57 protein-coding genes and 3 pseudogenes (2 of these 60 cut by a window edge) are annotated in these 57,671 nt (G+C 44.0%); 41 read left to right on the plus strand and 19 right to left on the minus strand.

Translation table 11 applies throughout. The annotated features are described in order from the left end of the window. Positions 1–457: the end of an OpgD/OpgG family glucan biosynthesis protein gene (locus tag QUE24_RS14600; protein ID WP_286304515.1), read on the plus strand. 1,205 nt of this gene lie to the left of the window's left edge; the window shows 457 of its 1,662 coding nt (coding positions 1,206–1,662); the start codon falls outside the window, past its left edge; its stop codon occupies positions 455–457. Positions 458–510: 53 nt separating this feature from the next. Here the strand turns inward: QUE24_RS14600 and QUE24_RS14605 are convergent, their stop codons facing one another. Continuing rightward, a complete protein-coding gene (locus QUE24_RS14605; RefSeq protein ID WP_286304516.1) occupies positions 511–2,199 on the minus strand; it encodes a glycoside hydrolase family protein in 1,689 nt (562 codons plus the stop codon). Between the two features lie 201 nt (positions 2,200–2,400). Between QUE24_RS14605 and QUE24_RS14610 the strand changes: the two genes are divergently transcribed. The 6 genes and pseudogenes from QUE24_RS14610 to QUE24_RS14640 all read left to right on the plus strand — a co-directional run bounded on the left by QUE24_RS14610 (position 2,401) and on the right by QUE24_RS14640 (position 5,683). Continuing rightward, entirely contained in the window at positions 2,401–2,796 is a 396-nt protein-coding gene (locus QUE24_RS14610) for a GFA family protein (RefSeq protein ID WP_286304517.1), read from the plus strand. Between the two features lie 128 nt (positions 2,797–2,924). After that, positions 2,925–4,003, plus strand: a pseudogene (locus QUE24_RS16015) (hypothetical protein). Positions 4,004–4,054: 51 nt separating this feature from the next. Then, entirely contained in the window at positions 4,055–4,315 is a 261-nt protein-coding gene (locus QUE24_RS14625; RefSeq protein ID WP_286304520.1) for an NUDIX hydrolase N-terminal domain-containing protein, read from the plus strand. Further along, entirely contained in the window at positions 4,282–4,683 is a 402-nt protein-coding gene (locus QUE24_RS14630) for an NUDIX domain-containing protein (protein WP_286304521.1), read from the plus strand. Before QUE24_RS14625 ends, QUE24_RS14630 begins: the two co-directional genes overlap by 34 nt. A 31-nt stretch (positions 4,684–4,714) precedes the next feature. After that, positions 4,715–5,179, plus strand: a complete 465-nt coding sequence (locus QUE24_RS14635; protein ID WP_286304522.1) for a DUF2059 domain-containing protein — start codon at positions 4,715–4,717, stop codon at positions 5,177–5,179. 192 nt (positions 5,180–5,371) lie between these two features. Next, the gene (locus tag QUE24_RS14640; RefSeq protein ID WP_286304523.1) at positions 5,372–5,683 is read left to right on the plus strand and encodes a DUF3861 family protein; all 312 of its coding nucleotides are present in this window, start codon (positions 5,372–5,374) and stop codon (positions 5,681–5,683) included. 139 nt (positions 5,684–5,822) lie between these two features. Here QUE24_RS14640 and QUE24_RS14645 read toward each other — a convergent pair whose 3' ends face one another. Together QUE24_RS14645 and fucP are read right to left on the minus strand one after the other, a co-directional pair. Continuing rightward, positions 5,823–7,094 (minus strand): cation:proton antiporter, encoded by a 1,272-nt coding sequence (locus QUE24_RS14645; protein ID WP_286304524.1) that lies wholly within the window; start codon positions 7,092–7,094, stop codon positions 5,823–5,825. 353 nt (positions 7,095–7,447) lie between these two features. Beyond that, positions 7,448–8,719, minus strand: coding sequence for an L-fucose:H+ symporter permease (gene fucP / locus QUE24_RS14650; RefSeq protein WP_286304525.1), 1,272 nt, complete (start codon positions 8,717–8,719; stop codon positions 7,448–7,450). A 166-nt stretch (positions 8,720–8,885) separates the two neighbouring features. Between fucP and QUE24_RS14655 the strand changes: the two genes are divergently transcribed. The 5 genes from QUE24_RS14655 (at position 8,886) to QUE24_RS14675 (ending at position 14,087) form a co-directional block, all read left to right on the plus strand. After that, entirely contained in the window at positions 8,886–12,335 is a 3,450-nt protein-coding gene (locus tag QUE24_RS14655) for an acyl-[ACP]--phospholipid O-acyltransferase (protein ID WP_286304526.1), read from the plus strand. Between the two features lie 42 nt (positions 12,336–12,377). Beyond that, the gene (locus QUE24_RS14660) at positions 12,378–12,944 is read left to right on the plus strand and encodes an HD domain-containing protein (RefSeq protein WP_286304527.1); all 567 of its coding nucleotides are present in this window, start codon (positions 12,378–12,380) and stop codon (positions 12,942–12,944) included. Positions 12,945–12,987: 43 nt separating this feature from the next. After that, positions 12,988–13,137, plus strand: coding sequence for a DUF3096 domain-containing protein (locus tag QUE24_RS14665; protein WP_286304528.1), 150 nt, complete (start codon positions 12,988–12,990; stop codon positions 13,135–13,137). Positions 13,138–13,211: 74 nt separating this feature from the next. Further along, the gene (locus QUE24_RS14670; protein ID WP_286304529.1) at positions 13,212–13,565 is read left to right on the plus strand and encodes a LysE family transporter; all 354 of its coding nucleotides are present in this window, start codon (positions 13,212–13,214) and stop codon (positions 13,563–13,565) included. A gap of 315 nt (positions 13,566–13,880) precedes the next feature. Beyond that, entirely contained in the window at positions 13,881–14,087 is a 207-nt protein-coding gene (locus QUE24_RS14675; protein WP_286304530.1) for a (2Fe-2S)-binding protein, read from the plus strand. Here the strand turns inward: QUE24_RS14675 and cysZ are convergent. Both cysZ and queF read right to left on the minus strand, forming a co-directional pair. Continuing rightward, positions 14,084–14,815, minus strand: coding sequence for a sulfate transporter CysZ (gene cysZ, locus QUE24_RS14680; RefSeq protein WP_286304531.1), 732 nt, complete (start codon positions 14,813–14,815; stop codon positions 14,084–14,086). The genes QUE24_RS14675 and cysZ overlap by 4 nt on opposite strands. Before the next feature lie 88 nt (positions 14,816–14,903). Next, on the minus strand, positions 14,904–15,293 hold the full coding sequence (gene queF, locus QUE24_RS14685) for a preQ(1) synthase (RefSeq protein ID WP_091713966.1): 390 nt from the start codon (positions 15,291–15,293) through the stop codon (positions 14,904–14,906). Between the two features lie 62 nt (positions 15,294–15,355). Here queF and QUE24_RS14690 point away from each other — a divergent pair, with 62 nt between their 5' ends. The 5 genes and pseudogenes from QUE24_RS14690 (at position 15,356) to yjgA (ending at position 20,167) form a co-directional block, all read left to right on the plus strand. Further along, entirely contained in the window at positions 15,356–16,174 is an 819-nt protein-coding gene (locus tag QUE24_RS14690; RefSeq protein ID WP_286304532.1) for a cell division protein ZipA, read from the plus strand. Continuing rightward, positions 16,158–18,178: pseudogene (gene ligA / locus QUE24_RS14695) on the plus strand (NAD-dependent DNA ligase LigA). The gene QUE24_RS14690 and the pseudogene ligA overlap by 17 nt, the downstream one beginning before the upstream one ends. Then, on the plus strand, positions 18,178–19,221 hold the full coding sequence (locus QUE24_RS14700) for an anthranilate phosphoribosyltransferase (RefSeq protein ID WP_286304533.1): 1,044 nt from the start codon (positions 18,178–18,180) through the stop codon (positions 19,219–19,221). The pseudogene ligA and the gene QUE24_RS14700 overlap by 1 nt, the downstream one beginning before the upstream one ends. Next, positions 19,221–19,637 (plus strand): secondary thiamine-phosphate synthase enzyme YjbQ, encoded by a 417-nt coding sequence (locus QUE24_RS14705; RefSeq protein ID WP_286304534.1) that lies wholly within the window; start codon positions 19,221–19,223, stop codon positions 19,635–19,637. Before QUE24_RS14700 ends, QUE24_RS14705 begins: the two co-directional genes overlap by 1 nt. Positions 19,638–19,642: 5 nt before the next feature. Beyond that, on the plus strand, positions 19,643–20,167 hold the full coding sequence (gene yjgA / locus QUE24_RS14710; protein WP_286304535.1) for a ribosome biogenesis factor YjgA: 525 nt from the start codon (positions 19,643–19,645) through the stop codon (positions 20,165–20,167). Here yjgA and QUE24_RS14715 read toward each other — a convergent pair. The 4 genes from QUE24_RS14715 to QUE24_RS14730 all read right to left on the minus strand — a co-directional run bounded on the left by QUE24_RS14715 (position 20,164) and on the right by QUE24_RS14730 (position 22,960). After that, positions 20,164–21,516 (minus strand): ATP-binding protein, encoded by a 1,353-nt coding sequence (locus QUE24_RS14715; protein ID WP_286304536.1) that lies wholly within the window; start codon positions 21,514–21,516, stop codon positions 20,164–20,166. The genes yjgA and QUE24_RS14715 overlap by 4 nt on opposite strands. Continuing rightward, on the minus strand, positions 21,503–22,186 hold the full coding sequence (locus QUE24_RS14720; RefSeq protein ID WP_286304537.1) for a response regulator transcription factor: 684 nt from the start codon (positions 22,184–22,186) through the stop codon (positions 21,503–21,505). The genes QUE24_RS14715 and QUE24_RS14720 overlap by 14 nt, the downstream gene beginning before the upstream one ends. Positions 22,187–22,192: 6 nt before the next feature. Continuing rightward, a complete protein-coding gene (locus tag QUE24_RS14725; protein ID WP_286304538.1) occupies positions 22,193–22,483 on the minus strand; it encodes a PepSY domain-containing protein in 291 nt (96 codons plus the stop codon). A 75-nt stretch (positions 22,484–22,558) separates the two neighbouring features. Next, on the minus strand, positions 22,559–22,960 hold the full coding sequence (locus tag QUE24_RS14730; RefSeq protein WP_286304539.1) for a c-type cytochrome: 402 nt from the start codon (positions 22,958–22,960) through the stop codon (positions 22,559–22,561). Between the two features lie 479 nt (positions 22,961–23,439). Between QUE24_RS14730 and QUE24_RS14735 the strand changes: the two genes are divergently transcribed. Beyond that, positions 23,440–25,779 (plus strand): putative bifunctional diguanylate cyclase/phosphodiesterase, encoded by a 2,340-nt coding sequence (locus QUE24_RS14735; protein WP_286304540.1) that lies wholly within the window; start codon positions 23,440–23,442, stop codon positions 25,777–25,779. A 6-nt stretch (positions 25,780–25,785) separates the two neighbouring features. Here the strand turns inward: QUE24_RS14735 and hrpA are convergent, their stop codons facing one another. The 6 genes from hrpA to yhbY form a co-directional block, all read right to left on the minus strand. After that, positions 25,786–29,673: an ATP-dependent RNA helicase HrpA gene (gene hrpA / locus QUE24_RS14740; protein ID WP_286304541.1), complete on the minus strand. Its 3,888-nt coding sequence runs from the start codon at positions 29,671–29,673 to the stop codon at positions 25,786–25,788. A gap of 28 nt (positions 29,674–29,701) precedes the next feature. Then, positions 29,702–30,400, minus strand: a complete 699-nt coding sequence (locus tag QUE24_RS14745; protein WP_286304542.1) for a DUF481 domain-containing protein — start codon at positions 30,398–30,400, stop codon at positions 29,702–29,704. Then, positions 30,397–30,648, minus strand: coding sequence for a hypothetical protein (locus QUE24_RS14750; protein WP_286304543.1), 252 nt, complete (start codon positions 30,646–30,648; stop codon positions 30,397–30,399). Before QUE24_RS14750 ends, QUE24_RS14745 begins: the two co-directional genes overlap by 4 nt. A gap of 74 nt (positions 30,649–30,722) precedes the next feature. Next, positions 30,723–31,190 carry a pentapeptide repeat-containing protein gene (locus QUE24_RS14755; protein WP_286304544.1) on the minus strand — a complete coding sequence of 156 codons (468 nt, stop codon included), beginning with the start codon at positions 31,188–31,190 and terminating at the stop codon, positions 30,723–30,725. 27 nt (positions 31,191–31,217) lie between these two features. After that, a complete protein-coding gene (locus QUE24_RS14760) occupies positions 31,218–31,808 on the minus strand; it encodes a nitroreductase family protein (protein WP_286304545.1) in 591 nt (196 codons plus the stop codon). 4 nt (positions 31,809–31,812) lie between these two features. Then, positions 31,813–32,106 carry a ribosome assembly RNA-binding protein YhbY gene (yhbY, locus tag QUE24_RS14765; protein WP_286304546.1) on the minus strand — a complete coding sequence of 98 codons (294 nt, stop codon included), beginning with the start codon at positions 32,104–32,106 and terminating at the stop codon, positions 31,813–31,815. A 49-nt stretch (positions 32,107–32,155) separates the two neighbouring features. Between yhbY and rlmKL the strand changes: the two genes are divergently transcribed. Together rlmKL and QUE24_RS14775 are read left to right on the plus strand one after the other, a co-directional pair. Then, on the plus strand, positions 32,156–33,613 hold the full coding sequence (gene rlmKL, locus QUE24_RS14770) for a bifunctional 23S rRNA (guanine(2069)-N(7))-methyltransferase RlmK/23S rRNA (guanine(2445)-N(2))-methyltransferase RlmL (RefSeq protein ID WP_286304547.1): 1,458 nt from the start codon (positions 32,156–32,158) through the stop codon (positions 33,611–33,613). 17 nt (positions 33,614–33,630) lie between these two features. Beyond that, entirely contained in the window at positions 33,631–34,359 is a 729-nt protein-coding gene (locus QUE24_RS14775; RefSeq protein ID WP_286304548.1) for a class I SAM-dependent methyltransferase, read from the plus strand. Between the two features lie 2 nt (positions 34,360–34,361). Here the strand turns inward: QUE24_RS14775 and QUE24_RS14780 are convergent, their stop codons facing one another. From QUE24_RS14780 to QUE24_RS14790, 3 genes are all read right to left on the minus strand, one after another. Next, positions 34,362–35,117 (minus strand): ParA family protein, encoded by a 756-nt coding sequence (locus QUE24_RS14780; protein WP_286304549.1) that lies wholly within the window; start codon positions 35,115–35,117, stop codon positions 34,362–34,364. Between the two features lie 7 nt (positions 35,118–35,124). Beyond that, the gene (gene ppk1 / locus QUE24_RS14785) at positions 35,125–37,212 is read right to left on the minus strand and encodes a polyphosphate kinase 1 (protein WP_286304550.1); all 2,088 of its coding nucleotides are present in this window, start codon (positions 37,210–37,212) and stop codon (positions 35,125–35,127) included. 68 nt (positions 37,213–37,280) lie between these two features. Then, positions 37,281–37,760: a DUF6231 family protein gene (locus tag QUE24_RS14790; protein ID WP_286304551.1), complete on the minus strand. Its 480-nt coding sequence runs from the start codon at positions 37,758–37,760 to the stop codon at positions 37,281–37,283. Between QUE24_RS14790 and QUE24_RS14795 the strand changes: the two genes are divergently transcribed. The 7 genes from QUE24_RS14795 to QUE24_RS14825 all read left to right on the plus strand — a co-directional run bounded on the left by QUE24_RS14795 (position 37,759) and on the right by QUE24_RS14825 (position 42,175). Next, positions 37,759–38,220: a YcgN family cysteine cluster protein gene (locus QUE24_RS14795; RefSeq protein WP_286304552.1), complete on the plus strand. Its 462-nt coding sequence runs from the start codon at positions 37,759–37,761 to the stop codon at positions 38,218–38,220. The genes QUE24_RS14790 and QUE24_RS14795 overlap by 2 nt on opposite strands. A 4-nt stretch (positions 38,221–38,224) precedes the next feature. Then, a complete protein-coding gene (locus QUE24_RS14800; protein WP_286304553.1) occupies positions 38,225–38,629 on the plus strand; it encodes a hypothetical protein in 405 nt (134 codons plus the stop codon). A gap of 59 nt (positions 38,630–38,688) precedes the next feature. Further along, entirely contained in the window at positions 38,689–39,144 is a 456-nt protein-coding gene (locus tag QUE24_RS14805) for a hypothetical protein (protein WP_286304554.1), read from the plus strand. A 77-nt stretch (positions 39,145–39,221) separates the two neighbouring features. After that, positions 39,222–40,514 carry a M18 family aminopeptidase gene (locus tag QUE24_RS14810; RefSeq protein ID WP_286304555.1) on the plus strand — a complete coding sequence of 431 codons (1,293 nt, stop codon included), beginning with the start codon at positions 39,222–39,224 and terminating at the stop codon, positions 40,512–40,514. Positions 40,515–40,533: 19 nt separating this feature from the next. After that, positions 40,534–40,818, plus strand: a complete 285-nt coding sequence (locus QUE24_RS14815; RefSeq protein WP_286304556.1) for a hypothetical protein — start codon at positions 40,534–40,536, stop codon at positions 40,816–40,818. Further along, positions 40,811–41,533 (plus strand): DUF445 domain-containing protein, encoded by a 723-nt coding sequence (locus QUE24_RS14820; protein ID WP_286304557.1) that lies wholly within the window; start codon positions 40,811–40,813, stop codon positions 41,531–41,533. The genes QUE24_RS14815 and QUE24_RS14820 overlap by 8 nt, the downstream gene beginning before the upstream one ends. Beyond that, positions 41,534–42,175, plus strand: a complete 642-nt coding sequence (locus tag QUE24_RS14825; protein ID WP_286304558.1) for a class I SAM-dependent methyltransferase — start codon at positions 41,534–41,536, stop codon at positions 42,173–42,175. It abuts the gene before it with no gap. Here QUE24_RS14825 and QUE24_RS14830 read toward each other — a convergent pair. Next, positions 42,162–42,746, minus strand: a complete 585-nt coding sequence (locus tag QUE24_RS14830) for a YigZ family protein (protein WP_286304559.1) — start codon at positions 42,744–42,746, stop codon at positions 42,162–42,164. The genes QUE24_RS14825 and QUE24_RS14830 overlap by 14 nt on opposite strands. Positions 42,747–42,939: 193 nt before the next feature. On the opposite strand from QUE24_RS14830, the gene rapA reads away from it, so the two are divergent. The 14 genes and pseudogenes from rapA to QUE24_RS14900 all read left to right on the plus strand — a co-directional run. After that, positions 42,940–45,789 (plus strand): RNA polymerase-associated protein RapA, encoded by a 2,850-nt coding sequence (gene rapA / locus QUE24_RS14835; protein WP_286304560.1) that lies wholly within the window; start codon positions 42,940–42,942, stop codon positions 45,787–45,789. Between the two features lie 16 nt (positions 45,790–45,805). Continuing rightward, complete coding sequence (locus tag QUE24_RS14840; RefSeq protein ID WP_286304561.1) at positions 45,806–47,044, plus strand: efflux RND transporter periplasmic adaptor subunit; 1,239 nt, start codon at positions 45,806–45,808, stop codon at positions 47,042–47,044. Then, on the plus strand, positions 47,041–49,149 hold the full coding sequence (locus tag QUE24_RS14845; protein WP_286304562.1) for an efflux RND transporter permease subunit: 2,109 nt from the start codon (positions 47,041–47,043) through the stop codon (positions 49,147–49,149). Before QUE24_RS14840 ends, QUE24_RS14845 begins: the two co-directional genes overlap by 4 nt. 23 nt (positions 49,150–49,172) lie before the next feature. Next, positions 49,173–50,174: an efflux RND transporter permease subunit gene (locus tag QUE24_RS14850; RefSeq protein ID WP_286306137.1), complete on the plus strand. Its 1,002-nt coding sequence runs from the start codon at positions 49,173–49,175 to the stop codon at positions 50,172–50,174. Between the two features lie 79 nt (positions 50,175–50,253). Then, on the plus strand, positions 50,254–50,622 hold the full coding sequence (locus tag QUE24_RS14855; RefSeq protein WP_286304563.1) for a hypothetical protein: 369 nt from the start codon (positions 50,254–50,256) through the stop codon (positions 50,620–50,622). Beyond that, positions 50,559–51,509 carry a TolC family protein gene (locus QUE24_RS14860; RefSeq protein ID WP_286304564.1) on the plus strand — a complete coding sequence of 317 codons (951 nt, stop codon included), beginning with the start codon at positions 50,559–50,561 and terminating at the stop codon, positions 51,507–51,509. Before QUE24_RS14855 ends, QUE24_RS14860 begins: the two co-directional genes overlap by 64 nt. Positions 51,510–51,587: 78 nt before the next feature. Further along, positions 51,588–52,298, plus strand: a complete 711-nt coding sequence (locus tag QUE24_RS14865; protein WP_286304565.1) for a thermostable hemolysin — start codon at positions 51,588–51,590, stop codon at positions 52,296–52,298. Beyond that, positions 52,291–53,240 (plus strand): annotated as a pseudogene (locus QUE24_RS15970) (AMP-binding protein); the annotation flags it as partial. The gene QUE24_RS14865 and the pseudogene QUE24_RS15970, both read left to right, overlap by 8 nt. A 225-nt stretch (positions 53,241–53,465) precedes the next feature. Further along, positions 53,466–53,771 carry a hypothetical protein gene (locus QUE24_RS15975; RefSeq protein ID WP_434013675.1) on the plus strand — a complete coding sequence of 102 codons (306 nt, stop codon included), beginning with the start codon at positions 53,466–53,468 and terminating at the stop codon, positions 53,769–53,771. An 80-nt stretch (positions 53,772–53,851) separates the two neighbouring features. Beyond that, positions 53,852–54,439 (plus strand): iron-containing redox enzyme family protein, encoded by a 588-nt coding sequence (locus tag QUE24_RS14880; RefSeq protein ID WP_286304567.1) that lies wholly within the window; start codon positions 53,852–53,854, stop codon positions 54,437–54,439. Further along, positions 54,427–55,212: an SDR family oxidoreductase gene (locus tag QUE24_RS14885; protein ID WP_286304568.1), complete on the plus strand. Its 786-nt coding sequence runs from the start codon at positions 54,427–54,429 to the stop codon at positions 55,210–55,212. The genes QUE24_RS14880 and QUE24_RS14885 overlap by 13 nt, the downstream gene beginning before the upstream one ends. 8 nt (positions 55,213–55,220) lie before the next feature. After that, positions 55,221–55,886 (plus strand): tetratricopeptide repeat protein, encoded by a 666-nt coding sequence (locus QUE24_RS14890; protein ID WP_286304569.1) that lies wholly within the window; start codon positions 55,221–55,223, stop codon positions 55,884–55,886. Next, the gene (locus tag QUE24_RS14895) at positions 55,867–56,526 is read left to right on the plus strand and encodes a response regulator (RefSeq protein ID WP_286304570.1); all 660 of its coding nucleotides are present in this window, start codon (positions 55,867–55,869) and stop codon (positions 56,524–56,526) included. The genes QUE24_RS14890 and QUE24_RS14895 overlap by 20 nt, the downstream gene beginning before the upstream one ends. Beyond that, positions 56,523–57,671, plus strand: the 5' portion of a protein-coding gene (locus tag QUE24_RS14900; protein WP_286304571.1) for a sensor histidine kinase. The gene runs 183 nt beyond the window's last position; the window shows 1,149 of its 1,332 coding nt (coding positions 1–1,149); it begins with the start codon at positions 56,523–56,525; the stop codon falls past the right edge of the window. Before QUE24_RS14895 ends, QUE24_RS14900 begins: the two co-directional genes overlap by 4 nt.

Here is a 57,671-nt window from a genome sequence, read left to right on the forward strand (position 1 = left end):
TGCCTTCTGGAATCCAGAACAACCTGTGAAAGCCGGTGAGGAATTACTTTACAGCTATAAAATGTATTGGGGAGGTGTGCCACCTGTTGAACAAGAACGTGCCAAAGTGGTGGACACATTTACAGGCATTGGCGGTGTAATTGGTCAACGTCGTGAATATTATAGTAAACGTTTTGTGATTGACTTTGCTGGTGGCAGTTTATCTATGCTGGGCGATGATATAAATGTTAAGCCCGTCATTACCACTTCTGCCGGTAAGGTCGAAATCACATCAGCTCGACCACAACATGCGATTGATGGTTATCGTGCTATGTTTGATGTGGTTCCACCTGATAATACAACCGACCCTATCAATCTTCGTGTGTATTTAGAAGCCAATGGTCAACCATTGACGGAAACCTGGATTTATCAGTGGACACCACCGCCACAAGATGAACGCGACTTGCGTAATCCATAAATAAAATTAAACGCATAGAAATAAGGCGGCCAATGGCCGCCTTATTTATTGGATTAGTTATTTTCACCTGCTCGAAGCAAGGGCATCAGTTCAGCCAGATCACGTTCTGGTAAATCAATGAAAACGTTTACGTCTTCGGGTTCATTTTCCAGCATACTCAGTAAGCTATTCAGACCATGGCTGACGGCATCTGTTCTGACTTTTTGTGTGGTGAAGTTATTAATGAAACCACCGATAGCCTGCTTGGGATTAGCAAGCGCATAAGTATTATTTTCGTTATAGGTATTTTGTAATAACCAGCGACTGGTTTTACGAACTGCATCGCGATATTGGTCACAGTTGCCGAGGTTCTGCTGCTCACAAAACGGTACCATTTCCCCCATAACTTCATTGATCCAGCCATTACCACTGGTGGTCATCGCATCAAGATAACGACCATGGTTATAAGCATCGTCTGCCTGGTTGATCTGGCGTTCCAATAACACATCACCAATTTGTAGAATGGTTTTTTTATAGACCGGTGTGGGGTCTACTTTGGCCAGATCGATTAATGCCATCATGATCCAGCTTGATGAAACTGAGTTAGCGGGACGGTAGTCATCACCTACCAGTGCACCATGTAATCCGACATCACGTATTAAATGACCGGCTACGAGTTTGGCCGCATCGAGGTATTTTGTTTTGTTTGTAATGGCATAGAGCCGTGAGAGCGCTGAGACCACTTGGCCTGAATAGAGAATGGATTGTTTATCGGAGTAGGTCCACTCGTTATTTGTGCACTCTGCCACAGGGGTCACTTTGCCATCTTCCTGAATCATTTTTAATAGCCAATCACCAGCAGATTGAGCGGCTTTAAAGTATTTTTCTTCCTCCGGTGTCATTTGATGTAACTGTAATAATGTAAAGAGCGTTTTTGATGTGGTGCCGACCACTACACGACAGGTTTCTTCGTTTGTTTGCGGATCGACACCATAATCAAAGCCGCCGGCATTGGGACCAGAAGTTAACTGTCTATCGAGTAAAAATTGTGCCATTCCATCAAAATATGACTGTAACTCAATGTCTTTTTGAAATTGATTTAAACGAATGAGCGTATTGAGTGTCGTGGCTGAGTATGTGGTCCGCAGCAATTTCTCAGAAGTATCTTGATCGGCATCATAAAATTTATAAACGCCTGAGTAGTCTCTATTAATCGCGCGTAGCAAATACGCTTTACTCTGTTTTATTTGTGTCTTGACACGTTCTCTGTCGACATGGCGGACAATGACGCGATCCCCCTGAATCTCATAGGCCTGCTCCTGATTATTGACCATGGCGTAGACGTGGTTAGGGTGATAGTAAAAACTGATTTTGAAAAAATAATCATCTAGATCTGTTTTTGATGTAATCAGTGTGTCACCCAACGAAGACTTCGTGGCTTGTTGCAGTACATCCGTCAGCGATGGACCTTCTGCGTTGCCAGCTCCAATCTGCACGCCATTGTGGTAGCTGCTGATGTGAATTTGCCAGTGCGTTTGTTGATAATGATTACGCCACGCGTTTTCTATGTCGACCAGCGCTGTTTTTGTTGAGTTATCTTCCTTGTCTAAAGCAACACTTCTCACATAGTTAACGATTTCCGTTCGAAAAGTCTGATGATCAATGTGTAAAGCTTCATTCTCTAATTTTGTTTTAGCTTGGTCGGCGTGCACTAGTGGGATAAACAAAATAGTGAGCACCACACTCATAACAAATCTCATCATACCTATCTCCTTTTAAAGCCATAAATTGATCATCGTTGCGTACTTGGATGGGTAAAATCTGAAAACTATCCGTGAATAAAAAGAAATAATGGAAATCTTCAATTCAGAAAGAAAAGGGGATGGTGTAAGCTAGGCTTTTATGAACGTCTACAGCGGATCACCGATATTCGCTGTGATTCAATTACTATCTAGAGGTTATTCATGTTGCAAGGCAGCTGCCTGTGTCAGTCTGTACAGTATGAGATTGAAGCAGAACTTGGGCCCACAATGATATGTCATTGTGAAAATTGTCGAAAAGCCAGTGGCTCAGCTTACGCTATCAATGCAGCAGTGGAGACTGAACATTTTAAACTCAAGAAAGGTCAGGCTGCTATAGCTGAATATGAATCTTCACCTGGTGTTTTTCGCGTTTTTTGTCAGCATTGTGGATCACAACTTTACAGCAAACGAGCCAGCATGCCTGAGCTCATACGCCTACGTTTGGGCACACTAGATACGGCGGTAGATATCCAAGTACAAGCACACATCTTTGTGAGTTCAAAAGCGCCATGGCATCAGATTTGTGATGACTTGCCTCAGTTTCCACAACGTCCGTAGTTTTTTTGATGATACTCAATAGCTCGATCATTATTATCGCTTTGGCGGTGGCGTTATATCTCGCTTTTTCTAAACGACTGAGAAGTTCTTCCTGTTGGAAAGCAACTGTCACACCGCTGGCATCGATTATGGGCAGTGGTTTTCTGATTAGCGCACCATTGCTGGCGAATACTGTCGGTAATTTTGCTGTGTTCTGTATGGCTTTACTGTTGTTATTAGCGTATGCCGTGGGTCATGCTATTCGCTTTAATATTCGTCATTTTGAGCCTATAGAACACGAAAAGGGTACTGTTCAAAATATTGCTTTCATATCACGAATTGTGTTAGCTGCCGCTTATTTCATTTCTGTCACCTATTATTTGCAATTACTCGCTGCCTTTGTTCTCAAAGCAATGGGGATTGATGATGAAATGTACGCTAATGTCATCACAAGCAGTTTGCTCATCCTTATTGGTGGTATCGGTGTTTGGCGTGGACTGGGGGAATTGGAGAAAGTTGAAACCTATGCTGTCAGTTTGAACTTGGGCATGATTGTGGGATTGTTGTTTGCCTTGTTGGTTTACAACATTCATTTATTGAGCGGGGAGAGTGGCAGCTACCCGACATTTCATCTGCAATTAATTTGGATGACTTTCGTGTCTTGCTGGGGTTATTGATTGTTGTGCAAGGCTTTGAAACCTCGTGCTATTTGCAGGCTGAGCATTCGGCTGATGAGCGTATTCAAACAATGCGAGTGGCGCAATTAGCTTCAGCCGTTATCTATCTATTGTTTATTGGCTTGTCCACCGTCTTATTCCATTCCGGATTAGATGCCGATGTTACTGCGATTACCAATATTATGTTGCCGGTAGCGGTAGTCTTACCAATGCTGATATCGATTGCTGCTGTGGGGAGTCAGTTCAGTGCGGCTGTTGCTGACACCTCTGGTGCCGGTGGTTTGGTTCAGGATATTTTGCAACATAAACTATCCGTGCGGTACGTCTATATTGCTATTACCCTGGTGACTGTTTTGCTGACATGGGCTACAAATGTGAATGAGATTATCGCTTATGCCTCGCGTGCTTTTGCTCTGTTTTATTTCATCCAAAGCCTGGTGGCAGCGATACTGGCTTATCAAAAGAAAGTCATGTGGCATAGTGTGTTTTTTACATTGATCGCGCTGATTTGTTTTAGTGTTTTCATGTTTGGTATACCTTCTGGTGGCTAGCCGTATCAGTCGTGTTGGCATAAAAAAATGAGTGATGGGAAGGAGAGGCGGATGGAAGATATCTGGCTACAAGCTGTAAAACGTATACATGCCATTGCCGAGACAGGCCGTGAGTTTAGTCATAACGAATATGACCTGGAACGTTATCGGGATATTTCAGGCTTAGCTCAGCAATTGCTTGCTTCATTAGCCAATACCCCCTTGCTGCCATTGAAAATTTATTCCGCCCTGATGTGGATGATGGCGGTTACATTACGCCCAAAATTGATGTGCGAGGTGTGGTTTTCAAAGAGAAACAAGTCTTACTCGTGAAAGAGAAAATGGATGGTTTGTGGAGTTTACCTGGTGGTTATGCCGACTTGGGATTATCAGCGGCAGAAAATACTGAAAAAGAAGTGTATGAAGAAGCGGGTATTTTGGTCAAAGCCTCACATTTATATGCAGTAAGACATAAAGCAAAAGGTGACTATAAGCCAGATATTCGGGATTTCTATAAGCTCTTTTTCTTGTGTGAGGCTATGCCAGAACAGGAGATCAAAGCAGGAATGGAAACGGATGATGTCGGCTATTTTGCTATCGATGATCTCCCACCCTTATCTCAAGGCAGGGTGATTGTCTCAGATATCGAACATGCCTGGGAGTTTCTATGTGACCCTTCAAGACCGACTTTGTTTGATTAATTAAACACCAATTTTTACCCATGGAGATAAAATGAAATTTATACAAATATGCACATTGGCCTTATTGTTAGCCAGCACACAGATAACGCTTGCTGATACCGAGTCAGAAAAAGAAGCGGCGAAACTAATGGATGCCGTTGGTATGCAGTCGGCACTTGAGCAGTCAATGCAGCAAATGTTAGATGTGCAAATCAATAATAACCCTTCCTTGTCGCCATTTCGCTCTGTCATGAAGGAATTTTTCAGTAAATATATGAGTTATGAAAGCTTAAAACCGGACATTATTCGTATCTATGCCGATGCTTTTACTGCACAGGAATTAACAGATATTCGTGAGTTTTATGGCAGTAAAACCGGACAAAAAGCGATTAAATTGATGCCTCAACTTATGCGTCAGGGCGGAGAAATTGGTGCTAAGCGCGTTCAGGCGCATATTGGTGAACTTGAATCGATGATTAAAGCGGAAGCTGAGCGCCTCAAAAAAGAAGCGAAGTAGCTCCTGTTAGTGAGCCGGTTTGATATGAGTTAGTGGGTTTGATGTTAATGCACTGACCTTACATTTTTTTCAGTTTTAACCCAGCCTTAACTGGGTTTTAGCAATACTCTTGCGTAAAGATGAGGTTGACTGTGTTTCAGTAATACAGGAAATCTCATCAGCACTAAGCCGACACCTAAGGAGTCATTGCTGATGAATAAACCAATGAAAGTCATGCTGCAGCCGAACATAAATGATCAAGCGACTATTTATAGTCTTTCACCACTGTCTTTTCACATTGATAATCAGGATGAGTTATTACAGATGGCAGCGTCTCTGCAAAAGAGAGGGGATTTCAATACCGAATCTGCTACCTCCTTGGCCTCAGCATTAACGCTCTTGAATGATGCTGTCACAGAAAGGAAACACGAAGCTATCTTCTCTGATTTCCGACCATTTCTCACCCACTTTATCGATTTGCTCAAACACGCTTCTGAACCTGATGTCCGTAGCCACTACGGTTAGGCTGAGACATACCATCTGAAAGCTGGAAAACTTAACAGCTTATTCAGTAAATAATTCAATTAACGGATGCTAGCTTCTAAGCCAGAAGCTGGGTAGGTAAATCACGGCACGACGGAGTCAAAGTCGTGCCGTGTCATATCTAAGTTGATTTCTGCGCTTCTATACTACGTTTAATCAGTGGCGCAATTGTTGAGCCTTGTACAACGATAGAGAAAATCACGACCACATACGTCATCATTAACAACAAAGTGTGATAATCAACGCCATTGATATATAGCACGTCTTTGGGTGTCGATGCGGCCATGGCCAGAGCAAGACCACCACGCAAACCACCCCAAGTCAGAATCTTGATGGCATGTGCGTCATAGCTGCGGAACCGTTTGAAGCCGATATATGGCAAGGCAACGCTGGCAAAACGGGCAAGTAGTACCAGTGGAATCATGACCAGTCCTAATCCAATCTCTGTCCAGCTGACTGGTAAAATCACCAGCATCAGACCGATTAACAGGAATAAAAGGGCATTTAGGAAAGCATCAACGGTATGCCAGAAATGAGATAGGGTGAACTGGCTGTGCTCAGAGAATCCAACTGTTCGTGTGATATTACCAATCACAATACCACTGACAACCATGGCCAAAGGACCGGATACATCAATCACATTCGCCAGAGCATAACCAGCGCTGGGAATACAGAGAGTAATGAGTAATTCGATACTGGAATCATTACTTCTACAGATACACCAGTGAGCTAAAAAAGCCAGTACGGCACCGAACACAATACCGCCTACAGCATCCACTAAAAATAGTTCTGCAACGCCAGAAAAAGTCGGCTCAGCACCAGAGAAAGCTAAGGCAAAAATAGTCGTGAAAACAACTAGGCCCACTCCGTCATTAAACAGGGATTCGCCTTCCACCTGCACCGATATTTTTTCTGGTGCATGCATTTTTTTGATAATGGCCAGCACAGCAATGGGATCTGTTGGGCTAATTAAGGCACCGAATAACATGCAGTAAATCAATGGCAAGTCCCAGCCCAAGAGTCCTAACACCCAAAAGCTGGCATAGCCAATCAACACCGTGGAGAGTAGCGTGGAAAATAACGCCATGATAGTGATTTCCCAGCGCTGCTGACGCAACAGGTGGAGATCAATTTCCAAGGCACCTGCAAACAGCAGGAATCCTAACATCCCCTTCAATAATAAGAGGTTAAAGTTCAATCCCTCGAAGGCATCACTGATAGACGTGGCAAGATCGTTGCCACCAAACTTAATCAAGGCGATTAAAAGCAGAGACATGGCCACAGAGCCTGTGGTGATAGCTATAGTGGTTTGCAACCTGAGCAAGTATTGATTAGCAAAAGCAATAAATACCGACACCGCCGATAAAAAGCAGAGGAAATACCAAGCGTTCATGGGTTGCTCCAAATTTTAAGATCTGTTTTCAGAGCAAACGACCCAACGCCACTGTGAGAACAGTACTTAAATAGTGATAAAACTGATGGTATGAAGAGCTGGCAATGACACAGATAGTCCTACTAACGATGTCAGCGCCATACTATGATAGAAGTGACGCCAATATTGGAATTTGCTAACAAACAAATTGAGACGTGGAACCATACTACTTCTGCTCTGAACTTCACCAGCCGTTCAGAAATCGCAGTAAGTTTAATCCTAATCAAGTGGCCTGTAAAAACTAATTTTGAAGATACATAAGGGCGTTAAAGAATAAGCCCTGATTTCGAATTGCTCATCAAGTTAAGCCGTTTTTATATGCGATAATACCGAATATCAAAATAGCCATAAGCTGCAACAACTAAAAAACAACCTGCTGGCACCAGATATGAGAGTGCCGTTGTAAAATTATCAACCAAACTGCCTTGCAGAAGAGGCACTATGGCTCCACCTAAAATAGCCATGACTAATCCTGCCGCGCCAAATTTTGTATCTTCCCCCAGCTTTTGCAGTGCCACACCATAAATGGTTGGAAACATAAGCGATAAACTAGCGGATAACATCACCACAGCCCATATTCCTGTTATGTCAGGCACACTAGCCGCATAGACGCACAAAATCGATCCTGTTAATGCCAGAATCAGCATTAACTTTGACGGGTTAAAGCGTGACATAATGCCTGTCATGGTGAACCTGGCTATCAAAAAAACAAGCAAACTGTATTGTAAATAGCGACTTGCTTGAGTTTCAGTTCCACCAATGGCTTCCTGTACATACTGAATGGTATAGGTCCAGATACAGACTTGTGCGGCCACATTAAAAAACTGGGCAATAACGCCATAGCGGTAATGTTTATTAGCATATAAGCGCCCGAAACAGCCCTGTATATTGCTGCGTGTTTCCTGCGGGTTAACACTGTTCGCTGTCGGCATTTTTATCAGCAAGATAAGTAGCCAGATAATGAATAAAATGCACGCCATGGCGACATAAGGAAACATGACCGCTGTTAGTTCTTCTGCTTGAACCTGCTGTAAGGTTTCCAGTGGCATCATGGCGCGTGCAGTCGCATCAGCGACATTAAGGTTGGGGAGGATCAGCGTCGTTGCAAGAAACACACCTATGTTGGTACCCACCGGGTTAAAAGCCTGAGCCAAATTCAGCCGTTGCGTGGCATTGTCTTCCGGGCCAAGCGACATCACAAATGGGTTGGCTGAAGTTTCCAATATTGACAGGCCGGCGGCTAGCATGAATAGGGCCATCAGAAAAAAGTGATAATCCATGACCTGGCTTGCTGGGTAAAAAGCAAAAGCCCCTAATGTGGCTAAACCTAACCCCGTCAGTACACCTGTCTTGTATGAGTAACGACGATTAATGAAAGCAGCTGGCAGGGCTAGGCAGAAATAGGCACCATAATAGGCAAACTGAACCAATGCTGCCTCCACCTGACTCATGACAAATACTTTGCTGAATACTTTCACCAGGGGATCCGTCATATTGGCGGCTACACCCCAGGCAGCAAAACAAATTATCAATAACAAAAAGATATGGCGTTTATCACGATAAACAAAGGGTTTGAGTTCAGTCATTGTGTCTCCGCAACGTTGCGTAACTCATTAATAAAGTTATAGTCGATACTCGCCTAGATAACTGTCATTTGTCCAGTATCAGCAACAAGGGTACGACACTTCCCTAATACTAAATAGCTGTTGTATTGTGTTGCCTGTCATTCATGATTTATCAAAAGGACTGTGCATGCGAGCATTATTTGCTATTAAAGGATTTTTATTATTCAGCCTGATTGCTTTTTTAAATGCCTTTGTTGATTTGGGGCATAAGATTCTGATTCAAAACACTATCTTTAAAACCTATGATGGTGATGTACAAATCATGCTGTCAGCATTGGTTAATGCATTAATTTTATTACCGTTCATATTGATGATGACGCCATCATCTTTTCTTGCGGATAAATATCCGAAAAATAAAGTCATGCAATACAGTGCCTTATCTGCAGTTGTTGCGACGGTTCTAATTACGATTTTTTATTATATGGCTTGGTTCTGGGCCGCTTTTCTGATGACGCTGGCCTTATCGATTCAAAGTGCCATTTATTCTCCCGCCAAATATGGTTATATCAGGGAATTGGTCGGTGTTAAAAACCTAGCCTCGGGTAATGGTGTTATTCAATCTGTGACCACCACCGCGATTTTGCTGGGGACGCTGGCTTTTAGTTTTGGTTTCGAGTCTTTACTCAGCAAACACTATTATTATCAAGCAGAAGATATCTTGCCATTGATTGCGCCTCTAGGTTGGGTCTTAGTGGCTCTTTCCCTAATCGAGTGGTTAGCAGCCTTAAAACTTGAGCCGAAGTCATCTGTACGCAAAGAGCAAGAGTTTGATACTAAAGCGTATCTGAGTGGTCGTTCAGCCGTGGGCATTATGAAGGATTTGACTAGCAACCAAGTAATCTTTCGGTCTGTTATTGGGCTTGCCGTGTTCTGGTCTCTTTGCCAGGTCATGCTGGCCACTTTTCCTGCTTTTGCTAAAGATATTGCTGGTATCGATAATACGGTCATTATTCAGGGTACGATGGCCTTTGCCGGTATCGGCATCGTTATTGGGGCTTTTTTAGCGGGTAAGCTGTCGTCCAACTATATCGAAACCGGGCTTGTTCCTCTTGGCGCGATGGGCGTGGCATTGTGTGTAGCGTTTGTCAGTTTTGCCATTACACCTTTTTTACAAGCGGTTAATTTCTTTTTACTTGGCGTATTCGGTGGGCTTTATTTGGTTCCACTTAATGCATTGATTCAATATCACGCTAAGTCAGGGCAGATGGGTCGAATACTGGCGGGCAATAACTTTATTCAAAACATTGCCATGCTGTCTTTCTTGTTGCTAACGATTCTGGCTGCTTATGCAGGCATGAATAGCCTCGGGATTTTTTCGATTTTACTAGCGGTGGCCATAATCGGTGCCATTTATACCATCACACAATTACCACAATCATTAGCGCGTCTAGTTGTTTCATTGGTGTTTTCGCTTCGTTACCGGCTCACTGTATTAAATATGGAAAGAATTCCAGCGAGTGGTGGCGTATTAATGCTGGGCAACCATATCAGTTGGATTGACTGGGCAATTGTACAAATGGCCAGTCCACGTCCGCTACGGTTTGTGATGGCAAAATCTATATATGAGCGTTGGTATCTGCGCTTTATCTTTGAGTTTTTTAACATTATTCCTGTAGGGACGGGCGCAAGTAAACAGGCCTTGGATGCGGTCAGAGAAAGTTTAAATAAAGGGGAAGTCGTCTGTTTATTTCCCGAAGGCGCCATTAGCCGTAACGGGCACTTAGGTGAGTTTCAACGTGGTTTTGAAGTGGCTGCTGCTGATGCTGATGCGGTGATAGTACCGTTCTATCTTCGTGGTTTATGGGGGAGCCGTTTCTCACGCTCCAGTGATCGTTTGAAAACCTTACGTAGTAAGCAGTCGTTTTCGGACTTAATTGTGGCCTTTGGCGAACCTCTCGCGATCAATTCAGATCGCTTTGCTGTGAAACAAGCCGTTTTACAACTGTCGGTAGATGCCTGGACAAACTATACTGAAAGCCTGGAAACGTTGCCTGAAGCCATCATTAAAGGTTTAAAGCGGCAGGGCAGTGAAATGGCTGCGGCGGATATTATTGGATCAACCACCAGTGGTCACCGGATGTTAAGTGCCGCTATTCTATTTTCTAAGCAGCTACCTTCTGATTGCCATCAAAACATTGGCATTCTAATGCCAAGCTCCAGTGCCGGAGTGATAGCCAATATTGCGAGTTTATTGAGTGGCAAAACACTGGTGAACCTTAACTTCACTGCATCGGCTGAGGCACTAGCAGCAGCCGGCAAGAAAGCTGATATTAATACCATTATCACGTCTAGAAAATTTATTGAAAAACTGGCTAATAAAGGGTTTGACGCGAGTCTTTTGGATACGGCCAAACATGTACTATATATGGAAGATTTGCGTCAGAACATTAAAAAGCGCGACTTCATTAGTATGATGGTTTTTGTTCGGTTAATGCCGATGGAAGTTATCAAAGCACGTTATATGAAGGCCGTCAAAGCAGAAGACCCGGCTGTCATTTTATTTTCATCCGGCAGTGAAGGGGTGCCAAAAGGGGTATTACTTTCTCATCGAAATGTTATGAGTAATATCAGGCAGGTAGCTGATGTTCTTAATACTGAACGTGATGATGTCGTGATGTCTGTTTTGCCTTTATTTCACGCTTTCGGATTGACGGTCACGACATTTTTGCCGCTGGTAGAGTCGCTACCCGTGATATGTCATCCCGACCCAACAGATGTCAGGAATATTGCTAAAGGGATTGCGACATTCCGTGGCACCATACTTTGTGGTACATCGACATTTTTGCGTATGTATGTCCGCAACCGTAAAGTCGAACCCTTGATGTTGGACTCTTTGCGGATTGTGGTTTCTGGCGCAGAAAAACTGAATCCGGAAGTACGTGATAGCTTCAAAATCAAATTCAATAAAACCATTTATGAAGGATATGGTGCAACGGAGACAACCCCGGTCGCTAGTGTCAATATTCCAGATAAACTGGCTCCCGATACTCTAACCACACAGATTGGCAGCAAACTAGGTACCGTTGGTATGCCATTACCGGGCACACGTTTCAGAATTGTTAATCCAGACACATTCGAAGACTTACCCGCTGGTGAAGATGGTTTAATCTTGATTGGTGGTAATCAAGTGATGATTGCTTATCTTGATGATCCGGAAAAAACGGAGTCTGTCATTACTGAACAAGATGGCGTGCGTTGGTATCACACAGGAGATAAAGGTCATCTTGATGAGGATGGGTTTCTGGTCATTGTTGACCGCTATTCTCGTTTTGCCAAAGTCGGTGGTGAAATGATTAGTCTTGGTGCCATTGAGTCGGCTTTAAAACCTCACCTGAGTGAGGAGGTCGATATTCTGGCCACGACAGTCGCTGATGAGAAAAAAGGCGAAAAAGTGGTGCTGCTATACACGCAAGAACAGGCGGAGGCTGATATAAAACAAACTATCAGCGAGCACTTATCACCGCTGATGCAGCCTAGTAAACTGCTATATGTCGAAGACATTCCAAAACTGGGGACGGGCAAGACTGATTTGAATGCAGCAAAAAACTTGCTGCACAAGCTATTCAATAACGGGTAGAGGGATGATGGATATACATCAGGTAACCAACTTTTTCTGGAGTTGGATGCCTTAAAGCACATTCAACGTCGTAGCTATATTACGGGTGGTGAGCGTTTAGAAAATTCTGCTGAGCACTCCTGGCATCTTGCAATGGCTTGCTGGAATATAGCGGCGTATTTTCAGTTTGATGTTGACATGGCTAAATTGCTGCAATACGCATTGGTGCATGACTTAGGTGAAGTTGATGCCGGTGATACTTTTCTATATTCAAAAGAAAGAAAAACGTCCAATGAAGCTGAGAGGCTGTGTGTACAACGTTTTTCAGAACATAGCGGTAATCATATTCAAGACTTGCTTACATTATGGGATGAGCAGGAGTTTGGTCACAGTACTGAAGCAAAACTCATGAAAACAGTCGACAGACTACTGCCATTTTTATTGAATATCGCCGCTGAAGGTAAAACCTGGAAGTCACACCAGATTAGGGCTTCACAAGTTAAAAATGCGCATGCCTTTATTGCTGATGATTTTCCAGAACTACACCAATGGCTGAGTGAGAAGATTGATTATGCTACTCAACAGGGGTGGTTGTTAGCTGATGATGCGGCGGAAGTTGCCACTGAATAACCTCACAGGCATACTCATTTGTTCCAATAACAAGGAGAGAGAAATGACTTTAGCTTTAACCCCACTGATTTCATTAATTGCCGGTATTTTAATTCTGATGGTACCGCGACTATTGAGTTACATTGTTGCGATTTATCTGATTATTATTGGTTTAGTTGGCTTATTTGGTACCAGTATTAATTTAACACCATGAGATAAAACACATAATGCTGAAGAAGCCTCGACATTTCATCGGGGCTTTTTTATGTTTATCCCTATGACAGCGTTATGACGATATTAGATTGCATCGCCTTATTTTTTCTGCTTTCTGCAATGGCGGCTTTGCCAAGTATCAGTGTGATGCTGGTTGTATCACGTACCTTATCAGGCGGCGTATCACAGGGTGTTATGGTCTGCTTGGGAATTGTAGCGGCAGACTTGCTGTATCTGTTACTAGCCATGTTTGGACTGACAATAGTGGCTATTTGGCTTGAGCAACACCGGTGGCTACTGCAAATAATGGCAATCATTATTTTAGTGCTATTCAGTTATCAGCTTTGGCACTCGCCTTATCGCCATGCTGCTATGGCAACTTCAGGAAAAAAACTAGCTTGGCTAGCTTTATGGCTGGTTTTACTTTGACCTTAGTCGATTATAAGGCGATATTTTTTACCTTGGCATCTTGCCTGTTTATCTCGGTAGCAGCGATATCACATTATCTTCATTGCTTATGTTGTTAAGTACTACTGCGATTGCCGTAGCTTGGGTAAAATTAGCTTATGTTTTGCTTGCCAAGCATGTTCAAAGTGCTGTCGTTTTGCAAAAAAGTTATCGATTTATGTCAGTCATCTTGTGTCTAATTGCATTTTGGCTAACCGTGGATATAGTTCTCAGTCAGTTTAATTAGTTAGCAACTCACATCGATATGAGTATCAAACAGAAGTGGAAGAGATAAATATGAGTGATGATTGCCAGACGCGTCTGGATGAAGTCATTTGCGATTGTAGTGGCACAACCCGAGCCAAAATAGAAAGCCTGTTTGAACAGGGAATAGTTGATATTGATACTATCTCTCGTAAAACCGGTGCCGTGTCTGGCTGTGGTTCTTGCGAATGGGATATTGAAGCATTGTTGGATGAATTAGTTCAGGGCTTAGATGGTTAAGTTTTTAGGTTTTCTATGTAAAGCATCGTTGCCCCAGCGACTGCGGCTGGAATCACTAAAAAGTTAACGATAGGAATCATGGTGGCAAGCAACGTAGCAAAACCAAATCCCAGCGCCAGACTTCGGTGTTGGCGAAGTTTCTCACGTTGTTCTTTAAAACCTAATAAATGATTCCCCATGGGGTAATCATGATAATCAAGTGCAAGCGTCCAGCTTGAGAAGAAAAACCATAAGACTGGCGCAATAAGGTTTAAACCGGGTATCCAGGATAACAGTAATAATGGCAGCATCCATCGTAATAAATAAGCGGTTTTACGCAGTTCATTCATCACCATTTTTGGTGTGTCTTTGATGACTTGCGTCCATGGCATATCGGGTGGACTGGCTCCTGACATCTTGGTTTCAACCATTTCAGCGAGAATGCCATTAAAAGGTGCCGCTAGGATATTGGCGATTATGGAGAAGGTAAAAAACACAATTAATGCCAGTAGCACAACAAACAGCGGCCAGATGATCCAAGTCAGAGCACTTTCCAACCATGACGGTAACCAGTCGGGCATCAATGCCTCAAGCCAACCATCAAAATGAGATAAGCCAAACCAGATGGCACCACTAAACAGCAAGGTGTTAATGAGCATCGGCAAATAGGCAAATCGTCTGATGCCAGGCTGATTAATTAAGCTAAACCCCTGAATCAAGTATCGTGCGCCCTGGATCATTTTTCGCATAATGGCCTCATTCAGTGTTTAGATTTGATAACTAGCGTCATATAGAAAAAAGCGATACTGGCTGGAATCAGTATCGCTCATTATGCATTTATGGAAGTGTGACAGGTTCTGGTGCGACCCAGCCTTCTTTACGATATTCCGCTACGACTGTGGTGTAAACGCCGCCACGAACGTTAAATATCCCTGTGATGCGCATGAATCTTGGCTGACATGCCGCTACCAAATCATCCAGAATGGTATTGGTCACTTTTTCATGAAATGCGCCTTGATCGCGGTATGACCACATGTAAAGTTTAAAGGCCTTTAATTCAACGCATTTTTCATCTGGTACATAGTCCAGTTTGATGGTGGCAAAATCGGGTTGTCCGGTCTTGGGACACAGACAGGTAAATTCAGATGTTTCGATGTGAATGGTATAATCGCGCTCCGGTGTTGCATTATCGAAAGTTTCTAATTGTTTGCTTGGCTGTGTAGACATGGATGCTCTCTAAAGTAATAAAATAAAATGACTATTATCTCTTAAGTGAAAGATTATATTAAGTGTCTGAAATAATTATCCTCATTATCGTTATTATCATCGCGTTTGTTGGCGTCAGTTGGTACGCCAATTACAAGAGCCAGCAACGTGCCAGGGAATTTGAGCGTGAACTGGATCTTCACAACGATGAAGACGACGAATTCAAAGAACGCTTTGACGCACTTTTTGAACAAGAGTTGCATGAACAGACGCCACACCCAACTTCGTCGTTTAGTGAAACAGAATCCAGCGAAGTCGACATGGACTTGTTTGATGAGCCACTCTCCAATGAAGAAGCTGTGAGTGCAGAACCAGAGCCACCACTCCAGGATATTCAGCAAGAAAAACCAGCTAAGAAAGCCAAACCAGAACCTGCGCCAGCGCAAGACTGGGACATGGTTATTGCTTTTACGATTATGGCTGAGTCAGGCACGATGTTTTCAGGTAAGCAGGTCAAGGCCGCGCTGGAAAATCAGGACTTACATTTTGGTGATATGCAGATTTATCATCGGTTTACCCAAGGTTCACGCAAACAGTCGTTATTCAGTGTGGCGAATATCATTGATCCTGGCACACTTTTACCTGATAAATTTGTGTCCATGTCGACCCCGGGCTTACTGATTTTTGCGCGATTACCCGCACCAATAAGTGGTTTGGCATTATTTGATGACCTACTGGATACCGCTAAAAATATGACGCAATCATTAGGTGGCGTGCTGTGTGATGAAACTCGACAGCCTGTGAGTGATGCCGCCATAGAGTCGATGCGTACGAAAATTTTCGAGTACCAAATGTCCGTTCAAGCTGAAAGTGATCACCTGTCGAATGACTATTTCAATTGATGTTAGGCAGCGTGCTGCCGAGTTGCGCGATACTCTCAATCACTACAGTTACCAGTATTACGTATTGGATAATCCAGAAGTACCGGATAGTGAATATGACCGTTTATTTCGGGAACTGCAGAGCTTAGAACAAACGCATCCTGAGTTACTCACTGCCGATTCGCCTACACAGCGTGTTGGTGGTCAAGCGTTAGATAAGTTTGATGAAGTTCAGCATGCCATCCCCATGTTGTCTTTGGACAATGTGTTTGATCAGCAAGAGTTAGCTGCATTTGATAAACGTGTGCGGGATTGGTTGAATACTGATAAAGAACAAACCTATGCGGCGGAACCCAAACTTGATGGTCTTGCCATCAGTATCCGTTATGAAAATGGTGTCCTGGTTCAAGCAGCAACGCGAGGCGATGGTTCCACAGGTGAGGATGTGACTGCCAATGTACGCACCCTCAATTCTGTGCCATTGAAGTTACAAGGTGGACCTATTCCTGCGGTTGTTGAGATTCGTGGTGAGATTTTTATGCCTAAAGCTGGTTTTGAAAAGTTGAACCAGTCTCAGTTGGCAAATAATAAAAAACCATTTGTGAATCCACGCAATGCTGCAGCCGGATCGTTGCGTCAGCTTGACTCAAAGATCACCGCATCCAGACCGCTGGAAATTTACTGTTATGGCCTTGGCGTGATTGAAGGTATGTCGCGTCCCAGCAGTCACTCTGCCGCTATGAATTTGATAGCAGAGTGGGGCTGTCGAATTTCACCTGAACTCAAAGTATTAGAGGGTTTAGAAGCCTGCCAGCAATATATCGATGAGCTGGCAGTACGTCGCGACAGCCTTGAATATGATATCGATGGTGTGGTGTTTAAAGTCGATGACACCGTTTTGCAGGAACGACTTGGCTTTGTTTCGCGAGCGCCACGCTGGGCAATTGCCTACAAATTTCCTGCACAGGAAGAGATGACTACGGTAGAAGATATTGAAATCCAGGTCGGTCGAACAGGTGCCTTGACTCCGGTTGCACGCTTGAAGCCGGTATTTGTCGGTGGTGTAACCGTGTCTAATGCCACATTACACAATGAAGATGAGATTCGTCGTAAAGATGTGCGTATCGGCGACACAGTGATTGTTCGACGTGCAGGTGATGTGATTCCGGAAGTCGTGAAGACAATCATCACTAAACGTCCTGATGACGCACGCGAGTTTGTCATGCCAACAGCTTGTCCCATTTGTGGCTCGGATGTAGAGCGGGAAGAAGGGGAAGCGGTATCGCGTTGCAGTGGTGGTTTATTTTGTGCCGCACAACGGAAAGAGGCGATCAAACACTTTGCATCGAGAAAAGCCCTGGATATCGACGGTCTTGGGGATAAGTTAGTTGAACAACTGGTGGATGCCGGACACATCAAAGATGTCGCCGATTTATTTTTATTAGATGTCGACACTATCGCCAGTTTGGAACGTATGGGGCAGAAATCTGCTGAAAATCTGGTGAATGCTTTGAATGCAGCAAAATCAACACGTTTCCAACGGTTTCTGTATGCGCTTGGTATTCGTGAAGTGGGTGAAGCCACGGCACGTGCTTTGGCTTTGCAATATGCATCGCTGGAAGAATTGATGCAGGCCTCATCTGAGAGTCTTATGGAGATTGAAGATGTGGGCCCTGTTGTGGCTCACCACATTGAGACCTTTTTCCAACAAACGCATAATCGTGAAGTGATTGAACGTTTGTTAAGCGTGGGTATTCACTGGCAAAACGAAGAGAAAAAACAGACTAATACGGCTTTGAGTGGTAAGACTATTGTGCTAACTGGAACGCTACAGACTTTATCGCGCAGTGAAGCCAAGGAAAAATTATTAGCACTCGGTGCAAAAGTAGCCGGGAGCGTGTCGAAAAAACCGATTATGTGGTTGCCGGCGCTGATGCCGGCTCGAAACTCACCAAAGCAGAATCATTAGGTATTGATGTAGTTGATGAAGCAACATTACAAGACTGGTTAACACAGGAAAAATAATGACAGCACTCGCAGACGCAATTAAAAAAGTTGCCACTGGACCGCATCTCAGTAAAGATCTGACGGAGCAAGAAGCATTTGATGTCATGATGGAAATTCTGTCTGGTCAGGCTGACCCTGTTCGTGCAGCTATATTTTTTATTGCCATGCGAATGAAACGGGAGACTAATGAAGAGAACTTAGGCATTCTCAGAGCCTGTCAGTCCATTACCGATAGCCAATCAGTCAATGTCGACCAGTTATTTATTTTTTCTGACCCATTCAATGGTTTTAATCGTCATTGTCCGATGACAGCCTTTTTACCGGCTGTTCTGGCAGCCTGTGGTTTACCTGCAATGTCACAAGGCGTATTTGAAATGGGGCCAAAATTTGGTGTTACCCATGCTCAGGTTTTAAAGCTGGCTGGCTATAGTACTGAAAAGTCGACAGCTGAAGCAGCTGAAGCGGTAGTGAACAATCAGATTGGCTGGGCCTATTTAGATCAAGCTCAGGCAAGTCCTGCATTATTTGCATTAGAAACGCTACGGACACAAATGATTAAACGTCCGAGCTTGGCAACATTAGAAAAAATGATTATGCCACTCAAAGCAAAGCAAAAAACACATTTAGGTATCGGCTTTGTTCATAAAGAATATCCCGATATTTTAGCTTGGTTAGCAAAAGCTTTTGGTTATGATTCTGCGTTTATTGCACGGGGTCTGGAAGGTGGTCTAGTCCCGACGCTGAGAGAAGCATCAAATAATCATCGATTAGTGAATGGCGCAGTTGAGGCCTGCACACTGGAACCTGAAAACTTTGGCATCGAACAAGATACGCGTGGTGTTAAGACGGATGATACGGTCACAGCTCAACGAACATTGGATGAAGGGCTGCAAGCCCTAGCCGGTGAGAAAGGGGCGGCATACGACAGTTTAGTGTATGGTGCGGCGATCATACTTTGGCATTGTGGCCTGATTGAGTCACAGCGAAAAGCCGCTGATGTTGTCAGACAAGTCATTGATAGTGGTCAGGCCAAATCACACTTTGAGGCTGGACTCGTATAATGGTTTTTCAACGTACATTAACATTCAAAACGCTAGGACGTGGCACCACCAATATCACCCGCGATATACAAGAATTGGTTGCAGAGTCCGCAATAAGCACAGGTACTTGCCATGTCTTTGTTCAACATACCAGTGCCTCATTAATGCTCTGTGAGAATGCCGATCCCGATGTTCGTCACGATCTTGAAACCTTTATGCAGCATTTAGTGCCGGATGGTGATCCCATGTTCAGACATCAAGACGAAGGACCTGACGATATGAGTGCTCACATTCGGACGGTATTAACCAATCCAGATCTGACCATGCCTGTGAGTGCTGCACAGTGTGATCTCGGTATTTGGCAAGGTATTTATTTATGGGAACATCGTGCCCATCAACAGAGGCGTCGCGTGATCGTGACCATTATAGGTGAGTAAAATTTATGTCAGATTTTGAACATGATCAGGATGCAGATTGGCCGGCTGACTGGGAGTTTGAGAAAAGTAAAACGCAAGTAAAACAGGAGCTTAATGCGTTAAAAGAGCTGGGCCGTGCGTTAATCGCGTTACCTGTAAAAGATCTACAAAAGTTAGATTTATCTGAAGATCTTTATGATGCCATTCTGAGTGCACAATCAATGAGCAAAGGTGCATTAAAAAGACAAGTTGGTTATATCGGTGGCTTGATTGCAAACAGTGATCACGAAGCGATAAATACGAAGTTACAGCAATTAAAGCAACCTCATCAGGGCCAGGTAAAACAGTTTCATCAACTAGAACAATGGCGTGATCGTTTGCTGTCTGGTGAAAATGAAGTCTATGCTGAACTTATTCATGCCTTTGATGACTTTGATGTTCAGCATGTCAGACAACTCGTCAGAAATGCACAGCGTGAAGCGAAACAGGACAAGCCTCCAAAGTCAGCGAGGCAGTTATTTCAGTACCTTCAGTCACAGCAGCAAGATTAAATTCTCGGTAATTCGACAATAAAACTTGCCCCACCTAGGCGGCCACGTTCTAGGTGGATATTACCTTCATAGGCCATGATGATATCGCTGACGATGGCCAGGCCAATGCCTTGTCCCTCAGCCTGGGTATCGATACGATGTCCGCGTTTAATAATATAGCTTTCTGCACGGGTCGGAATTCCAGACCCATCATCTTCGACACGGATTTTGACCATGTTCCCTGAACTGGTGGCAATGACATGCACTTCTTGCTTACCGTACTTGTAAGCATTTTCCAATAAGTTGCCTAATAACTCATACATATCACCTTCGTCTGCATGAATGTACGCATCACGCTCAATCTCACATTGTGCATGTATATTTTTGTTTTTGTAGACTTTATCAAGGCTACCTATGATTTTATGAATAATCTCACCGACAGAAACGGGAGCGAGCAGGCTGCTCTTACCTTCTGTTGATGCTCGTTGTAGTTGGTAATCAACCAGGGTACTGATTCTGTCAAGCTGCTCATAGCCTGTTTTCTTCAAGTTTTCCAGATCGTGGTTATTAGCCAGTTCGCCACGAAAAACAGATAAGGGCGTTTTTAAACTATGTGCAAGATCAGCTAGCGAATTCTTGTAGCGTTGACGGCGTGATTGTTCATGATCAAGCAGGGCATTAATATTGTTGGTGAGTTGCTTGAGTTCACGTGGGTACTCATCATTTAAACGATCATGCTCACCGGTTTCAATCGCATGCAAATCTTTGGCAACGTCATGTAATGGGCGCAAACTCCACTTGAGGATTAACCATTGTGCTAATAACAGCATTAATCCCGTTCCTCCTAACCAATACCACAAACTGCGCTGAAAACTGGCTGTGGTTTCTTTAATGGTAGACATGTCTTCAGCCACATTAATGGTATAGTCAAGCTCTTTACCGGTTTCAGTTTCCCAGACAATGCCGAAAGCCAGGTTTTGTAACTTCATTCCTGCATCTATTTCAACGACAGTGTAGTGTTCATTCGATGGCCCGGGTTGAAAAGGCAGAGATAAAAAATGACCGATTGCTGAAGGAGATTGCCATACAATCTTACCGTTACTGGTGATTTGTGCATAAAGACCGGAGTTAGGTATAGAAAATTTCGGTTCTGCCAAATCGTGAGTCATTTTTAACTCACCTTTATCATTGATCTCGGCGGCTGTGAGTAGAGTATAGACATAGTTTTTTAAACGTTTCTTTTGTTCCAGCTCTGCACTGGTTTTAAATGCATTATTCAGACTGATGGCAGAGATACCCAGAAACGCTGTTAGTACGAGACTGACAGCAACAAGAACCCGGTTGGATAAAGAGAAATTAATGACTTTCACGGGGCAGGTTAAGCCTGTAACCACGCCCACGTAATGTTTCTATTGGATTAAGTTGTTTATCTGGATCCAATTTACTACGTAAACGTTTTACAAATACCTCAATGACATTACTATCACGATCTTGATCTTGTTCGTAGATATGGTCGGTGAGTTCTGTTTTTGAAATGACTTCGCCCGCATGCAGCAATAGATAATGAAGTAAACGATATTCGTAAGCTGTTAGTTCAATTAGCTGACCGTTTTTGGTGACTTCTTGCGTGGCCGGGTTGAGTGTGATTGGACCACAGCTTAGTGTTGGATTTGACCAACCTGATGCGCGGCGGCTAAGTGCGTTGATACGTGCGATAAGCTCTTCAAAATGAAATGGTTTGACCAGGTAGTCGTCAGCACCAGATTCAAGGCCTTCAACTTTATCTTGCCAGCGACCACGTGCTGTTAATATCAGGATAGGGTAGTCAAATCCTTGTTTGCGTAATGACTGAATCAGTTCAATACCAGATAGTTTCGGCAGCCCCAAATCAATAATAGCCACATCGTAGGGATACTCTGCCCCCATGAAAAGGCCTTCTTCACCATCTGCCACAGCATCGACAGTGAGATTTTGTTGTTTTAATTGTTGGGTAATTTGTTCACGAAGATGTTTCTCATCTTCTACTAATAAAACGCGCATGCAACCTCATGGAACTGAATGGCCGGAGTCACGATCAAATCGGTGATTTTTTACTTTTCCATCGTTATGCAGCACTTTAACACGAAATACCGTTTTGCTACCGTAGTGCTCTTCTTCAACGGAAAGGATTTTTCCGCCTGTTTCAACTTTTGCCAGTTCAGCTGCTGTATGTGTCGTTAAGGGTAAAGCAATTTCATTAATGTTGTTGCCCGGCTCTTGTTCGTAAGGTCGATGTTCATCCGCAAATGCAAGGAGTGGTGGACAGGTAAAAAGAAGTATTAATAAAACTCTATACATGGCTTGGCCTTACTATTCCGTGAGTAAATATAAGCAGCTGAATTGAATGGTAAAGGTTCATCATAAACACTGACATCAGTCGATCAACTCGGGTGTTACAGCCCCAAGCGCGCCATCAGCTCTGGCCCTTAAGTAACTATAAATTCTATCTCTGTTTTTCATAACGCTATCATTCGATTGCCAAGCAGGCATTACCCCAATTCGGCCTTTTTTTCCTCTGGCAACAACAGTAAAAAACTCATCTCTATCCGTTGTTTTTAAGGTTTTTGTTAAGTCACTGGCTGCCAATCCTTGTCCGAAGGTGCCATGACATCTTGCACACCAGGTTCGATAGACTTTGTAGCCAATGAAGGTATCAGAGTCTACTTTGTTATTTGCTTTCACTGTATATGGTCTACCATCCGCAAACAATGGACATGATGCTAATAGTGTACTGGCGAATGAAAACAAAATGGCAACTGATTTTATAGGGTTCATAGCCGCTCTTAATATGGTTATTGAAGTGATAAAGAACATCAACAGCCTGTCTTATTTATACGTTCAACTCAATGGCCATTACCATTAATGTGCATGGTATTGTTTCACTTGGCGTACGGTTTATTGACGCCATCTATCTTCGTTTAATGCGTATTTTCATGCCATGACACAGGTCATGATTATTCTATTCTTTTCAATACTAAGTGTACCTGCTTAACTTCGGCTGCAGAATTGATACAATTGCTCATGCCTGATAGCAATAAGAAAGATATCATCCAAACGAATTCACCTCCGCTCAGTCATTAAGAGAACAATAGCAGACTTAAACTGAACTACTCCTGAATAAAGCTGGTGTTGAATATCAATTTTTCGTATTCTCGTGAACTGTCTCACACGTAAATCATCAATAAGTATGATTAACTGTGTCATCGTGTGAATCAGTTCAAATAATTAAATACATTTACGATTCTGGAATAAAGTTGGAAACGGTTAGCCAAACTCACTTAGAGCGACATGCTCAGAAATTTAAAATTAACAAAATGCGAGTCGGCATTTTGTTACAGCAGGGCTTTATCGCCAGTATGACAAATATTGTCATCCTTATTCTGACTTTGCTTGCTTTACATTCATCAGAAAATGCAAGTTCGCTCTTCATTTGGGGAATGCTTACTTTTTTGGCCATCCTTTTTAGGATGTTGCTTATTCACTATCTCAAGAGTCATTTTACTGAACATGAACAAACGGCATCGACAGTTGCTCGTTACGAGAAAATATACGCCGCTGGTGTGCTGTTATCAGGACTGGCATGGGGCAGTCTGGGATTTGCTTTTGATGGTGATTCACAATTTAATCATCAATTGATTATTCCTCTGGTCATTGCCGGTCTCTGTTCTGGTGCAATTTATTCAATGCTCAGTAGCCTCACCAGTTATGTCGCTTATGTCTATCCGATGCTAATCTGCATCATAGGCGCTATGTTTTATGTCGATTTAGAAGTAGAAGCGCTGACATTAATCACCTATATGATCGCCTGCACAATGTTATTTAGAAATCTGCATGCAAGGGTCATGGAAAGTCTGCAGTTGCGTCAAGAAAATGAACACCTAGTAGAACATTTAACTCAGATAAATGAAGCACAAACCCACCTTGTTGAAACGCTACAAAATAAAGAAGTATTTCTGACACAGACTTTTGAAAATGCTGGCGTTCCCGTTTTTGTCACCAATGCTGATTTAATTATTCTTGATGTGAATAAAGCGAGTTGCGATTTATTTGGTTATAGCAAGACAGAATTCAAAGGCATCAATATGCTGCAACTACTGCATGATGATGAACCTGATCAACCAGGAAATGATTTTTATAAATTAGTTGAAGGGGATGTTGAGCAATATCAGATCACCAAAAAATGCTTGGGTCGTGACAAAAAACCATTATGGTTATCAGGCACCGTCTCAGCAGTAAGAAATAATAAAAACGAAGTCGATTACATTGTCATTCATGCGCAAGATATTACGGAGCAGAAATTACTTTCAGAAGATCTTCAGTATCTTGCGCTACATGACACATTGACAGGATTACCTAATCGATTTGCCATAGAGAAACACCTACAACTGCTACTTCAGGAGCAAACAGAACCTAATCATGTGTTTTGTTATATCGATGTTGACCAGTTTAAAGTTATCAACGATACCTGTGGTCATAAAGCAGGTGATAAATTACTGATACAAATCGCGCACCTAATCAAATGTGAACTTCAGCCTTCTGATGTGCTTTCCAGGCTGAGTGGGGATGAGTTTGCCATTCTTTTCATGGATACGTCTGCAACACAGGCACAAGCGAAGTTGAACAAAGTGATGGATAAAATTCGTCATTTTGAATTTATCGATCATGATTTATCGTTTAACTCTTCTATCAGTGTTGGCATGGTCAACATCACGCCCACGAGCACGATGACTGATATCTTTAAACAAGCAGATAACGCCTGTTACGCCGCAAAAGAAGCAGGCAGAGATCGTATCCATGTGTTTAGCAGTCATGATCAGGAAATCGTACAACGTAGTGGCGAAATGCGATGGGTCTCAAGAATACAACAGGCATTAAGTAATGACCGGCTGGTACTCTACAGTCAACCTATTGTGGCTACACAAAAGAAAAACAGTACCTTACCTCACTGTGAGTTATTGATACGAATGCTTGATGATGATGGCTCAATTATTCCACCAGGCCACTTTTTACCTGCAGCTGAGCGTTATAACCTGGCAGCATCGATTGATATGTGGACAGTGAGTCATGTTTTGTCACGTATTGAGCGTGCCCGTAGTGAAGGGCGAGACGTCAGTGGTGTATATGGTATTAACTTATCAGGCCAATCTCTGGGCGATACACGCTTTTATGACAAAATTATCTCGTTAATCCATGCTGCTGATTTAGTTGATTCTGGCGCGGTGCTGTGTTTCGAAATTACAGAAACAGCTGCCATTACCAATATGCACAGTGCTCTTTATTTTATTAATGAACTGAGAAAAGTAGGGTGTTTATTTGCCTTGGATGATTTTGGTAGTGGTTTGTCGTCTTTTGCTTATTTGAAACAATTACCCATTGATTTCCTCAAAATTGATGGCATGTTTGTTAAAGATTGTGTGGAGAATTCAGTTAACCTGGAAATCGTCAACTCTATCAACGGTATAGGTCAGGTACTGGGGCTTAAAACGGTTGCCGAGTTTGTTGAGGATGATACGACGCTAATCAGCTTGCAACATATTGGTGTTGATTTTGTGCAGGGCTACCATGTGGGGCGCCCCGCACCATGGGTTATTTAATAATAATCAACATTCTTGCCACTGCTTTTCCAAGCGCTTACCCGAGATGGGGTAAGCGGTTTTAAGCTCTTGAGCAAAGACTGAAATACGAAATTCTTCCAGCATCCAACGATACTCTCTAAAGGCTGGTGTTTCGATTTTGTTGACCTTATTGATGAACTTTTGCCAGTGAGGCATGACTTCGGACATGCGTTGTTTGTCTTTATTGGGATCGGTCAATAGACGATCCAATCTGATACCTGCAGCCTGACAATATACGGGCAACCTGGTCAAGGCTTCATCTGGCGTATCATGCACAAACCCCTGATAAATCAAAAAGCTTAATTGTTGTTTGATATCGTTTACAGAGTTAATGGCGGCCAGTGGGATGTTGCCAGACAGTCTTTTTGCAATTGCATGATATTCAGCAAGCGGCTTAGCAATACTCTGAGCGAGTTTAGCGGCTAGATTAATTAGCTCACTTTTTCTTTCGGCGATACGTTGTTCGAATGCATTTTTATCCGTGATGGCCGGCTTATCCAAAATAAAGCAGCGGTCAAAGGCCACTTGAATTAAGTCGGTTTTAAGTTGTTCACACGGCGTCAGGTCTGTTTGTGCATCATCTGAGTATGGCGATGGCGGCACATTGGCATAGTGCAAGCACATCTGTTTGATATCTGGTAGATTTTTATGCAAATACTTGACTGCATCTGCTTGATTTAACATGAAAAGGCGGCGAAGCCCGTGTCGTGTTAAGGCCTGAGCCTGAGGTTTTGTATCCATTAAGGTTAAATCAACGCAATCCCCTCTATCGACAAGCGCTGGATAAGCGGTGACTTGTAAGCCGTTTTGTTCTAGTGTGATATGTTCTGGTAGTGAGTCAAATGACCAGGTTGACAGTCCTTTCTTTTCATAGTCACTGTCAGGAATTTGCCTGAAACTGGCAGCGGCTTCTCGTGCCCAGTTTTCTTTTAGTTTATCCAGGTCACGACTTTCATCTAATAGTTCACCTTGCTCATCTACCAGCTTAAAATTCATTTGCAGATATAGCGGCAGATCTTCAGTACGCCAATCCGTCACATCAATTTCAATACCTGTCAGTTTTCTCAGTTGTTCACTGAGCGCTGGTAATAGAGCGCCCGAGTCAGCCGACATGGATTTGATGCATTGGTCGGCATATTGAGGTACTGGAATAAAATGACGACGCAATGATTTGGGTAGCGCTTTAATCAAGAAAATCACTTTCTCGCGAAGTAAGCCTGGTACCAACCACTCATAACGTTCTTTACTTGTCTGATTCAACAGAGAGAGCGGAATTGTCTGAGTGATGCCATCTTCGGCTTTACCGGGTTCAAAATGATATTCAAGCGGCAGAGGAACACGATTGATAAGAATCTGATCGGGAAACTGATCGACGGTGACTTGTTCAGCCTGATGTTGCATCAGAATCTCTTTGCTTAGCATGAGCAGATTAGGGTCTTTCTTTTCTGCTTGCTTACACCAGTTATCGAAACCGGCACCGTTAATGATGTTATCCGGTACTTTGCTGCGATAGAAATCAAACAAGGTATCGTCATCGACTAACACATCTCGACGACGAGACTTTTGTTCAAGTAACTCAATTTCTTCAATGAGACGTTGGTTATGTTGGAAAAATTTTGCCTGACAATGCCAGTCACCTTCAACTAATGCTGAGCGAATAAAAATTTCATTTGATAAAGAAGGGTCAATAGGTCCGTAGTGAATACGCCTGCGATTAACAATGGGTAAGCCATTCAGTGTGACTGACTCAAAGGCAACCACCTGGGCGGGTTTTTTCTCCCAGTGTGGGTCAGTGTATTGACGTCTGACCAGGTCACCAGCAATTGGCTCAATCCATTCGGGTTCGATTTTAGCCACAATGCGCGCATACAATTTACCGGTTTCAACCAGCTCAGCCGCCATGATCCATTTAGGCCCTTTTTTATGCAAAGCTGAGCCAGGAAATATTTGTAGCTTGAGGTTTCGTCCGCCTGTGTATTCAAACTTATCTGTTTTTGTGGCGATGTGACTCAGTAAACCAGCGAGCAGTGCGCGATGAATACTGTCATAACTGGCCTCTTGTTGATTGAATTTTAAGCCCAGTTCAGCCAGTTGCACATGCAGTTGTTGATGGATGTCATGCCATTCACGAAGGCGTAAGAAGGAGAGAAATTGCTCTTTACAATACTTTCTTAGTTTATTCTGACTAAGGTGTTTTTTCTTATCGTGATAATGATTCCAGAGTTTAATAAAAGCAATAAAATCAGAACGTTCGTCCTTATATTTAGAATGGGCCTCATCCGCCGCCTGCTGCTTGTCCATCGGTCTTTCACGTGGATCCTGAATACTCAAAGCACTGGCAATAATGAGCACTTCAGTCAGACTGTTTTGTTCTGCACCTGCAAGCAACATCCGGGCTATTTTAGGATCGATGGGCAGCTTGGATAACTGTCTGCCAATGTCAGTAATACGACGTTGTTTATCGACGGCACCCAATTCATCTAAAAGCCGATAACCGTCGTTGATCATTTTTTGTGGCGGCGGATTAATAAAAGGAAACTTAGCTGGATTACCCAGTTTCAACGCTGACATTTGTAGAATGACTGATGCCAGATTAGTGCGAAGAACTTCTGGATCAGTAAATGCCGGGCGGTTATTAAAATCCTCTTCGTCGTACAACCGTATACACACGCCAGCGGCTACACGGCCACAACGCCCTGATCGTTGATTCGCACTGGATTGGGAAATTTTTTCTATCGGGAGACGTTGTACTTTATTGCGAACACTGTAACGACTGATACGTGCATTTCCTGGGTCAACAACGTAGCGAATGCCTGGCACCGTTAATGAGGTTTCAGCAACATTAGTAGATAAGATAATTCGTCGTTGCCCACCGGTCTTAAACACCCGGTTTTGTTCAGCAGCAGATTGTCTGGCGAATAAAGGTAAAATTTCAGTTTGTGGCGGATGATGTTTGCGTAAAGCTTCTGATACATCACGAATATCACGCTCGCCGGCCAAGAATATCAATACATCTCCGGGCCCTTCTCGGCAGAGCTCATCAACTGCTGCCACAATACCTGAGACCATATCATAATCGGGTGAGTCTTCATCGGTTGTGAGGAGAGGGCGGTAGCGAATTTCTACTGGGTAGGTACGGCCACTGACTTCAATCACCGGGGCATGCTCAAAATGTTTGGAAAAGCGTTCGGTATCGATTGTTGCTGAAGTAATAATGACTTTTAAATCAGGGCGTTTGGGTAACAGCTGTTTGATATAACCGAGTAAAAAATCAATATTGAGACTGCGTTCATGGGCCTCATCGATAATCAGGGTGTCGTATTGATTCAGGAAGCGATCATTTTGTGTCTCAGCCAGTAAAATACCATCTGTCATCAGTTTGATATAACTGTTTTCAGCATTCACTTGATCATGAAAACGGACTTTGTAACCCACGGTTTGTCCAATTTCTGAGCCTAACTCTTCGGCAATACGTGTCGCTACCGTTCTGGCTGCGATTCGGCGTGGCTGAGTATGGCCTATCATGCCAGTAACACCACGGCCTAAATCCAGGCAAATTTTGGGTAACTGAGTGGTTTTACCAGAGCCGGTCTCGCCACAGAGAATAATGACCTGATTCTCTTCAATAGCTTTGGCGACTTCATGTCGACGTTCGATAACGGGTAAGTCAGCACTGAAATCCGGTTTGGGTATCTGTTTCAAGCGCTGTTGCGCACGTTCAACGGATCGCAACACACGCTGAGTGAAGGCGCTGATTTTTTCAGCATCTGCCTTATTTTTACGTAATTGCTGCCACTGACGTTGAAGACGATAACGATCAGATAGCATGGAGGACTGGATAAGTTGCGTTAAGTTTTGCTCAGCGTTATTCACAGTATGTTTACAGCAAAAAGCGGGTATTCTACAGCTTCCAGGCTAACGAGACAGTATATTTAAAATCATTGGGGTCAGTATCATCATGTACGGTGGAGTCATATTCGTTGGTAATACCAAGCTTGAGTGCTACACCCACGAAGCTATTTAAGTCCAGAATCCAGTCGAAAGAGGTGAGATTACGGTAATCGCGGTCATTGAGGCTGGGGTAGTACGTATTAGAAAACTCTACATGCTGATATTGATTCATACTCCACTTGGTTTCAATTCCTAACATTCCCTCTGGTGTAAAGTCCTGCTGCTCACCGCCAAAGGTTCTATTAAAACCGAGACCGCTTCTCCCCACGAATAACCAAGAATCTGTATTCACAAACTCATAACCAAATCCAGAACTGGCATTAGCACGGTAATCCCAGTCTTTGAATTCATCCAGATCAAAACGTCCACCTGCAAACTGAAACCAGGGAGAGTTGGGTCTCAACCAGTCTCGGTTCATTGAAGTAAAAAAACTTTGTGAAGATAATTCATGATCAGATTCGGCTCGGAAGAACGCGGTTTTATGCGCAGTCCGCATTTGTTTTGATTCATAATCGGCATTAAATCCAACGTTCAGTTGGTTTGTGCTGGACTTACCGGCAGTACCACCAAAGCCAAGGTCAAGCCGACGTTTCCAGTTGGTGTAAAGCCCGGTTCCGAACAAACCTCTGTCAGCCTCTACATGTTTCACTTCTGGTTTTTTTCTGGTGGCGGCGGTGTAGGCGTTGTATCTGTCGATGAGACAAGGCTTTTTATACGTGCTCTCGGGATAACCATCACACCAAGCAAGGGGTGATTAAGTTTTAATGTGTCGTCTGTTTCAGCGACGACATCAGCGGTAAGCGTATCACCGTTAATCAATTCAATTTTACTTGGGGCTGCATGCGTAACTAGTGGTGTTAACAAAATAGCTAATAATAGATATCTGATTGGCGACACTAGCGAATTCCTCCGCATCCTACATAAAAAAGCAGCCTGAATCAGGCTGCTTGAACGTTCATACTGTTGTGCGGTTATGGGCATCCGCTATTGTTGACTTCACCATCTGGCATCGTAGTGTTGCAGTACATCACGCCACGTAATTTTGCGCCTTCAAGCTTTGCACCGGTTAAATCCGCATCAGTGAGATCCGCGAAAATGAGCTGAGCACCAGAGAGATTGGCCTTTCTTAGGTTTGCACCATTCAATTCAGCATAATCCATCAGTGCATTGGTAACGGTCGCACCTTCGAGAATCGCACCCTGCATTCTGGAATGTGTGAACCAAACACCATGTAGTTTAGCGTTGCTTAGATTGATTCCCTTGAGATTAGCTTCACTCATATCAGCACCATTTAATTCATGGCCGTTTAGATCGGCTTCGCTCAGATTACAATAATTACATTGCAAGGATTTAAGTAATCTATCCAGATAGACTTTTTCATAAGCAGAAGCCGTGGTGGCTATCATGGATAAACCAAGCACAATCAGCATTTTTTTCATTTTCTCTCTCCTAATAAGGTTATTTTTTTATGACCACTTATTCATGAAAAATGCTTGTTCTAAAGGACGACGTTGACGAGGAGAAAGTTCTCTTTCTAATTGTTCCTCGGTCAAATTGTCCAGTGCCGCCTGATGACCAATGGCGATCACTGACCACATATGAATATCATCGGAAATGGCAAATGCCTCACGGATTTTTTTATCGTCAAAGCCGCCCATTTGATGGCTCATTAACCCCATAGATGTTGCTTGCAAGCAAAGGCTGATGCTGGCAGCACCCGTGTCATACCCTGACCAACGGTTGGGTTTATCATTTTGGCTGAAGAGAGGGACTGAAGCCGCTAAAATTAACACTGGGGCGTTCTTTGCCCATTCCTGATTGCCGGGGGCCAAGGCTGATAACAGTTTTTCCCATGCAGTGCGGTCAGTATTTTTATCGCAAACCAGATAACGCCATGGCTCATCCCCAAAACATGAAGGGGCCCAGCGTGCAGCTTCACAAAGTGCAGTGATTTCTTCTTGAGACACCATAACGGTAGGGTCATATGCACGACCACTCCAGCGTTCTGCCATGACTTTTTCGATGGGTTGAGCTGTATCAGCGGGTTTTTGAATCATACAATCACCTTGGTAGTTGAATTAAAGCTTTTTTTGATGGGCGATAAAAACCGCCAATATGTCCGATCACTTGAACTAAATCTGCGCCACTTTCTTCTGCAATTTTGTCTAACATGGCTTTTCTATCTGCGCGTTCCTGCCCACTCACTCGGACCTTTATGAGCTCGTGGTGTTCCAGTGCATTATCGATTTCAGCAAGAACAGATTCTGTTAAACCACTGTTACCAATCATAACAACCGGTTTTAATGTGTGGGCAAGCCCTTTTAGATAACGTCTTTGTTTGTCAGTAACTGCCATTAGTGTGCTCACCTGTATTAAAATGATCTGATTATATCAGGAAGGCAATATGGCTAAACAACACAAGTTTACGGTAACAGCAGCAAGAGGTATGTTGCCACTGCTTGCGGATGAACTAAAACAATTAGGTATCAAAAATACCAAGCAAGATCAGGGAAATATCCGTTTCACCGGCACGTTGGCTGACGCTTACATGGTCTGTTTATGGTCTCGTGTAGCCATCAGGGTATTATTACCTATTGCCCATTTGCATGCTGAGACACCAGAGCAGTTATACGAAGGGGTGAATGCACTTCCCTGGGAAGAACATATCCACGAACTTGATAGCACCATTGCTGTTGATTTCAATAGTTTCCGGTCAAAAATAAAACACAGCCAATACGGTGCACAGCGCGTGAAAGATGCGATTGTCGATCGCTTTCGTACACTGTTTGGTCTGCGACCTTCGGTAGACTTATACCAGCCGGATGTGCGAATTAATGTCTACCTCAAACACAATCAAGCTACTGTGAGTATCGATTTATCCGGTGACAGCCTGCATAAGCGTGGTTATCGAGTCAGCAATACGACTGCACCATTAAAAGAGCATTTAGCTGCCGCTATTCTGCTCAGTGCGGAGTGGCAAAAATTAGCCAGGCAGGGTTGGGCATTAATTGATCCGATGTGTGGCTCTGGCACTTTTTTGATAGAAGCTGCCATGATAGCTGCCGACATCGCTCCCGGTATTTTGCGTGACTATTACGGGTTTACCGCCTGGAAACAACACGACAAAGATAGTTGGAAACAACTCAAAGCCGATGCCGAGCGAAGAAGACAGTCTGGCCTGGCCAGATGTCCAGTTATTGTCGGCGGAGATGCTGATGCGAGAGCCATTGAAGCGGCCAAAAATAATATTGCTGAAGCAGGATTACATGACCGTATTCAGGTTAATCAGCGCGATTTAACTGAATGGCCGAAACTGGCTGCAGATTTACCTAAAGCAGGTTTGTTTGTGTGTAACCCTCCCTATGGTGAACGAATCGGTCGTGCTGATGAGTTACATTATCTGTATGAAAGCCTGGGCAATATTATTAATGAATCGTTTTCAGGCTGGCGAACTGCACTGATTACCGATAATGCACAATTAGGTAAATTTACGGGCTTAACACTTTTCGACAGTGTGCCGTTTGATAATGGGCCAATTGCTTGTGATGTCCTGTTTTACCGTGCGCCACGACCTGTTCGTTTTAATGAGTTAAGCTCAACGCCTACACAATTTGTGGACGAAGAGTTCGATGATAAAGAACATGCACCTGTTGAGATGACAGAGCAGGGAGCGATGTTTGCTAATCGCTTAAAGAAAAACAAAAAGCATCTGGCCAAATGGGCGCGTAAATCAGATATCAGTTGCTATCGTGTTTATGATGCTGACTTGCCTGATTATGCTTTGGCGATTGATCTTTATGACGAACATATCCATGTTCAGGAATATGCTCCCCCAAACAAATCGATCCTGAGAAAGCGATAGAGCGACTACAGGAAGCCATGCAGATTATTCCTGAAGTATTCGAAGTCCCTGTTACTCAGGTGGCACTGAAAGTCAGGAAGAAACAACGTGGTAAAGAGCAGTACGAAGCTCAGGCAGCCAAAAATCAACGCATAGAAGTGCGTGAAAATGGACTGCGTTTTTGGGTCAACCTAACCGATTATTTAGATACAGGCTTGTTTTTGGACCACCGTGATACCAGACAACTTGTGAGAGACTTAGCCAAAGGCAAAGACTTTCTCAACCTGTTCTCATATACCGGTTCAGCCAGTGTTTATGCGGCTGCAGGTCAAGCAAAATCAACGACCAGTGTCGATATGTCCAATACCTATTTGTCTTGGGCAGAAGATAATATGCATTTAAATGGTTTCGTCAGTGGACAACATCGATATGTTCGTGCGAACTGTATTGAGTGGTTGCAACAAGCGATAGAAGATGACAAACGTTATGGCCTGATTTTTCTGGACCCACCGACGTTTTCTAACTCAAGCCGTATGGAAGGCGTGTTTGATATTCAGCGTGATCATGTCGCGCTTATCAAACAAGCAGCGGCATTATTAACAATAGACGGCGAATTGATATTTTCGACTAACCGTCGTGATTTTGAATTAGATACTGATGCTTTGAGTCAACTGACGATCGACGATATCAGCGTAACGACCATACCGCGTGATTTTGAGCGAAATAAAAAGATTCATCGATGCTGGCGAATCAAACTTGCCGTATGATTTTAGAATTCAGACAAGGTTTGTTTGATTTCTTGCCATAATTCAGCATACGCCTGACTGACGTTTGATTGTTTATCAAATGCCGGTAATGGTTGACGGTGATCCCCCATTCTTTCTACCACAGCAGCATAGGGGATCGCTGTTTTTAATCCATTTTTCAGCATCTTAGGTGGATGGGCAAGCATCACGCGATGCATACTTCTACGTCTGTCCACCATATTAAAAAAAGCATGTAGACGTTTAGGCTTTAATTTATGTTCTTTAAAGAAGTCACGGGTTTGCTCAAAAGTTCTTAACGACAGATGCGTCGGAATCAACGGTAGATACAAGGAATCAGCCGTAGCAAAAATCTGTTCTGTCAGTAGGGAAAAACTAGGCGGACAGTCCAAAATCATCAATGCATAATTTTCACTGAACGGTTCTACCAGTTTGGCAATCAGGTTCTGTTTACCCTGATCACTTTGTTCGCTCAATTGCTTATCCAAGTGACGGAAAGAAAAGTCAGCGGGAATGATATCCAAGTGGTCAAACTCGGTCGTTCTGACCAAATCACCGATAGGCGTTTTGCCCGAGAGTAATTTTTTGGGTTTCGTTTCCGATTGAGCATCGGTATTCAACAGCCAGCTGGATGCGCCTTGTGGATCTAAGTCCCATATCAGTGTGGGGATACCTTCATTGGCGGCATGCCAGGCGATATTGACGGCGGACGTCGTTTTACCGACGCCGCCTTTCAGGTTGAAAAAAGCAATAGTTTCCATAACGAGATTAGAACGACTTGGCCATTTGCTCTAATAAGGTCGTTTGCGCAGAAATTGATGGGGCGTCATCTTCTTTTTCAACACGATGATAACGGCCATCAGCATTTAAAATCCACGCCTGTGAATTATCTGAAAGATAGATTTCCAAGTCGTCCAAAATGCGATTACGTAATTTCTTAGATTCAATCGGGAAGCAGGTTTCCACGCGACGTAATAAATTCCGTTTCATTAAATCGGCGCTGCCAGCCCAGATTTCAGGTGAACCTTGATTTTCAAAGTAGAAAACCCGCGTATGCTCCAGGAAACGTCCGATAATACTTCTGACCTGAATATTGTCAGACAAGCCTTCAACTCCAGGTTTGAGACAGCAGATACCACGGACGATTAAATCGACTTTTACCCCAGCCATTGATGCACGGTAGAACGCCTGAATCATTTCCTGCTCAACAACCGCGTTGACTTTTACAATGATTCTGGCCGGTTTGCCAGCCTTGGCAGATTCGATTTCTTTTTCAATTTTGGCCAGTAAGCCTTCATGCAAGGTAAAGGGGGCATGCAGCAGTTTATGCATTTGCGGAATCTTACCGAGGCTGGTGAGCTGAATAAACAGATTGTTTACATCTTCACCAATTTGTTTATCAGAGGTCAGTAAACCGTAATCGGTATAAATGCGTGAGGTACTGCGGTGATAGTTACCGGTACCTAGGTGAACGTAGCGACGTAACTTACCATTTTCTCGTCTTAGAATAAGCAGCATTTTGGCATGTGTTTTATAACCCACAATGCCATACACCACATGGGCGCCAGCTTCCTGTAGGCGAGATGCCAGCGCGACGTTGGCTTCTTCATCAAAGCGAGCGCGTAACTCCACCACAACCGTGACTTCTTTCCCCGCCTGAGCCGCACTGACCAAGGCATCCACGATCGGTGATTTAGCACCTGTACGGTAGAGGGTTTGTTTGATTGCAAGCACGCTGGTGTCCGCCGCTGCTTGACGAATCATGTCGATGATGGGGGTAAACGATTGGTAAGGATGGTGCAAAAGCATATCTTGTTTACGCAGCGCATCAAAGATATCGACATCCAGAGTTAAGCCGCTTGGCCGACCTTGTGTGAATGGTCTGAATTTCAGATCAGGTCTATCAACTAATGAGCAGACAGTTTGAATTCGACTCAAATTGACAGGACCATTCACCAGGTAGACATTATCACGCTCCATCGCACATTCATTACGCAGGAATTCCACCATATCTTCCGGACAGTTGTGTGCAATTTCTAAACGAACTTCATCACCGTAGTTACGCTGGGTGAGTTCGTCAGCAATGGTGGCCAGCAGGTCACTGGTTTCTTCTGTATCAATGGCTAAATCACTGTTACGTGTGACACGGAACTGGAAACAGCCTTTTATTTTCATGCCAAAAAATAAATCTTCAGCAAAGGCATGGATGATGGATGACAGGAAAACGAACTTATATTCGCCTTCAGCATGCATTTCAGCTGGGAGCTGGATCACACGTGGCAGTGCACGAGGTGCTTGCAAGATGGCATATCCACGGTCACGGCCAAATGCATCTTTACCCACCAGTGACACAATAAAATTCAAACTCTTGTTGAGTAAGCGAGGGAAGGGGTGTGCTGAGTCCAGCCCCATTGGGCTGAGAATCGGCAAAATTTCTTCCTGAAAGTAGTTTTTCAGCCAGGCATTATGCTCATCTGTCCATTGTGAACGTGGTAGAACCTGAATCGATTCCTTTTCTAATTCTGGCAAAAGCACTTCATTGAGCACACGATATTGCTCTTCAACCAGCTCATGCGCGCGCTGGTTGATTAATTTGAGGCATTCCTGAGCCGTGATTTGATCGGATTCGATGTAGGGATCACCAATTTCAATCTGCTGAATCAAACCAGCAACACGTACTTCAAAAAACTCGTCCAGATTGGTGCTGGAGATACACAAATAATTGAGACGTTCCAGCAAAGGCACATTGGTATCAAGTGCTTGCTGCAAAACACGCCAGTTGAATTCGAGTAAACTTAATTCACGGTTGATGTAAAGAGCCGGGTTATTTAAATCGAGAGTGTTTTCTTCAGTCATATTGCCTTTGCAGATCGTTATTACACAGATTTTTTTATAATAATGCAGTTTTATGACAATGCGATGAATTACCAGCGGTATTTGTCATACATTTCCGGATTTGCCCAAAAACGACTATTCAGCCAATCTCGTTTGGGCTGGTAGTTTTCTATTGCATAACTGAAGATACGCAAACCTTCTTCTGTTCCCGCAATATGCTTAAATCCCATCGCCAGGTAATCAGTAAATTGCCATTGGTTGTTTGTCGCTAATTCAGTGTGGCTAATCAGAATAACATGAGGCGCATATTGATTCTTGATTGTGCCAAGCCACGCCTGAGCAGCAGGTTTGTCGATGGACTCCGTTAAATGACTGATAACAGCCAAGTCTACCGCTTCGATATGTTGAAGTTGCTGCTGTGTAAACGGTGTCGCGAGATGCTGCAATCTAGTATCATTATCGGTTTGCAGACAACTTGCTGCTGTCTCTCCAGCCGTTAAAATCGTTTTAGGATTAAACTGCTCGATGAGAGGTGTCAGTAAGCTGGATAGGGCGATTGAATCAGTCATGACTAAGCAGGATAAAACATCTACTGAGTTCTGGAAACATAAACGTCTCAGTCAGATGACACACGATGAATGGGAAAGCCTGTGTGATGGCTGTGGACGTTGTTGTCTTCATAAACTAGAAGATGAAGATGATGGGCGCATGTATTACACCAAAGCCGCCTGTTCTTTATTAGATATCAACAGCTGTCGATGCAAAGACTACGATAATCGTCAAACCATCGTCCCTGACTGTATTCAATTAAGTATTGAAAACGCGCATTATTTCGATTGGTTACCCGCGACTTGTGCCTATCGTCTCTTAGCAGAAGGCGAAGATTTACCCGAGTGGCATCCTCTTATAACAGGTAACCCAGACAGTGTTCACCAAGCCGGCATCTCAGTTCGTGAAATTGCACAGCCAGAAGATGATGTAGAAGAGTTAACCGAAGCCATCATTTCGCTGAGTTACGAGGCTGACTAGTTAAATGACACCACAAGAGAGCCGAGAGTTTACAGCCAGATTAGAGCAAGCAGCCATCCTGCTGCTTGAAATGGAGATTTACCGTAAACCTGATGATCTGGCTCGCCGATTTGGTCTCCCTGTTCCTGTTGTGCGTTACTGGTGGCGACAAACTGATCAGAAAACGCATCCGGTTGACCAGAACCAGTTAGCACCTCGAGAAGTGAAAGTGATTCGAAAAGCATCACAAACATTAGAAGGCTGGGAAAAAGTAAAACGTTATCGACCAGAATGCGGTGCGCGCCTGCCAGGTGGTAAGCGTTGCAAACGATCTGTCGCCATCCGTTCACCTGAAGGCTGGGGGATGGGCGCACTCGCTGATCGCTGTCGTTTACATGGTGGTTTATCGAAACGGCCCAGAAAAAAGTGAAAGAGGATGACGAGCTGTTATAAGCTAAACCGAACTCATCAACCCTCGTTCTGCAATCTATGATAGATAATACGGAAGTTCTTAAACAACTCTACACGCTGTCTCAGGCAGAGCAGACGGGGACTTTCTTTATTACCACAATACAAAATCGTGCCTGTCATATCTTGCTTGAACAAGGCAGGGTAGTGGCTTTATCTCATGGTCCTCATCGTGGTGAACAAGTATTAGAACATTGGTCTGAGATGGAGGTAGAGCGTTATTCGTTTAAACCAAACGTCAAGATGCCATTGGCTGGCCGTAGTTTTCTTGATGATGACACCAATATATTTCGTTTCTTAAATGTATCATTTGACTCTGAGCGTGACGATGTGCCTCACTCGGTTTCAGCCAGTAAAAAACGCATCTATCGCGGCGTTGAAATTGAGGAAAATGGACGAACTGCAGCGTCACAAACACCATCGCCGAAAGTCAAAAAGCCATTGCGAATCTACCGTGGTCAGGTAATTGATGATTAACATCAGTAACAAGCCCGCTTGAAAAATCGGTATCATAAGCCAATCTTTTATTAATCCCATGCAATGTGACGTTGATTATGAAATATACGCCAAGCGATTTTAACCAGGGTTTATGCCAATTCCTCGATGCTTCACCGACCCCGTACCATGCAGTAGCTTCTCTGCAGACATTATTAGAAGATAAGGGCTTTGAGCAGCTTCATGAAGCCGATAGTTGGGGACAGTTAAATGCAGGCCATTATTTTGTTATTCGTGAGGCTTCGATTATTGCATTCACCTTAACTGGGGATGATTTAAGCAATACGGGGATTCGTATGGTGGGAGCACATACGGATAGCCCATGCCTGAAAGTGAAACCTAAGCCAGAAAAAGTGCAACAAAGCCTGTTTCAGCTTGGTGTTGAAGTGTATGGCGGTGCCTTATTAAACCCATGGTTTGATCGTGACTTGTCACTTGCTGGCAGAGTGAGTTATGAGGATCCACAAGGCCAAATTGCTCAAGTCATTATCGATTTCAAAGACCCTATTGCCACTATCCCCAGTCTGGCCATTCATCTGGACAGAGAGGCGAATCAAAATCGCAGTATCAACCCGCAATTGCATCTGCCCCCGATTCTTGCTCAGATGGATGACGGAGATAAACTTGATTTCCGGGCGTTATTAGAACAGCAATGCCGACAGCAGCATCCTGAGATCAACATCGGTCGGGTGTTGGATTATGAAATGTGTTTTTATGACACGCAAAAAGCAGCAGTAATGGGCTTGTCTGCAGATTTTATAACAAGCGCCAGACTGGATAACTTACTGAGCTGTTATGTGGGGTTGCAGTCTTTACTTGCTGCAGACAATACAAGATCGGCATTACTGGTATGTAATGATCATGAAGAGGTTGGTAGTCAATCTGTTTCTGGCGCACAGGGCACTTTCCTGCAAGCCGTATTACAGCGACTCGTCGATGGCAATGAAGCGTATCAGCGTATGGTCGAACAGTCGTTGATGATTTCAGCGGATAATGCCCATGCCATTCATCCTAACTATGCAGATAAACATGATGCTGAACATGGTCCTTTACTAAACAAAGGACCGGTTATTAAAACCAATGCCAACCAGCGTTATGCTACCAGTAGCCAGACCAGCGCCTTATTCAGACAATTATGCGAGCAGAATGATGTACCGGTTCAAGATTTTGTGGTCAGAACAGATATGGCTTGTGGGAGTACCATTGGCCCTATTACTTCATCTCATATCGGTGTGAAAACGATCGATATTGGTTTGCCAACATTTGCCATGCATTCCATTCGCGAATTAGCAGGTAGTCAGGATGCGGTGATGCTACATAAAGTATTGACCGCCTATTTCAATCAAAAATAATTGAGGAGTTTTTATCCATATGGCTGAGACAGTGGACGAATTAACCGTTGAATACCATGAAGGTGACACGATGACGGTTAAAGAGCTAGACAAAGTGATTCTGACAAAAGGCGCATGGGCAACAGTAATGTTCCGTTATCAGGATCTTGATCGTAAAACCGGTGACTTTGGTCCTGATAAATACACCATTCGTCGTTATCAAAAACGCAATGGCGAGTACAGCCAGCGTTCTAAATTTAATATTTCAAGCCGTGACCAAGCCTCACAAATTATCAACACACTCACTAAATGGACCGATGAATAAGAGTTTAATAACCCACTTGGTAGCAGCCACATTTGTTGCTACCGGATTATTTATTGATTCAAACGCCTCAAAGGCGGTTCTGGCTACCGGCTTGTTTGCACTGGCCGGTAGTCTGACAAACTGGATAGCCATTCATATGCTATTCGAGAAAGTACCGGGATTGTATGGTTCTGGTGTCGTGGTAGAGCGTTTTGCTGAGTTTAAGGCCGGTATTCATAAGCTGGTCATGCAACAGTTTTTTAGCAAAGAAAATGTCGATAGATTTCTGGCTGAACTGGTCGCTGATAATGCGCAACACCCGCTGGATTTCTCGGATGTTATTGAGAATACGGATTTAGAACCCGTCTACGATAGTCTGGTTGCGACGATTATGGAGTCGTCTTTTGGCAGCATGCTCTCTATGTTTGGTGGTAAGTCTGCACTCGAACCCCTGCGTGAGCCGTTTATTAAAAAAATGACACGTTCTTTGGATGATATTGCTCACAGTGACTCATTTCAGCAAAGTATTCGTTCAAAACTCAACAGCCATGCCGTGTTTGATGATATCCATATGCAAATCGAACATATAGTGGAATCACGTCTTGATGAACTCACGCCGCTAATGGTGAAGAATATGGTTCAAGACATGATACGCACTCATTTAGGCTGGCTAGTGGTCTGGGGTGGGGTGTTTGGCGGCTTGATTGGTTTTATTACCAGCTTTTTACCGATTTAGATGACGGTTTCCTGTCCACTCTGCCAACATCAGGCCAGGGTGTTTTATCAGTTCAAACACCGTTTATATCATCAGTGTGATTTTTGTTATGGCGTGTTTATGGATCCGGCCTTATGGCCGGATCGCCAAGCAGAACAGAGCCGTTATCTGGAACATTTAAATGATGTAGAAGATAAACGCTTTCAACACTTTGTTTCTCCGATTACCCAAGCTGTTCAACAGTTTTTTAAATCGCATCATCAGGGGCTTGATTTCGGTGCAGGACATGCACCGGTGATTACACATGTCTTAAATCAGTCAGGTTTCACCATTGCAGCCTATGACCCGTTATTTTTTAATTATGATGAGCTGTTGAAGCAACAATACGACTATATTTGCAGCTGTGAAGTCATCGAGCATTTCCATCAACCGGCAAACAGTTTTGCTCTGCTCAGAGATTGTTTAAAACCAGGCGGGCGACTATTTTGTATGACGGAGATCTATCATGAGGCGATCGATTTTCATCGCTGGAATTATAAGAATGATCCGACGCATGTATTCATGTATCACCGTAACACAGTGAGCTATATTGCTGATAACTATCACTTTAATAAGCCATATATTGATGGGAGACTGATTGTGTTAGAGGCTAATAGTCGCTAATAAATTGTTGTCGGATAGCTTGCTGATGTTGTGCTGGCAGTACGATGCTAACCACGACTTTATCCGTAAAACTCTGATCGATAATTTCTCCACGTAGTTGTTTGAGCTGGTATTCGAGAAGTTGTAGCTGTGAGTAATCAATCTCTAATGTCATTTCTGCCATTTCTACCCATTTAACGATATCAGCCTCAGCAATCGCTTGTTTTGCTGCTGCGCCATAGGCGCGGGTAAGTCCGCCAGTGCCCAGTTTTACACCGCCAAAATAACGAATTACGCCAATGACTGTATTGATAAGACTTTGTCCTTCCAAAGGAGCGAGTATCGGACGACCCGCTGTACCTGATGGCTCACCGGCATCATGAAACCGTTCAGTTAAAAAGCCTTCTGGTTGGCGGATTCGCCAGGCAAAAGCGAGGTGATTGGCTTGTGGATGTTGTCCAGCGAGTTGACCTAATTTACGTAGGGCGTCATCTTCACTCTGACAGGGCATAATAACGCCAATAAAACGGGACTTTTTTATTTCATATTCCACCTCAGTGGTGGTCTCAACGGTGTAAAATTCTGTGGCCATGAACACTCGGCTATAGGAAAAAACAAGCCAACAATTTACCATATCGAGCCTAACAACATTTTTGTCGTCAACGAGGCTACATATTATCCGTCATAAAAAGCGTTTGAGCAGACGGTTATCATTATGCTTCAGTAATCAGTTTGGCGATGATAACCGTTGAACATTAAACATCGAGATAACGGAGCAAAACACATTGTCAGAAAGTGCATTTATCGTAGGCCAACGCTGGGTCAGTAATAGCGAAGCAGAGCTTGGTCTGGGTATCATTCAGGAAAGCAGTGGACGTCGTATTGAAGTATTCTTCCCCGCGGCGGCAGAGAGTCGTTTTTATGCTGCTGATAATGCGCCTTTAAGCCGTGTCATCTATTCTGAAGGGGATAAAGTCAGCACGCGTGAGGATGTGAGTTTTGTGATTAGCGCCGTGCAACCCTTTAATGGTTGTTATATCTATCAAGGCGATACCGAGACGGGTGAACCCATCAGTATCCATGAAATGGATCTGGATAGCCGTGTTCACTTTAACCAGCCTCAAGACCGCTTTTTCGCTGGTCAGGTCGATAAAAACAGTCAGTTTGAATTACGTGCAAAAACACTCAATTATCAGCATGAACTCCTAAAATCGCCGGCATATGGCTTATTAGGCGGCCGTGTTCAACTTTTACCACATCAGCTATATATTGCTCAGCAGGTAGCGCAACGATTTGCACCACGTGTGTTACTGGCAGATGAAGTCGGACTCGGTAAAACCATTGAAGCAGGTCTGATTTTACACAAACAGGTCTTATCCGGTCAGGTCAGACGAGCACTTATCGTTGTGCCAGATGCATTATTGCATCAATGGTTAGTGGAAATGCTCCGCCGCTTTAATCTGACTTTTACCTTGATTGACCACGAAAGGCACGAGGCGCTGCAAGAACTCGATGAAGGCAATCCTTTTGAGAGTGCTCAAATGGTGTTGTGTGGGTTAAATGACCTATTGGCTAACCCACAGATGCAGGTCGACATGTTGGCGACAGAGTGGGATATGCTGATTGTGGATGAAGCGCATCACCTGGCATGGTCACCTGAACAATCAAGTGAGGGTTACCAACTGGTTGAAACGCTCGCGGCTCAGATTCCGGCATTATTATTGTTAACGGCCACCCCTGAACAATTAGGTATTGAAAGTCATTTCGCGCGCCTGCGTTTGCTCGACTCTGATAAGTTTTATGATTTTGATGCATTTGTGAAGCAAGAAGCAGCATATCAACCGGTCAGCGAATTAATCGAACAGCTTGATGCCGCAGAAAGTTGGACGCAATTATCACCAGCGCAGCAGTCACAGCTTAAGGAATATCTCGATGAGATGTTATTTGAGCAGTTAAGTGCTGAAGAAGCGTACATCGATACAAAAGTGGATGCCATTCAACAACTTCTCGACAGACATGGCACCGGTCGGGTGCTGTATCGAAATACACGTGATGTGGTGAAAGGCTTCCCGAATCGACTACTTCACCAATATGAATTGCCGCTTCCGGATGCTTTGTCAGATGAAGATCTGAGTCATATTATTTTGCCTGAACAACATTTCACCGATGTTGACTGGTTAAAACACGATAGCCGCGTCAGTTGGCTGGTTGATTTTCTTAAAGCGCATCGCGACGATAAAATCTTAATCATCTGTGCTCAGGCTGACACCGCCCAACAGCTTGAGAACCATCTCAATATCAGTCAAGGCATACGTTCAGCAGTGTTCCATGAAGGGTTGAGCCTGGTGAATCGTGACCGTGCTGCAGCTTATTTTGCAGATGATGAAGATGGGGCGCAGTGCCTTGTTTGTTCCGAGATCGGCAGTGAAGGACGTAACTTTCAGTTTTCACATCATCTGGTGTTATTTGACTTACCGGTTAATCCGGATTTGTTGGAACAACGGATTGGTCGATTGGATCGTATCGGCCAGCACCATGATGTGCATATCCATGTCCCTTATTACGCCGATACAGCACAATCCATTTTATTGCAGTGGTATCACCAGGGTATGAATGCGTTTGAACAGGTGTTGGCTGCAGGACAGCGTATTGCGAATGTGACAAAACCAGCACTGGAAGCCGCCATGGCTGAACCAGCAAACCAGGCTTTATTAGATAGTCTGATACAACAAACACAGGAAGTTTCCGAGCAAACGCTGACAGAACTTCAGTCTGGGCGCCATCGCTTACTTGAGCGTCATTCCTTCAATGAGACTCAGGCAGAATCAGTTGTGGCGGATGTTGAAATCTTATCCCGTTCACTTGAGTTGGCCGGTTTTATGGATGATGTGTTTGATGCCTTTGGCGTAGATCAACATCCTCATAGCACAGACAGCATTATCATCGAACCTGGCACGCATATGCAGACACAGTTCCCGGAACTGCCAGATGAAGGACTGACTGCGACCTATCAACGCCACAAAGCACTGGGTCGTGAGGATATGAGCTTTCTGACATGGGAACATCCTATGGTGCTGGGCGCAATGGATATGGTGTTGAATAGTGATTTAGGCAATAGTGCATTTTGCACCCTAGCAACTGATGAGGTGAAAGCTGGCAGTTTATTGCTGGAAGCCATATTTGTTATGCGCACTATTTCGGAACGGGATCTACAGATTCAACGCTTTATTTCTGAAAGCCACATTAGACTGGTAGTGGATGAACGTGGTAAACAATACCAAACCGTGTTTGATGAGCATGATTTCAATAAAATAGCCGGTCGCATCCCAAGAGCAACAGCTCAGGAATTGATTCGTCATGCCCGTGCCCCTGTCGAGAACTTGCTCGCCCAGGCCAAAAATGCGGTGACAGACATGGAAGACACATTAAAGCAGGAAGCACTGGCTAATATGAATAATGAGTTGGACCAGGAATATCAGCGTTTGAGTGCCTTGGCAAAAGTCAACCCGAATATCCGACAACAAGAGCTGGATTATTTGAAACAGCGCCAGGAAAAGTTGAATGCTGGCATTCAATCAGCCTCATTATCGCTGGATGCCATACGGGTGGCTATTGTGACTGATCCCACTAACTAAAGAGACAGATATCAGAATGGTCAAGCTGAAAAAAGTTGTTATACCACTCATTATTTTTGGCCTGACTGTTCTGATAGTGGCTGCACTTATTGCCACTAAACCAAAAGCAACAGCCAAAGACACCAAACAAAAAGCCTGGCTGGTGAATGCTATTCCTGCTGAGTTCCAAACAATACGTCCACAAATAACTGTGTATGGTCGGATTGAAACACCACGTGATGCCAATCTTAAAGCGGCTGTTGAAGCTGATGTTGAATCAGTAATAGTGCTGGAAGGTGAAACTGTTGATCGAGGTGAATTACTACTGCAGCTTGATAAAACGGATGTTGAACTCGTCAAGCAGCAGCGACAAGCTGATGTGGATGAAATTATTGCTTCAATTGCCAATGAAAACGTGCGTTATCAACGCGACCTTGCCTTGCTTGAGAACCAGAAGCAGTTAGTCAATCTGGCAGATAATGCGGTTCAGCGAGCTAAAAAACTCGAGCAAAACAAGCTGACATCTCGTGCCACACTGGATGAGTCCTTATCAGCTTACCAACAACAAGTGCTGGCACTTAAACAATTACAGAATGATATCGCTGAGCATCCTTCAAGACTGGCACAGCTAGAGGCGGCTAAAAAGCGAGCTGAAGCCTTACTCAAACAGAGTGAGGTGAATCTGGGACGTACCGATATACGTGCTCCTTTTGCAAGTCGTGTCGCGACATTGAATGTGGCTATTGGCGATCGTGTTAGACCAGGCGATAGTCTGATTAAGGTTTATGATCTAAATAATCTAGAGGTGCGAGCCCAAATTCCCGGCCGTTACAGCCAGAAAATTCGTAAGATGTTGGAAAACGGGCAGCAAATCATCGCCTCCACTGTCATTGACGGTGAGCCAATCAAGTTAGAATTAAAGCGACTCTCAGGAGAAGTCAGGCTTGATAGTGGCGGTGTTGATGGCTTGTTCCGGCTAATGAATCATAGCAACACATTACCTTTAGGCACGTTTGTCGAACTGCAGCTCCAACTCGCAGAACAACAGCATGTTATTAAACTGCCGTTTAGTGCGCTATACGGGCTGGATCGTATCTATGTGATAGAGGATGGACATTTAAAAGCCATGACCATCGAGCGGGTGGGGGAAGTCATCACGGAAGATAATATTCAGCAATTGTTAATCCGAAGTGATGCTATACAAGCGGGTGACTTAATCGTGACGACACAGCTTCCTAATGCCATCACGGGTTTAGCGGTTGAGACTGCGCTGTGAGCCTGCCGGCACATCGCACAGATATCATTGGTATTTTTGCCCAGCATAAGGTAGCGGCAAACCTACTCATGCTGATGATGTTAATCGGTGGGTTTGTGTCGTTAAGTAAACTCAATACGCAATTTTTCCCTAACTTTGCACTTGATGTGATTACCGTCAGTGTTGTCTGGCGTGGGGCCAGCGCTGAAGATGTAGAAGATGCGTTGACCAGTCGCATTGAGCAAGAGCTCCGCACCATCGACTACGTCGATAAAATGACCTCAACTTCATCCTACGGCTCGTCTCTGGTGACACTGGAGTTTGAAGAGGGTACAGAGATGGGACAGGCGCTTGATCAGGTAAAAGATCATGTCGCTCGTTTGCGAAATCTGCCTAGTGATGCTGAAACACCTGAAATCAGTATTGTGACGCGATACGATAACGTCGCCAGATTATTGGTGACGACAGATGGCCACTTAGATGAGTTACGTGGACTGGTGCATCAAATTGAGCATGAGTTGCTTGATGCCGGCATTTCCAGAGTCAATATCACTGGATTACCTGATGAAGAAATGGCGATTAAAGTCAGCACTTCAACACTAGAGTCATTGGGTTTGAGTTTTGGTGATGTCAGTCAACGTGTCGCTGATCAAAGTCAGGATTTGCCTGCCGGGGAGATTGGTAATGGTGAAACTGCACGCCAAATCCGTAGTCTCGATCAACGCCGTGATGCTGATGCCTTTGGTGATATTTCCCTAAAAAGTGATTATGAGGGACGCGTTTTACTGATTGAGGATGTGGCCGATGTTGAGCGTCGTGCCATGCGTGATCAGGTCAAGGTGTTTTATCATGGCCAACCCGCCGTTGAGATTGAACTGCAGCGAACCGAAAATGCTGATGCATTGGCCTCTGCCAGGATTATGGAAAACTGGCTAGAACAAGCCAGACCCACTTTACCCAAAGGCGTGGATATTAGAGTCTATGATGCCAGTTGGTCATTGATTCAGGAGCGTATAAATCTGCTTCTCAGTAATGGTTTGGGCGGACTTCTCCTGGTATTAGCGATTCTCTTTTTGTTTTTGCATGGCAGAGTCGCTTTCTGGGTGGCCGTGGGTATTCCTGTGTCTTTCATGGCAGCGTTGACCGTTTTGTACATGCTCGGCGGCAGCATCAATATGATTAGCTTGTTTGCCTTGATCATGGCATTGGGCATTATTGTCGATGATGCCATCGTGGTGGGCGAAGATGCGTTATCTCACTACCAAAGTGGAGAGCGATCCCTATCCGCTGCAGAAGGTGGTGCAAGACGCATGTTAGCGCCGGTTATCTCATCGTCATTAACGACTATCGCTGCTTTTCTGCCATTGATGTTAATAAGCGGTGTGATTGGCAATATTCTGTTTGATATTCCTTTTGTGGTGATCTGTGTGATTATTGCCTCGCTTGTGGAGAGTTTTTTAATACTTCCCGGGCACTTACGCCACACTTTTCACAGTATGCATCATGATAAGCCAGGTCAGTTGAGAGTCTGGCTTGATGATAAATTTGAACAATTTCGTGAACAATTTTTTAGGCCTCTGGTTACTCTGGCTGTTAAAAATAGTGTGGTCACGATCAGTCTCACATTGGCGATATTGATTCTGTCTATCAGCCTGCTGGCCAGTGGTAGAATTTTATTTAACTTTTTCCCCTCGCCAGAAGGCACAACCATTACAGCGAATGCCCGTTTCGTGGCAGGCACCCCGAAGCAAGATGTTGAGCAATTTTTGCAGCACATCAATCTGGCTTTGGATAAAGCAGAGGCTGATTACGAGCAAAATATCGTCAAGATGGCTGTGACACGTTTAGGGAGTGCATCTTCTGCCAATTCTAATGTCAGTAGCAGTCAGGCGGATGAGCGTTTTGGCTCTGTTCAACTGGAGATGATTTCGCCTGATAAACGCGATATTAGAAACAAAGCGTTCATTCATGACTGGCGACAATATATCGAGCTTCCGCCCGGGATTGAAACGTTTACGATTAGTGAAATGCGTGGCGGTCCACCGGGTAGTGATATTGATATTCGTCTGAGTGGCGCGACAGCTGAGCAGTTAAAAAAGCCTCACATGAGATCGCCGAGAAGTTAAAAAACTATGCCGGTGTCAGTGCGATTGAAGATGATATGCCCTATGGTCAGGAACAGTTAATCTATCGCATCAAAGGGCAAGGCGATGTGCTGGGATTGACTGTTGAAAATGTGGGACGTCAATTACGAGCAGCATTTGATGGTCAGTTAGTTCAGATATTTCAGGATGGTGATGATGAAGTAGAAGTGCGCATTATGCTACCTGATGCAGAACGCAATACGCTAGCGACATTAGAAAATTTTATGCTCAGATTGCCTAACGGTGGCAGTGCACCGTTATCCAGTGTGGTTGAGTTTGAGTCGCGTCGGGGTTTTGATGTACTCAGACATACCGATACCCAACTAGCCATACATATCACGGCGACCGTTGATGCTGTGGTGAATAATAATAATGCCATTCTAAATGATATGAAAGCTTCGTTTTTACCGGCCTTATCCTCTAAGTATGGGGTGAAAATAGCGTACGAAGGTCGTGCCGAAGAACAAGCAGAGACCATGACTGATATGGCCCAAGGCACGTTGCTGGCTTTTGTGATGATTTACCTGGTGCTGGCTTGGGTCTTTTCCTCTTACGGCTGGCCATTGGTTGTCATGGCAGCCATTCCATTTGGTCTTATCGGTGCTTTAATCGGTCATTGGTTATTGGGTATTGATCTGACCATTTTGTCTTTGTTTGGTATTTTTGGTCTGTCAGGCATTGTGGTGAATGATTCCATCATTCTGGTGACGTTTTTCAAACAATTGAGAGAGTCTGGCCTTGCGACACATCAAGCCATTATCGAAGCGTCTACACAACGACTTCGCGCGGTATTATTGACTTCACTGACCACCATTGCCGGATTGACACCATTATTATTTGAAACCTCGTTACAGGCACAATTTCTCATTCCAATGGCTGTATCTATGTCATTTGGTTTGATGTTTTCAACAGTATTAGTGTTATTGGTCATACCTGCGATGCTGGCTGTTTATGAGCAGATGGCAGATAAGTTTCTACCGAAGCGAACACAAACAGTGACAATTTGATACTGTATTAAGTCTGACTTAATAATCACGGTGCATGCTGCTTAAATTTGAGCGAACAGCATTGAGTTAAGGATTTTACATGCGACGATATACACCTATTGTGATGGCCGCTTTTATAAGCACTTTCAGCCCGCTCACTTCTTTTGCAAACGATGCAGAATCCGTCAGCAAAGTGCCTTATTCTGCCGGACTGGATCTGGCTTCACTCACTGATAAAGTGTATCAGCGTCTACCCGGCCTGCTAGCTGAAGGTAAGTATCAGCAGCTGCAGCAGGCAAATGACTCATACAGCAATAGCTTATTTGCAGAACCTATCACCGGTAATTTAAGTCTGTTTAGTGATGAAGTTGGTACTGGACGAGGTTCTCAAGAGTGGGAAGGGGAGTGGACTTACCGCTTTGGTTACCCGGCCAAAAACAACAGCAACAAGCATTGTCAGCAAAAATAGCGGCTGAACTTCCTGCCTATCAGCAAGCATTGAAACTGGAAGCCTCGGGTGAAGTGAGGCAGCAAATCTGGCAAGTAAAATTAGCTGAAGCGCAGTTAGAACAAGCGAAACTGACTTGGGAAACCGCGAAAAAGTTACAAAACGATGTGGAGTCCCGGGTAAAAGCGGGGGATCTTGCTTCAACTGAACGACTACTGGCAGGCAGTAACACGCTGGAAGCACATAGCAAAATGGTCAATGCAGCATCGTTGCTTCAACAACGGTTGAAAATTTATCAACTGATTACCGGTGAAAACACCCTGCCAAAACAGGTCGAAGAAACCGTCATCACCCCTTCCGAAGACGTACAACAACATCCACAGTTGCAGTTACAGGATCAGTTGATAGCCAGATTACAGGCACAAATGGGACTGGCACAATATGACGGTGCAGTAAATCCTAGCCTGTCTGTTGGCGTCAGACGAGAACGGGGTGATAGAGCGGAAGACTATACCAATAGCTTGGGTATCGGGTTTAGCATGGCGTTGGATGATAAGGCATACAGGCAGCCTGCCATCGCTCAAGCCTCAGCCGAACTAGCTGATGCTCAGGTGACACGTCAATCATTATGGCGTGATCTAAAAACACGACAAGTCGCTGCTCATGAAGAATTAAACAGTAGTCGGCAGCAGCTGGATTTGATCACGGAACAAAATAAAACTACCCAGCAGTATTATCAATTACAAAAGCGCGCCTTTGATTTAGGTGAAATTAATTTGATTGATTTATTGCGCAGTCAGGCGTTGGCTAATGATAATGAGAGCAGAAAGCGCCTGTTGGAAGTACAAATAAAGCAACAGATTTCTAAATTAAATCAATCGCATGGGATAATCCTGTCTAATAATTAATAAAGCTTTTTAAGCTTAATTTTTCGTTAAGCTTTCTTTTTTAATCTAGCCTCCATACCACCTCCAAAGGGGAATTTTATGGAAGCTAGATCGTTGGCACAGTCTGTCACTAAAAGCCGCCCTCAACGCGTCGCAGAGCGACAAATTATTCAGCCTGTTTTTCCACTCACACTGGCAAAAGCCAATGAGCCGGGACGAAGGGATGCTGAACAATTTATTTATCAGCGCTTTGAAAAACAACACGGTGCAGAGATCAGCCATTTTCTGCCGTTTATCTTGTCTGCCAGGACAGGCGGTTTAGTTTCAGCAGCACTTGGTTTCCAGCCAGCCAGTTATTCATCACATCTTTTTCTTGAATATTATCTTGATAATGATATTCAAACGACGCTTAGTATTCTCACCCAAACAGTCGTTCAACGTGACGCCATTGTAGAAATCGGAAACTTGGCCTCAGGACGACAACGTGCGACTCAGACCTTATTTTTACTTCTTGCTGAGTTGTTCTATCAAGCCGGTTATGAATGGGTTGTGTTTACGGCTAATTCAGCCGTTTCACAGTGGTTGGCGAAATTAGATATTGAGACTATTGCCATCCGTGTTGCAGACCCAACCAGGTTGCCAGATAAAGGGGCAAGCTGGGGTAGTTATTACGATGATAAGCCTGTTGTGGTGGCCAGTCATATTCGCCAGACCATGGCAAAACTTAACAACAACCCCCTTATGTTGTATTTACGTCAGAGCTACCAACATCAATTAAATGAATTTGTCGCGAGTTTTCGTCATGACTGAGTTAGTCGAACGTTTACGTCGGATTGCGACACAACAGCCGAACGCACTGGCCTTGCAGGACCCATATCGTCAGCTGACTTGGCGTCAGATGATAGACGAAGTGGATAGACTAACTGAACGGCTATTACCTTATACACAGAATGTCGTTGCCTTATATGCCGACAACAGTGTCGACTGGGCGTGTATTGATCTGGCCTGTTATGAAGCCGGCGTCATCAGTTTGCCAATTCCAGCCTTTTTTCGGCAGAACAACAACATCATGCCATCAGTGAAAGTGGCGCATTAGCGTTAATCGAATCGAAAGGCACGACATTATTTCAATCACTCAAGCTGTTTGACCAGTTGCATCTGTCGTTAACGGACAATCTGATTTTGTTTCCATTAGCCAAGAAAGGTCATAGTCAAATTCCAGAGACAACCCAAAAAATTACCTTTACATCGGGATCTACTGGTCAGCCTAAAGGGGTGTGTTTGAGCACAGATAATCAATTAGCTGTGGCTGATGCCATTATCCAACGTACAGAATTACAAGCTATCAAACACCTGTGTGTATTACCGCTGACCACCTTATTAGAAAATCTAGCCGGCATTTACGCACCTTTGCTTAGCAGAGGATCGGTCACCTTATTACCAGCAGCCGAGCTTGGCTTTAATGGTGGACGAGGTTTTGATGTTCAGCAATTTTTACAAACGCTGAGCAAACATCAGCCAGAAAGTGTGGTGCTATTACCCGAATTATTACTGACCCTGGTGTCAGCCGCTGAAACAGGCTGGCCAGTACCTGACAGTTTGAAATTTATTGCCGTGGGTGGCAGTCGCGTATCGGCTGACTTATTACGTAAAGCCGATAATCTGGGATTACCGGTTTTCGAAGGTTATGGCCTATCTGAATGCAGCTCGGTGGTCAGTCTGAATAGCCCAAATCATCGGCTAATAGGCAGTGTAGGTCAGTGTCTTGACCATGTAAAAGTCAGTATTGAGTCCGGTGAAATCATTGTTAAAGGTAACTGCTTTTTAGGCTATATCAATCATCCTGATAGTTGGTATCCGCAGCAGATAAATACCGGCGATTTAGGTTTTATCGATGACAACCATTATTTGCATATTAATGGTCGCCGTAAAAATCTATTAATCAGTAGCTTTGGCAGAAATATCAATCCGGAGTGGGTGGAAAGCGAGTTATTGGCAAATCCTATTCTGGCGTATTGCACAGTGATTGGAGATGCAAAATCACATTGCAGTGTTTTAGTTCAGCCTCGTTTTGACACTATCACCGATGCCATGATTGAGCAATGGATAGCCTTGGTCAACAAACGCCTGCCAGATTACGCACAACTGGCAGACTGGCAGCGTTTTGAATGGCCACTCAGTGTGGAAAACGGCACGTTGACGGCGAATGGTCGTCCCGTCAGAACACAAATCCTAGACAGCTACTCTCACCAAATAAATGCTTTATACAAGGAGCAGGCATAAATGCTTTTTTCGATAGATTACAAACAGAAACAGCAGCAGCACGTGAGCAATTATTCAGTGCACCGATCATTGCCAAAGCGATGACAGGCGATATCACTACCGAGCTTTATATTAACTTTCTGACGCAGGCCTATCATCACGTTAAACATACCGTGCCACTTCTGATGAGTGTCGGTGGTGCCTTACCTGAACAAAAAGAATGGCTACGTAATGCGGTGGCTGAATATATTGAAGAAGAATTAGGCCATCAGGAGTGGATACTGAACGATATCGCCGCCTGTGGTGCTGATAAAGAAGCGGTCAGACACAGTCAACCAAATCTGCAGACAGAAATGATGGTCGCCTATGCTTATGACATGGTACATCGCATCAATCCACTAGGTTTTTTTGGCATGGTACATGTCTTGGAAGGCACTAGTATCACCACAGCGGATAAAGCCGCAGAAAGTATTCAAAATGCACTAGGTTTACCGACTAAAGCCTTTAGTTATCTGCGATCACATGGGGCGCTGGATCAGGATCATGTCAAATTCTTCGAAGGTCTGATGAATCAAATCACCGATACCGCCGAACAAGATCTCATTATTCACAGTGCCAAACGCTTTTATTATCTCTACGGCAATATCTTCCGTAGCCTGACTGAAGAGAAGATGCCATGCAGAGTCTGAGAGATGTCACCATTCTGATTACCGGTGCAGCCGGTGGTATCGGGCAAAAGTTAGCTAAGGCATTACACGAACAGGGGGCTAAGCTGATATTGACGGATGTTAATGCAGACAAATTAACTGAACTGAACGTCAGCTTAGGCGAAAAGCATGACGACTTTGTAGTTGACGTTAGCAAGACAACGCAGCGCCAGTCACTGGTGGATTATTGTGAAAATCTGCCTTATCCGCTGCAAATGATCATTAATCTGGCGGGTATCAACCGTTTTGCTGCCATCACTGATCATTCAGATAATGATATTGAACGGATGTTAACAATTAATCTGAGTTCACAGATTGCACTGACACGCGATTTTATTCCTTTACTGGAAAAAAATGCACCATCAACCATCGTCAATGTTGGCTCTATTCTGGGAAGTATCGGCATGCCCGGTTATAGCGTCTATTGTGCTACCAAGTTTGGCTTGCGGGGTTTTAGTGAAGCCCTTCATCGTGAACTGGCTGGCAGCGGAGTGGATGTGCGTTACTTTGCACCTCGTGCCACAAAAACAGCGCTTAATAACGACAATGTCAATGAACTGAACAAAGCATTAGGCAGTGCGATGGACAGCCCTGAGCAAGTAGCGAATGCCATTGTCGACTTTTTGCTTACGGATAAACGAAGACATTATTTTGGCTGGCCTGAAAAACTGTTTGTCAGAATCAACAGTATCCTGCCAGGCATTGTTGATAAATCAATTATCAAACAACTACCTATCATAAAACGTTATTTTTAATGGAGAAAATGATGAAAGCGTATATATTCTCAATGATTCTGGGGCTGGTGAGTCTACCTGTCAGTGCCGATGTGATGCAAAGCGTTGCTGATTTGCAGCATGACTGGGCTAAAGTGAATTACACTTTAACGGGTGATGCACAAGAAAAAGCCTTTGAAAGCTTGGTTGAAAAAGCGAATAGCGTGGTGAAGCAATATCCAGATGCGGCGGAATCACATATCTGGCGTGGCATTATTGAATCAAGTTATGCCGGTGCCAAAGGTGGTCTTGGCGCTTTATCACTTGCCAAAGCCGCAAAAGCAGACCTTGAACAGGCGATGAAACTAGATGATACAGCACTGGACGGTTCGGCTTATACCAGCCTTGGAACCTTGTATGCAAAAGTGCCTGGTTGGCCTATTGGGTTTGGCGATGATGACAAAGCCGAAGTGATGTTGAAAAAAGCCTTGACCATCAATCCAACGGGCATAGATAGTAATTTTTTCTATGCACAGTATTTAATAGATAGTAACCAGTATGAAGAAGCAGAAACTTATCTGTTAAAAGCTCAACAAGCACCTGCCAGACTAACTAGACCCCTTGCAGATGAAGGAAGACAGCAAGAAATCGAAAAAGCCTTACAGCAGGTCAGATACAAACTAGGGAATGAACAACATGCAGGTATTACTCATTGAAGATGATGTTTCACTCGCAAAAGGCTTACAAACCAGCCTGAAAAACGAAGGTTTTATCGTTAATCATTTGAGTGAAGGTAAGCAAGCCATTAATAGTATTGCTTCTTCTGAGCCGGATATTGTGGTGTTGGATCTGGGCCTGCCAGATATGGACGGTAATGAAGTCCTGAAACAAATTCGACGGCGTAATGCTGAATTACCGGTATTAATTTTAACGGCACGTAACTCTATTCAGGATAAAGTCGCAGGGCTCGATAGTGGCGCAGATGATTATCTGGCCAAACCGTTTGAAATGGATGAGTTACTTGCGCGCCTGCGTGTACTGGAACGCAGGCTCAGTAGCCTGAAACATGCTGATCTGACCGTAGGCAATGTGTCCATCGATACTCGTGCCCAGCAGGTGAAAGTTAACGGTGAGAATGTCGACTTTTTCCGTCGTGAATACATGCTGTTAAAAATGCTGATGGAGAATGTTGGCCGAGTGCAGACCCGCGATAGCATGGAAAGTAAGCTTTACAGCTGGGGAGAGGAAATCGCCAGTAATGCGATTGAAGTCCACATTCATCATTTAAGAAAGAAACTCCCTGAGAACTTCATCACAACCGTGCGTGGTGTTGGTTACACAATTAAAACGCAATGAAGTCTATTCGTCTGTATTTATTATTGGCGTTATTGGCCACAATAACGCTGGTAAACTTTGTATCGTTATTGCATGGCTACCAATCAAGCATGCATAAAGCACAAACATTGTTTGATTCCCGCTTAGAAAGTACAGCGATTTTGATTGCCTCTGCCAACTCGCGTCAGCTTGGTAAAGCAACCGTTACCAATCAGCAAACGCCTTATACCTTTTTTCAGATAATTGATGATAAAGGGGCTTTGCTAACACGTTCGGAAAATGCACCCGATAGAGTACTTAGCGACCTTGATGAAGGGTTTCAGAATACGAATTTTGGTAGCTATCGCTGGCGAAATTATGTATACCGTGACAAGGTTTTACAGCGATGGATCGTAGTAGCCGAGCGTATCGATATTCGTTATATGCTTGCTGAAGATGTGGTGATGGAATCGTTACTGCCTATTGTGATGGCAATACCTGTAGCCGCATTAATTATCTGGTTTGCAGTAGGGATTGGCCTTAAACCGCTCAACACCTTTGCCAGCCAATTGAGTGAGAGAAGAGCAGATGATCTCCGGCCTATCGAACTGGAGCGTGTGCCAAAAGAATTAACGACTGTGGTGAATAATACGAACAGTCTGTTATTGCGTTTGGCAGAGGCTTTTGACCGAGAACAGCGTTTCTCAGCCGATGCGGCACATGAGTTACGTACCCCCGTCAGCGTGCTCAAAGTGCATTTACATAATTTGCGAGCAAGATTGGGTAATGATGACGAAGACATCATCTTATTGCGTGATGGTGTTGAACGTATGGGACATCTTATCGAACAGATTCTTGCTTTATACCGAACATCACCCGATCAGGCGGCAGTCAAGTTTGAGAGTGTGGATTTATTTAAATTAGTTCAATCACTTATCGCTCGAAGTTATCATGCTTTTGAGTCTAAACAGCAAGAGATAGAAATGGATGGGGAGTCACACATCATCGAAGGTAATGTGTTTGCACTGGAAACGCTGATAAGCAATTTACTAAATAATGCGAATAAATACACACCGGAGAAAGGTCGTATTCATGTGGTGGTGAGGCGTCATGAAGAAGGGGTGTTACTTCGTGTCGAAGATTCTGGCCCAGGCATACCTGAAGAACAGTATCAGCGTGTATTTGAA

It is taken from the genome of Methylophaga marina, assembly GCF_030296755.1.
GTDB lineage: Bacteria > Pseudomonadota > Gammaproteobacteria > Nitrosococcales > Methylophagaceae > Methylophaga > Methylophaga marina.

What these genes read in the sequence shown, in the direction of transcription:
- QUE24_RS14655 (WP_286304526.1), top strand. Translation starts at nt 8,886, where the DNA reads ATGCGAGCATTATTTGCTATTAAAGGATTTTTATTATTCAGCCTGATT.
- QUE24_RS14645 (WP_286304524.1), bottom strand. Translation starts at nt 7,094, where the DNA reads ATGAACGCTTGGTATTTCCTCTGCTTTTTATCGGCGGTGTCGGTATTT.
- rlmKL (WP_286304547.1), top strand. Translation starts at nt 32,156, where the DNA reads ATGGCTAAACAACACAAGTTTACGGTAACAGCAGCAAGAGGTATGTTG.
- QUE24_RS14885 (WP_286304568.1), top strand. Translation starts at nt 54,427, where the DNA reads ATGCAGAGTCTGAGAGATGTCACCATTCTGATTACCGGTGCAGCCGGT.
- yhbY (WP_286304546.1), bottom strand. Translation starts at nt 32,106, where the DNA reads ATGGCAGTTACTGACAAACAAAGACGTTATCTAAAAGGGCTTGCCCAC.
- QUE24_RS14855 (WP_286304563.1), top strand. Translation starts at nt 50,254, where the DNA reads ATGCGACGATATACACCTATTGTGATGGCCGCTTTTATAAGCACTTTC.
- QUE24_RS14800 (WP_286304553.1), top strand. Translation starts at nt 38,225, where the DNA reads ATGACACCACAAGAGAGCCGAGAGTTTACAGCCAGATTAGAGCAAGCA.
- QUE24_RS14705 (WP_286304534.1), top strand. Translation starts at nt 19,221, where the DNA reads ATGGTTTTTCAACGTACATTAACATTCAAAACGCTAGGACGTGGCACC.
- QUE24_RS14665 (WP_286304528.1), top strand. Translation starts at nt 12,988, where the DNA reads ATGACTTTAGCTTTAACCCCACTGATTTCATTAATTGCCGGTATTTTA.
- QUE24_RS14635 (WP_286304522.1), top strand. Translation starts at nt 4,715, where the DNA reads ATGAAATTTATACAAATATGCACATTGGCCTTATTGTTAGCCAGCACA.
- QUE24_RS14895 (WP_286304570.1), top strand. Translation starts at nt 55,867, where the DNA reads ATGCAGGTATTACTCATTGAAGATGATGTTTCACTCGCAAAAGGCTTA.
- QUE24_RS14815 (WP_286304556.1), top strand. Translation starts at nt 40,534, where the DNA reads ATGGCTGAGACAGTGGACGAATTAACCGTTGAATACCATGAAGGTGAC.
- QUE24_RS14670 (WP_286304529.1), top strand. Translation starts at nt 13,212, where the DNA reads ATGACGATATTAGATTGCATCGCCTTATTTTTTCTGCTTTCTGCAATG.
- QUE24_RS14810 (WP_286304555.1), top strand. Translation starts at nt 39,222, where the DNA reads ATGAAATATACGCCAAGCGATTTTAACCAGGGTTTATGCCAATTCCTC.
- QUE24_RS14725 (WP_286304538.1), bottom strand. Translation starts at nt 22,483, where the DNA reads ATGTATAGAGTTTTATTAATACTTCTTTTTACCTGTCCACCACTCCTT.
- QUE24_RS14805 (WP_286304554.1), top strand. Translation starts at nt 38,689, where the DNA reads ATGATAGATAATACGGAAGTTCTTAAACAACTCTACACGCTGTCTCAG.
- QUE24_RS14780 (WP_286304549.1), bottom strand. Translation starts at nt 35,117, where the DNA reads ATGGAAACTATTGCTTTTTTCAACCTGAAAGGCGGCGTCGGTAAAACG.
- queF (WP_091713966.1), bottom strand. Translation starts at nt 15,293, where the DNA reads ATGTCTACACAGCCAAGCAAACAATTAGAAACTTTCGATAATGCAACA.
- QUE24_RS14820 (WP_286304557.1), top strand. Translation starts at nt 40,811, where the DNA reads ATGAATAAGAGTTTAATAACCCACTTGGTAGCAGCCACATTTGTTGCT.
- QUE24_RS14625 (WP_286304520.1), top strand. Translation starts at nt 4,055, where the DNA reads ATGGAAGATATCTGGCTACAAGCTGTAAAACGTATACATGCCATTGCC.
- ppk1 (WP_286304550.1), bottom strand. Translation starts at nt 37,212, where the DNA reads ATGACTGAAGAAAACACTCTCGATTTAAATAACCCGGCTCTTTACATC.
- QUE24_RS14890 (WP_286304569.1), top strand. Translation starts at nt 55,221, where the DNA reads ATGATGAAAGCGTATATATTCTCAATGATTCTGGGGCTGGTGAGTCTA.
- QUE24_RS14640 (WP_286304523.1), top strand. Translation starts at nt 5,372, where the DNA reads ATGAATAAACCAATGAAAGTCATGCTGCAGCCGAACATAAATGATCAA.
- QUE24_RS14760 (WP_286304545.1), bottom strand. Translation starts at nt 31,808, where the DNA reads ATGATTCAAAAACCCGCTGATACAGCTCAACCCATCGAAAAAGTCATG.
- QUE24_RS14795 (WP_286304552.1), top strand. Translation starts at nt 37,759, where the DNA reads ATGACTAAGCAGGATAAAACATCTACTGAGTTCTGGAAACATAAACGT.
- QUE24_RS14825 (WP_286304558.1), top strand. Translation starts at nt 41,534, where the DNA reads ATGACGGTTTCCTGTCCACTCTGCCAACATCAGGCCAGGGTGTTTTAT.
- QUE24_RS14610 (WP_286304517.1), top strand. Translation starts at nt 2,401, where the DNA reads ATGTTGCAAGGCAGCTGCCTGTGTCAGTCTGTACAGTATGAGATTGAA.
- QUE24_RS14865 (WP_286304565.1), top strand. Translation starts at nt 51,588, where the DNA reads ATGGAAGCTAGATCGTTGGCACAGTCTGTCACTAAAAGCCGCCCTCAA.
- QUE24_RS14730 (WP_286304539.1), bottom strand. Translation starts at nt 22,960, where the DNA reads ATGAACCCTATAAAATCAGTTGCCATTTTGTTTTCATTCGCCAGTACA.
- QUE24_RS14720 (WP_286304537.1), bottom strand. Translation starts at nt 22,186, where the DNA reads ATGCGCGTTTTATTAGTAGAAGATGAGAAACATCTTCGTGAACAAATT.
- fucP (WP_286304525.1), bottom strand. Translation starts at nt 8,719, where the DNA reads ATGACTGAACTCAAACCCTTTGTTTATCGTGATAAACGCCATATCTTT.
- QUE24_RS14880 (WP_286304567.1), top strand. Translation starts at nt 53,852, where the DNA reads ATGACAGGCGATATCACTACCGAGCTTTATATTAACTTTCTGACGCAG.
- QUE24_RS14790 (WP_286304551.1), bottom strand. Translation starts at nt 37,760, where the DNA reads ATGACTGATTCAATCGCCCTATCCAGCTTACTGACACCTCTCATCGAG.
- QUE24_RS14675 (WP_286304530.1), top strand. Translation starts at nt 13,881, where the DNA reads ATGAGTGATGATTGCCAGACGCGTCTGGATGAAGTCATTTGCGATTGT.
- QUE24_RS14755 (WP_286304544.1), bottom strand. Translation starts at nt 31,190, where the DNA reads ATGAAAAAAATGCTGATTGTGCTTGGTTTATCCATGATAGCCACCACG.
- QUE24_RS14775 (WP_286304548.1), top strand. Translation starts at nt 33,631, where the DNA reads ATGCAGATTATTCCTGAAGTATTCGAAGTCCCTGTTACTCAGGTGGCA.
- QUE24_RS14700 (WP_286304533.1), top strand. Translation starts at nt 18,178, where the DNA reads ATGACAGCACTCGCAGACGCAATTAAAAAAGTTGCCACTGGACCGCAT.
- QUE24_RS14605 (WP_286304516.1), bottom strand. Translation starts at nt 2,199, where the DNA reads ATGATGAGATTTGTTATGAGTGTGGTGCTCACTATTTTGTTTATCCCA.
- QUE24_RS14830 (WP_286304559.1), bottom strand. Translation starts at nt 42,746, where the DNA reads ATGGCCACAGAATTTTACACCGTTGAGACCACCACTGAGGTGGAATAT.
- QUE24_RS14840 (WP_286304561.1), top strand. Translation starts at nt 45,806, where the DNA reads ATGGTCAAGCTGAAAAAAGTTGTTATACCACTCATTATTTTTGGCCTG.
- yjgA (WP_286304535.1), top strand. Translation starts at nt 19,643, where the DNA reads ATGTCAGATTTTGAACATGATCAGGATGCAGATTGGCCGGCTGACTGG.
- cysZ (WP_286304531.1), bottom strand. Translation starts at nt 14,815, where the DNA reads ATGCGAAAAATGATCCAGGGCGCACGATACTTGATTCAGGGGTTTAGC.